The following is a 41930-nucleotide window of genomic DNA, read 5'->3' on the forward strand; positions in this document are numbered from 1 at the left end:
CCACCCCCCCCCCATCTCATCAAAAAAAACAAAAACACCTACACCCCCCCCCCCCCCCCCCCCCCCCCCCCCCCCCTCTATTTATCCGCGCAACGTGGCAGACTACACGTGTGTGTCAAGGTCTGGGGAATATGGGGAAACGTTACGTGGATATTGTGGATATCTGACTGGTGTCTTCTTGGTGTCACGGAAGCGGATTTGCGTGCATCGGACAGGAGAACAGCTATGAACCTAACTCAACTCACCAGAAACGCGATTTTCGGTCAGGAAACCAAGGCGCGTATGCTCAAAGCTGGCACGACGATGAAAGGCGACAAGCTTTGGACCGATGAAGGGGACGAAGTGCTACGCTCAAACTATCCAGACCATCGCAAAATGCGAGTTGCACTGCCTCATCGAACCAAGGTCTCCGTATATCGTCGTTGTGCGAAACTCGCTATGAAGCGAGAGCGCCACGAATGGAAGGCATCGGAATTGAGCAAGCTTCGGCGGCTCTACCACCATAAGGCCACGCGCGTGGAGATCATGGCGGAGTTTCCAGATTTAACGTGGGCCTCTATCTCAACACGTGCCAGATATCATCGAATAAGCGGGACATACCGGCACAAGTACCTCAAGACCGGAAAGCCGGTGATGGACGCGATCCTGGGAAGGATTGAAGAAATAGGTTGGACCCTTCGAGACCTTGACGAAGCAAGCAAGTCGGGAAGGTATTTTCGAAATCAATGCTGGCGCAGGTGGAAGCCAAATATCAAGTTTGTCCAACGAGCGGTTCAAGCGCTGGACGGTGAATTGAAGGCTTCGTGGAAAGAATACAAATGAAGACTTCGACCACGTCGCATGTTGTAGTGCATGTCGCGTGGAGTAGCCGAGAGCCAACGGAAATGCCCGGAAACCAAGGTGATTGGAGCGCAACACGAAGCGACATGGATTAAGGGAAAAAATCACCTAAGTGATTGAAAATACTGGTGCCCCCGACAAGGTTCGAACTCGTGACCCCCTGATTACAAATCAGGTGCTCTACCAACTGAGCTACAAGGGCAATCCAGTGCGGGTGGAATTATCAGATTCTCTGGTCGTGTAAAGTGGAAATTTCATTTGGGGGCCGAAAAAATGGTGCGTTTTTGCGGGTGAGGGTCGCTGTCATTCCGTGAGGTAGTAGAGCTTGTGGACGATGGTCCAGTTTTTGTCGCGTTCCAGAAGCGAGAGATATTCGGAAAAACCCATGCCGGAGAAGCGGGTGGTGAGTTTTACGGAGGCGGTGTCGCCGGTTTTGTCTATGCCGAGGATTTCGAATTCGGAGTGTTGTTCCTGCAGGCCCTGATCGGCGGAGCGGAGTTGGTGGATAAAATCTTCCAGCGACAGCCATTCGGTTGCGCCTTCGTAATTGCCGACGATGCTGGCGCGGGGATCGAAGACATCCCGCAGCAATCCGGCATCGGCATACGTCATTGCCTGCACGTAATCTGAAACCGTCTGGCTTATCGTTTCCGACATTGTTGTTACCCTCCCTCCAGAAGTTATTTCTAAAGTACACCGGTTTCGGGCAATGCGCCATAACCCCTTGAAAGCAGCGCATAACCCGGCCTCGGTAGATCTTCCGGGCGCGCTTTCCACATATTTGTCGGCGGCGTTTTCGCGCCCGCCATGCGGTGGACAAATTTGCGGGCAATGGCGTATCGCGGTTGGTGAAAGCGAAGGGGCGAATGTCGTTTTGCGTTCAAAACCACAACAGAGGGGTGCCTTGGGCCGGGAAAATTTCGTATGATCCCGCTTGAGCCATCTCTGTCCCTTGCGGGCAAAGGCTGTTTTCGAGAATGCGAGTGCAGGTGTTTCGGTGATCGATCCTTATGTTTTGCTGGGTGTTGAGCGCGATGCCGATGAGGCAACGATCAAGTCTGCCTATCGCAAGGTGGCCAAGAGCGCCCATCCGGACAGCGGCGGAGATGCGGACCAGTTCGCCAGGCTGCAACTGGCCTATGATCTGCTGAAAGACCCGGTACGCCGCAAGGTTTTCGACGATACGGGCTATGACCCGCAACTGGCTGATGCCAAAGACCTCAAAGGCTTGCTGATGCTGGAAACGCTGGTCAACGAATTCATTCTGGATGAGCGCGAGCCCGGCAGCTTCGATCCCGTGGCGGCCATGCGTCGCAAGCTGACGGATGATATTCTCAAAAGCCGCTTTCATATTCTCGAACTGGAGCGCCACCGCGCCCGAGTGCGCAAGCATATGGATCGTCTTGGTCGCAAGCCGGAGACGGATGTGTTGGGCTCCATGCTGCGTGCCCGCAGCCAGTCCATTGCCGATGCCATTCGCAATGCCGAGACACAAATCGAGGTTATCGAGCAGGCCTATACGATGCTGGAAGGTTATTCCTACGAGCTGGAGGTCGCGATATTGGCCGAACCGGTGCTGAAGGGTGAGGCGGCGGAGTAATCCGTGCGCGTTACGGCCCGTTGACCAAGGCCAGAATGAGCTGGTGCACGGCACCGCCATTCGAAAGCTCGTCTTTGTCGAAATCCCGCCCGCGCTGGCGCTGTTCGTTGGAAAGCTCGCCCAGCCGCTGTTGTAGAACGGCGCGTACCTTCTGGCACTTAGGATCATCCTCCGCGCGCAAGCCGACGCTATAGGCTTCGATCTTCTTGACCATGTCGAGAATATGCTCGCCATGTACGCGCTCGTGCTTTTCAACGCCGGAAATGAAGCGCTGCCAGCTTGCTGAAACATCCGGCGGAAGTTTTGCCGGTGCTTTTGGCCATGTGTAGATGATGGTCAGGTTCGGGCGTGCAGTTGCCAGCACGCAGGCGCCGTCCGGCTGCGGGCGATAGTCGCGCCGCCATGTGAGTTTGAATGTCGTGTGAGCAACCGCCTGTACACCCGCCTGCGGACCGCGCTCGCCGATGGAGCGGTAGAGATCGATGCCGGAATTGCCTGTGATGGCGTAGGTCTTGACCTGCTCTGCGGGCGTCCAGCTGGTTTGGGCATAGGTGGAGGTTGCGAGCAGTGTGAGCAGGGCGCCTGCGGTGAGGACGATCTTAAATCTTGAAGGCACGCGTTTTCCTGCTCGTCGTCATGTCGTGGGAGCCGTTGGCTCGTAAAGTTCCCAACCGCGTGGCGTCAGATGCTCCTGCGGATGGTAGCGGGTCTTGTAGCCCATTTTCTCGGAGCCATCGACCCAGTAGCCAAGGTACACATGTGGCAGGCCAAGCGTGCGGGTGCGGGCAATGTGATCGAGAATGAGGAATGTACCGAGAGAGCGCTTTTCGAACTCCGGGTTGAAGAAGGAATAGACCATTGAAAGCCCGTCGCTCATCGTATCGGTCAGCGCCACGGCCACGAGTTCACCGCGCTTGCTGTCATCGATACCAGCACCCGGCTCGCGCTTGCGGTACTCGATGATGCGGGTGTTGACATGGGTGTCTTCCACCATGACCGCGTAATCCAGTGCTGACATATCCGACATGCCGCCAGATTGGTGGCGGTGGTCAAGATAACGGCGGAAGAGGGAGAACTGTTCGGTGGATGGTTCAGCCTGATGAACACTCGCGACCAAATCGCTGTTGTAGCCCAGCACGCGGCGCATGGATTTGGTGGGGATGAAACGTTCCGCCAGAATGCGCACGGAAACACAGGCGCGGCAGTTTTCGCAGGCTGGGCGGTAGGCGATATTCTGAGAGCGGCGAAAGCCGCCCTGGGTCAGAAGATCGTTCATTTCGGCAGCGCGTGGCCCGACGAGATGCGTGAATACCTTCCGCTCCAGCTGGCCGGGCAGGTAAGGGCAGGTGGCCGGTGCTGTCAGATAAAATTGCGGAGAAGGCGTCGCCTGCGTGTTCATCGAACCCTGATCGCTCCCTTCGCCAGTAAGCCTCAGTCAAGCCTCTGTATCAGAATGACAAAAAGCCGCAAAACGTCAACTGGCAGATGTGTGGTGCACATCAAATTGAAGCCGCCGAAACGGCTTTTTTGATGTTCAGGTTGTCCGGATCATGACTGTTCCCAGAAGAAAGTCATGGATGAGGCGCGAACGCTCCGTAAACAGGCCTGCCAGCAGGATCAGCGGCGTCAGAATGGAGTTCATGATCCAGAACAGCGCGATGTGCACGGTGGACAGCAGGAAATCGATTCGTCTTCCATCCGTGCGCGCCATGGCAATGCCCATGGCCCGCATTCCGGGCGTTGCCTGTGCGGAACTGCCCAGCGTCATGCCGAAATAAAGCACGGCGACGACGAAGAAGAGGACCGGATAAAGAAAGAAGCCGAGGCCGAGCGTGATGACACCGAGAAAGAATACGATCACGGCGGCGGGAATGCACAGCAGCAGCACGATCATGTAATCGATGATGAACGCAAACACGCGACGGCTCAGCACGCCGCTATAGGCGCGCCAGTCTTCGGTGGGGACATACGTGGTATTCGGGTCGAGGCTCATCGACGGTTTCTCCTATTCGGGAAATAATATGGTATCGAAACCGTGCAATGCAATGATCGCCCTGTTCAACCCTTGGCGAGTTTTTTGGCGGCCTCGATCGCGAAGTAGGTCAAGATGCCATCGCAGCCTGCGCGTTTGAAGCACAGCAGCGTTTCCATCATCACCCGTTCGCCGTCTATCCAGCCATTCATGGCGGCGGCCTTGATCTGGGTGTATTCGCCGGACACCTGATAGGCGAAGGTCGGAAGGCCGAATGCTTCCTTCAGGCGCCAACAGATATCGAGATAGGGCAGGCCGGGCTTGACCATCAGCATGTCTGCGCCTTCTTCCACGTCAAGCGCTGCATCGCGCATTGCTTCCATGCCGTTGGCGGGGTTGATGTAATAGCTGTTCTTGTCACCCTTCAGCAGGCCGCTGGTACAGATCGCCTCGCGGTAGGGGCCGTAAAAGCCGGAGGAAAACTTGGTGGCATAAGCCATGATGCCGACATTCTGGTGCCCGGCAGCGTCGAGCCCGCGACGAATGGCGCCGATGCGGCCATCCATCATCTCTGATGGTGAAATGATATCGGCACCTGCATTTGCCTGCATGATCGCGGCCTTGACGACCTGATCCACGGTCTCGTCGTTGACGATATCGTCGCCACGCAAAATGCCGTCATGGCCGTGGCTGGTGAAGGGGTCCAGCGCCACATCGGTGATGACGCCAATGTTGCCGACAGACCTTTTTATGGCGGCGGTGGCCTGATTGATGAGGTTGTTGGCCTCCAGCGACTGCGATCCTGTCTCGTCGCGCAGGTCCATTTCGATATTGGGGAAGGTCGCGATGGCGGGAATACCGAGATCAGCAGCCTCTTTCGCCGCCTCCACCAGCCGGTCCACACTCATGTGGTTCACGCCCGGCATGGCCGGAATAGGCTCGATGATATTGGTGCCAGGCACGATGAACACGGGCCAGATGAGGTCATCCACCGTCAACTGGTTCTCGCGCACCAAACGTCGCGTCCAGTCTGCCTTGCGATTTCTGCGCATGCGGCGGTGGCCGGTAATGTGATCCACCAAATGTGTCTTGTCGTTCATTTACATTTGCCTTTCCAAATGCTGCGTCACTCATACCGACGGTATGGGACGCCGCTGTTTGGACGTGGCCACTTCGCTCACCCTCATTCCCGCGCAGCGCAGAAGCGCCACGACTGGCTTCCTGTGAGAAGCACAGGAATAAGGGGTGCGGATGTGACTGCGCCCAAAAGTCGTTCCATCAAGAGTGGCCCATAACACAATGTAAGGCACATGCGAATGCGGCAGATCGTTGCGGGGCTTTGACAGTTGCGGTGCCGCAGAGCAATATCTGCTGGTCGCATCCCCAACAGGTCAGTATCTTTGCGCCATGGAACCTGATTCTCTGCCTCATCCCAAAATGCCGTTTGCGGAAATCCTCTACCTCACCTTCCTGAGGCTGGTCGCCTTATCGTGTTTCTGGTTCGGGCTGCAATATTGGGCGATGCTGACCGGCTACTCGCTGAACGGGCAGGCGCGCTTCGATATGCTCAACATGCCTTGGCGCGTGGCTGGCACCAGCCTTGCCGTCATTTTCCCCGTGGCAGCGCTTGGGCTGTGGCTCGGCGCCTCCTGGGGTGCTGTCATGTGGGTCATCGGTGCCGGAACCCAGATCGCCATGTATAAGGTCTGGCCGAATATCTACGGACACAACACCATGGTACCGGTCATGCACGGCATCGTATCAACCGTTTATATACTATTCCAGGTCGCTTTTTGGCTGGATGCGCGCCAAAACGATGAGCGCTCAAGAATTGATTTACCATAAAATTAAAGCAATTCAGCCCGATTTTTCCCCGATTTTTCCCCGTAAGTCATTGAAAAATATGATCCGATTGTGGCGCGATTTGGATTTGGTACAAGCTTCATCAAAAGCGGAACATGCAAGTAACCATTCATTAATCGTGCATTTTAAGTAGAATTTTATGCGCATTGCTTAGATTTCCTCTCAAGGCGGGAAACAAATCAAACACCGCCAAACAAAACAGTGAGGCAGTCATGATCAATAGCAAAGCAAAGCCACAGGCCATCGTTTCCGACGCTCAGGACGAAACCATCCGCTCTCTCTACATGGAATCGCTCCACCTGGTCGAGCGCCTCCACCGCCGCCTTCTCGATGTCATCAAGGACGAGTTCGACCGTCAGGGTCGCGATGATGTCAACGCAGTTCAGGCGCTTCTGCTTTTCAACATCGGTACTTCAGAACTGACCGCTGGCGAACTCCGCTCGCGTGGCTACTACCTCGGCTCCAACGTGTCCTACAACGTCAAGAAGCTGGTAGACCTCGGCTTCATCAACCACCAGCGCTCCCGCATCGACCGCCGCTCGGTTCGCATCAGCCTGACCGAAAAGGGCCAGGACATCGCAGAAACCGTAGCAGGCCTCTATGAGCGCCACATCGGCTCCATCGAAAAGGTCGGCGGCATCGGTACTGGCGAATTCGCGGAAATGAACAAGATGCTCCAGCGTCTGGACCGTTTCTGGAACGACAGCATCGCTTACCGCCTGTAATTGCCCGATATAATCAGCCTTCAAGCAAAGCCGGATGCCGCAAGCATCCGGCTTGTTGCATTTTTGTGCGGTGCAGCCTGAAAATCACACGCCGACACAGCTTCGTGAGATGCCTTCAGGTGACACGAATTGGCCATATTGGTATGGGACCGCCACAAGCTAGGAGCCGGCGGTTTCTCCTGTGTTCGCGTCATGCGTCATCCATAGTTCGCATCGAGTAAGTCCTGCCGGCAGGCGCGTCTATACGTGTTTGTTAACGATGTTGTTTTAGGCATTGTTTAAGATGCCTGATAAAGTGGCTGGTAGGTAAAATGACAAAGAAAATCGTCCCAGAAGTGATTTCACGGCGCGCGATGTTGCGGTCTGCCGTTTCCCTTGGTGCCGTGGCTCTCGCCGCGCCCGCATTTGCGCAGGATGCGTTCAACGATCTGATTGGATCGTCGCGTCGCGGTAACTGGGACGATCAGTTCGATGCCAACTCGTCGCGCGCCGCTGTTGGTGTTGCGTCCAACACGCCGGTTCTCAGCCCGGAATCGCCAGCCTTCGTTCAGCAGGCGATGATGCAGTATCAGCAGATCGTTTCCAACGGTGGCTGGCCGGATGTTCCGCCAAGCCAGCAGCGCCTCCAGATCGGCGTCAGCGATCCATCCGTGCAGGCCCTGCGCCAGCGTCTGATGATTTCAGGCGACCTGCCGCGTGAAGCAGGCATTTCCAGCGCATTCGATTCCTACGTCGATGGTGCCCTGAAGCGCTTCCAGGCGCGTCACGGTCTTCCGGCAGACGGCGTTATCGGCGAATTTACGCTGAAGGCGCTGAACGTTCCGGCGCAGGTTCGCCTCGGACAGCTTCAGACCAACCTCGTTCGTATCAACACCATGTCGGGCGATCTCGGTCCGCGCCATGTGATGGTGAACATTCCGGCGGCGTCGATTGAGGCTGTCGAGAACAATCGCGTTGTGCTGCGCAATACAGCCGTTGTCGGTCGCGACAGCCGCCCGACGCACATCATCAACTCCAAGATTTACGAGATCATTCTCAACCCTTATTGGACGGCTCCACGCTCGATCATCGAAAAGGACATTGTTCCTTTGATGCAGAAGGACCCGACCTATCTGGAGCGCAATAATATTCGCCTTCTGGATGGTCGCGGGCAGGAAGTGTCTCCGACGACGATCGACTGGAACGCACCTAAGGCTCCGAACCTGATGTTCCGTCAGGACCCGGGCAAGAACAACGCCATGTCCTCGACCAAGATCAACTTCCACAACCCGAACAACGAGTACATGCACGACACGCCGCAGCAGGGCCTGTTCAACAAGCTGATGCGTTTCGAATCGTCCGGCTGTGTTCGTGTGCAGAACGTGCGCGACCTGACATCGTGGATGCTGCGTGACACGCCCGGCTGGTCGCGTCAGGAAATCGAACGCGTCATCGCCACCCGCGTCAACACGCCGATCAAGCTGGCGCAGGAAATTCCGGTGTACTTCGTCTACATCACCGCGTGGTCCACACGCGATGGCGTGGTGCAGTTCCGCGACGATATCTACAGCAAGGATGGCAATGCCGAACTGGCGCTGAACACCACAAATACGCAGGAGCAGCCTTCCGGCTCCATTGATGACGATCTGTTGCCGCGCAACTGATCTGTCCCATCAGACATTCCAAAAGCCGCGTTTTCCCAAGCGCGGCTTTTTTGTTTGTGGCCTGAAGCGAATATTTATGCGGAAGGTCGCAGTTTGACGGGCAAATCTCGCTGGCTGTCTTGCTCTTGAAAGGGCAGGGCGTTAAGACGCCATCGCATTACTGTTTCAGGAGCTTTCATCATGACGAATACAGATGCCTTCTTCTCCAGTCCGCTCGCCGACGTCGATCCAGATATCTTTGGCGCGATCGAGAAGGAGCTCGGTCGTCAGCGCCACGAGATCGAACTGATCGCCTCGGAAAACATCGTTTCCCGCGCCGTGCTCGAAGCGCAGGGTTCGATCATGACCAACAAATATGCCGAGGGTTATCCAGGCAAGCGCTATTACGGCGGATGTCAGTTCGTTGACATTGCCGAAGAACTGGCAATCGAACGCGCCAAGAAGCTGTTCGGTGTCAACTTCGCCAACGTTCAGCCGAACTCCGGTTCGCAGATGAACCAGGCCGTATTCCTCGCACTGCTTCAGCCGGGCGATACGTTTATGGGCCTCGACCTGAACTCTGGTGGTCACTTGACGCACGGTTCGCCGGTCAACATGTCCGGCAAATGGTTCAACGTCGTGTCCTACGGCGTCCGTGAAGGCGACAACCTGCTGGATATGGATGAAGTCGAGCGCAAGGCCAAGGAAACCAAGCCGAAGCTCATTCTGGCTGGCGGCACGGCTTACTCCCGCATTTGGGACTGGAAGCGTTTCCGCGAGATTGCCGATGAAGTCGGCGCTTACCTGATGGTCGACATGGCGCACATCGCCGGTCTGGTCGCCGGTGGTCAGCATCCATCGCCATTCCCGCATTGCCACGTTGCCACCACCACCACGCACAAGTCGCTTCGCGGCCCGCGCGGCGGCATGATCCTGACCAACGACGAAGATCTGGCCAAGAAGTTCAACTCGGCTGTGTTCCCCGGCTTGCAGGGCGGCCCGCTGATGCACGTCATCGCCGCCAAGGCAGTTGCCTTCGGTGAAGCGTTGAAGCCTGAGTTCAAGGACTACGCCGCACAGGTCGTCAAGAACGCCAAGGTTCTGGCCGAAACGCTGGTCGATGGCGGTCTCGATGTCGTCTCCGGCGGCACCGACAACCACCTGATGCTGGTCGATCTTCGCAAGAAGAACGCCACCGGCAAGCGGGCGGAAGCAGCACTCGGTCGCGCCTACATCACCTGCAACAAGAACGGCATTCCGTTCGACCCTGAAAAGCCGTTCGTGACTTCGGGCGTGCGCCTCGGCACACCGGCTGGCACGACACGCGGTTTCAAGGAAGCGGAATTCCGCGAAATCGGCAAGCTCATCGTTGAGACGCTTGACGGTCTCAAGGCTGCCAATTCGGATGAAGGCAATGCCAGCGTCGAAGCTGCGGTTCGTGAAAAGGTCGTCGCACTGACAGACCGTTTCCCGATGTACCCGTACCTCTAAGGAAGGATCGCAGATGCGCTGCCCTTTTTGCGGCTCGGAAGATACGCAGGTCAAGGACTCGCGTCCGGCGGAGGATAACACCTCCATCCGCCGGCGGCGCATTTGCCCGGATTGCGGCGGTCGCTTCACGACCTATGAGCGCGTGCAGTTGCGCGAGCTGATGGTCATCAAGAAGAGCGGCCGCAAGCTGCCTTTCGACCGCGAAAAGCTGGTGCGGTCTTTCGAGATCGCACTGCGCAAGCGCCCGGTGGATCGTGATCGCATAGAGCGTGCGGTCTCCGGCATTGCGCGTCGTCTGGAAAGCTCCGGCGAGACAGAAATTCCATCGGAAGAAATCGGCCTGCAGGTGCTGGAAGCGCTGAAAAGCCTCGATGACGTGGCCTTCGTGCGCTACGCCTCGGTCTATCGCGACTTCAGCCATGCTGAAGATTTCGAAAACGTCATCGCCGAGATCAACGCCAAGATTGCGCGTGACACGGACGCCGGGAAGTAGTTATGACGACCCGTGCCGATGATGAACGGTTCATGGCACGGGCAATCGAGATTTCCCGCAGCCATACAGGTCTCACCGATACCAACCCCTCCGTCGGCTGCGTTCTCGTCAAACATGGGGAGATCATCGCCGAAGCCGTAACCGCCATTGGCGGTCGCCCACATGCGGAGCGTCAGGCGCTGGAAATCGCAGGCGATGCGGCGAGGGGATCGACCGCCTATGTCACCCTCGAACCATGCTCCCACTTCGGCAAAACGCCACCCTGCGCCAATGCGCTGGTGGATTTCGGCGTGGCGCGCGTGGTCGTCGCCGTGGATGACCCGGATGAACGCGTTTCCGGGCGCGGTTACCAGATTTTGCGTGATGCGGGCATCGAAGTCGAGACTGGTTTGATGCGTGCTGAGGGCGAGCGTGTCCTGGCCGGGTATCTCACGCGAAAGGTGAAGAACCGCCCGCATGTGATTTTGAAACTTGCTGTTTCCGCCGATGGCATGATCGGTCGCGTTGGGGAAGGGCAGGTGGCGATCACCGGGCCGGATTCGCGTCAGGCAGTGCATGAATTGCGGGCGCGGTGTGATGCTATTCTGGTTGGGATTGGAACGGCGATTGCGGATGATCCGGAATTGACGGTGCGGATTGCCGGGCTGGAGCATCGTTCGCCGGTGCGGATTGTGCTGGATCGGCGGTTGGAGTTGCCGTTGGGGTCGAAGCTGGTGCGGACGGCTGGGGATGTGAAGACGGTGGTGGCTGTGGTTGGGGCTAAGACCCCCTCTGCCCTGCCGGGCATCTCCCCCACGAGGGGGGAGACAGACCAGCCGCAAGCGTTTCAGACTATCTCAGCCCTCGTATCCCAGCCTGCAACGACAAATACTGAGCAGGGCATCGCTCCGGGTTTCTCCCCCCTTGTGGGGGAGATGGCCGGCAGGCCAGAGGGGGTCTTTGCCCACAAACGCCAACAACTCGAATCCTCAGGCGTCGAAGTCCTCACCATCCCAACCCTCCAATCCCTCCTCACCATTCTCGCCAACCGCGGGATGTCGGAACTTCTCGTCGAAGGTGGCGCCCACATCGCAAAATCTTTCCTAGACGCTGGTCTCGTAGATCGTATCCTATTGTTTGAAAGCCCCATTATCATCGGCGCGGGCGGTCTTGAAACCCCGCTCAACCGCGCCGATATCCCACACGACTTTACTTTTGTCGGCGAGACCGCTTACGGGCCGGATCGCTGCTTTGAATTTGAAAGGCCGCTTTGATGTTTACCGGAATTGTTACCGATGTTGGAACCGTGTCTGAGCTGGAGACGCTGCCGGAAGGCGTGCGTTTGCGCGTTGCGACCAATTACGATCCCAAGACCATCGATATCGGCGCATCGATTTCCCATGGCGGCGTGTGCCTGACAGTGACGAAGCTGCCCGAGACGGGAAGCAACGAGCGCTGGTTCGAGGTCGAGGCATGGGAAGAGGCGCTTCGCCTGACCACGATTGCAAGCTGGACCAAGGACACCCGCGTCAATCTCGAACGCGCGCTGAAAATCGGTGACGAACTCGGCGGTCATATCGTCTCTGGTCATGTGGATGACAAGGCCGAGATATTGTCGATCGAACCGGAGGGGGAGGCGGTGCGCATTCGCCTGCGTGCGCCCGAGCATCTGGCGAAGTTCGTCGCGCCAAAGGGCTCCATCGCGCTTGATGGCACGTCGCTTACGGTCAACGCCGTTAACGGCACGGATTTCGACGTCCTTCTCATCCGTCACACGCTCTCCGTCACCACATGGGGTGACCGGCAGGCGGGCGATTTTGTGAATTTCGAAGTCGATACGATGGCGCGTTATGCCGCTAGACTTGCGGAGTTTCCGTCCGCGAAAGAATGACGATTTCGCCATTGTAGTTCGTGCGGGCGGTCTCGACAAAACCAAGCTTGCCGGCCAGCTTCAGTGAGGGGCCGTTTTCAGGGTGGATGATGGCAGTCATGGCCATCTCGGGAAACGTGTTCTCGGCCCATTCGACCAATGCGGTGAGCGCCTCAAAAGCATAACCCTTGCCGTGGCTGTCTGGAGACAGCAGCCAGCCGGTTTCCAGCGTACCTTCGATTGAGGGTGTGATGTTTCGGCGGACTTCGTGGAAGCCCGCTTCGCCGATCAGTTTGCCGCTTTCTTTCTCTTCAATGATGAGAAAGCCGAAGCCGAGGTGGTGCCAGTGACCCGCAGCGCGCAGGAGCCTCGCCCAGGTCTGCTCACGGGTGGACGGCGCGCTGCCGATGTAGCGCACCACGTCTGGATCAGCCCAGAGCGCGACATAGTCTGCGAAGTCATCCATGTGGTGCGGCCTCAAAAGAAGGCGCGATGTTTCGATTGTCGGGATGGTGACCAACCTGAACTCCTGGGGTTATTTCCCGAATCTAATCAGATTCTTGTTGCGATCAAACCATGGAATTTTACGGTGCTGTGCGGTTCCTCGAACCTGCCATGCGCGAAAAATGCTTGCTAAAGCACGCCAGCCATGGTTTGACCGCGCCAAAAGCCGGGATGATCCGGCGCAGCTTTTCAGGAAATCCCCATGTCCAAGCCTCACCTTCTCATCGTGGAAGCACGTTTTTATGACGATATGGCCGATGCTCTTCTCGATGGCGCGAAATTTGCGCTCGATGAAACGGGCGCCACCTATGACATCATCACCGTTCCGGGCGCGCTGGAAATTCCACCTGCCATCGCCATGGCGCTGGATGGTGCGGATAATGACGGCACGGAATATGATGGCTTTGTCGCACTCGGCATGGTCATCCGTGGCGAAACCTACCATTTCGATATCGTTTCCAACGAATCCTCGCGTGCGCTGATGGACCTCGCCGTCAGTGAATCGCTGGCCATCGGCAACGGCATCATGACTGTCGAAAACGAAGATCAGGCCTGGGCACGCGTTCGCCGCTCCGACAAGGACAAGGGCGGCTTTGCAGCCCGTGCAGCGCTGACCATGATCGAACTGAAGAAAAAACTGGGTGGCTAAGAGCATGACCAACACCGAAAATGGTTCCGAGCCTCGCCAGCCGTCCACGAAGCCTGTTAACCAGCGCGGCGCTGCGCGTCTTGCTGCCGTGCAGGCGCTGTACCAGATGGATGTTGGCGGCACCGGTGTGATGGAAGTCGTCGCCGAATATGAGGCACATCGGCTTGGTCAGGAAGTAGACGGCGAGACCTATCTGAAGGCTGATCCGTCGTGGTTCCGTTCCATCGTCGCTGGCGTCGTGCGCGACCAGACCAAGATCGACCCGCTGGTGCGCTCTGCCCTTCAGGAAGACTGGCCGCTGTCGCGTCTGGACACCACCGTTCGTGCAATCCTGCGCGCAGGAACCTTCGAAGTTCTGGAGCGCAAGGATGTTCCGGTGGCTGTGATCGTCACAGAATATGTTGAAATCGCCCGCGCGTTTTTCGAACATGACGAGCCGAAACTGGTCAATGCGGTGTTAGACCGCATTGCCAAGCAGGTGCGCGGCGAGGCAAAGCGCTAAGAAACATTCGAGGAAGACATGAGCGCTGTTTCTGTTCCAGGACTTGAACATCAACTGAACGAAGCCAAGCGCAATGTCTTCCTGCTCACCATGGCGCAGGCCATCATGGGCTCTGCCGCGCCGCTCAGCTTTTCCATCGGCGCGCTGGCGGGTTATCAGCTTCTCGGTGCGGACAAGTCTCTGGCCACAGCACCGCTCACCGGCTTCAATATCGGCGTCGCTCTCGGTGCCATCGCCGTTGCTCTCGCAGCCCGGTTTCTCGGGCGCAAGACCGGGTTCATTCTCGGCGCGCTGCTCTGCTCCACCGGTGGAGCGCTGGCGGCGGTCGCGCTTTTTCGCTCCGATTTCTGGCTTTTCGCCTTCGGCCTGCTGCTGATCGGCATTTCCGGCGGCTTCACGCAGAAAATCCGTTTTGCCGCAGCGGATGCTTCGCCATCCTTTTACAAGCCGAAAGCCATTTCCTGGATTCTGGCAGGCGGGGTGATCTCGGCCATCGTCGGGCCGCAACTGGCGATATTCGGCAAGGATTTGCTGGCGCCGGTGGTTTTCGCGGGCGCGTTCATAGCGCTCATTCCGCTTGGTATCGTCGCCGCAATCATCTTTTCGTTTTTGAAATTGCCTGAGCTGAAAAGCGCGTCATCGGCCTCGCAACCGGCACGACCGTTAAAAGAGATCGTCACCACGCATCGCTTCGTCACCGGCATGGTCTGCGGCATCGGCTCCTACGCGCTGATGACATTCATGATGACGGGTGCGCCGTTGGCCATGGTTATAGGCTGCGGCTTTCCGACGGAACTGGCCACGCTCGGCATTCAGTGGCATGTGCTGGCCATGTTCGGGCCAAGCTTCTTCACCGGCATGCTGATTTCCCGTTTCGGTGCGGAGAAGGTCGTTGCCGCCGGGTTGCTGGTTTTAATGGCCTGCGCCGTCGTCGCGCATATGGGCATCGAGCTGTGGAATTTCTGGGCGGCGCTCATTCTTCTGGGCATCGGCTGGAACTTCGGCTTCATCGGTGCAACGTCCATCGTTTCCTCCAGCTATCGCCCGCATGAGGCCGACAAGGTGCAGGGCTTTCACGATATAGTCCTGTTCGGCACCGTTGCGCTGTGGTCCTTCGCCTCGGGACAGGTGTTTACCGCCTGGGGCTGGTCGGTGATGAACCTCGTCATCTGGCCGGTTGCAGGCACCTGCCTTCTGCTTCTGATTTTCCTATTGCTGAAACAGAAGCCCGTTCAAAAACCGGTCTGAATCAGGGCGATAAGCCATTCGCCGTGAATCTTCGGACTTGACGTGGCGGGTTTCGCCAACGCAATCTCTGCTCGCAGGCCATTTTTCCTTGGGAGGGGAACAAATGGCTCACCTTGGCGTCAGGGATCTACACCCTGCGCCCCGCATGGTTTCGCCCGCCGGGGAGGGAGTGAGAACCCGGCACACAGGAGGTAAGTGCGAATGACCGTCATTGCATTGGTAATTTTATGCGGTGTCTTGTCCGTGGTTTACGCGGTCTGGGCAACGAAAAGCGTGCTGGATGCCGACCAAGGCAGCGAGCGCATGCAGGAAATCGCAGGCTATATCAGGGAGGGCGCGCAGGCCTATCTCGCCCGTCAATATCTTACCATCGCAATCGTCGGTATCGTCGTTGCCATCGCTGTCTGGTTCTTTCTCTCGACGGAAGCTGCTGTCGGCTTCGTCATCGGGGCGGTGCTTTCAGGCGCTGCCGGTTTCGTCGGCATGCATGTGTCGGTGCGCGCCAACCTTCGCACGGCCCAGGCCGCATCCCATAGCTTAGCGGCGGGTCTCGATATCGCCTTCAAGTCCGGTGCCATCACCGGTATGCTGGTGGCCGGTCTCGCGCTCTTGGGCGTCTCTATTTATTACCTCGTGCTGACGGCAGGCCTTGGCCATCCGGTCGGCTCTCGCGCCGTCATCGATGCGCTGGTCTCGCTCGGCTTCGGTGCCTCGCTGATCTCGATCTTCGCCCGTCTGGGTGGCGGTATCTTCACCAAGGGTGCGGATGTCGGTGGTGACCTTGTCGGCAAGGTGGAAGCGGGCATTCCCGAGGACGATCCGCGCAACCCCGCCACCATCGCGGACAACGTCGGCGACAATGTCGGTGACTGCGCGGGCATGGCTGCGGACTTGTTCGAAACCTATGCCGTCTCCGTCGTCGCAACCATGGTTCTGGCGGCCATCTTCTTTGCGGGTGCGCCGATCCTTGAAAGCGCCATGCTCTATCCGCTGGCAATTTGCGGCGTGTGCATTCTGACCTCGATTGCAGGCACTTTCTTCGTCAAGCTCGGCACCAACAACTCCATCATGGGTGCGCTCTATAAGGGCCTCATCGCCACCGGTATCTTTTCCGTTGCCGGTCTTGCGGTCGCAACCTCGCTTACCATCGGCTGGGGCTCCATCGGCACCGTTGCCGGAATGAATATTACCGGCACCAACCTGTTCTTCTGCGGCCTCGTCGGTCTGCTGGTGACGGCGCTGATCGTGGTGATTACGGAGTATTACACCGGCACAAACAAGCGCCCGGTCAACTCCATCGCGCAGGCCTCCGTTACGGGCCATGGCACCAACGTCATCCAGGGCCTTGCCGTGTCGCTGGAATCGACGGCACTTCCCGCCATCGTCATCGTCGGCGGCATTATTTCGACCTACCAACTCGCAGGCCTGTTTGGCACTGGCATCGCGGTCACTGCCATGCTTGGTCTTGCAGGCATGATCGTTGCGCTGGATGCCTTTGGGCCGGTAACGGATAATGCTGGCGGCATTGCCGAAATGGCCGGTCTCAACCCGGATGTCCGCAAGGCGACGGATGCGCTGGATGCCGTTGGCAACACCACCAAGGCGGTAACGAAGGGTTATGCCATCGGCTCGGCGGGCCTTGGTGCACTGGTGCTGTTTGCAGCCTATTCCAACGACCTGTCCTATTTCGCGGCCAATGGCGATACCTATCCCTACTTCAAGGATATAGGCGAGATCTCGTTCAGCCTGTCCAACCCATACGTGGTTGCCGGTTTGATCTTCGGTGGTCTCATTCCCTACCTCTTCGGCGGCATCGCCATGACGGCTGTCGGCAAGGCGGCAAGCTCCATTGTTGAAGAAGTCCGCCGCCAGTTCCGCGAAAAGCCTGGCATCATGCAGGGAACCGAAAAGCCGGATTACGGCAAGGCGGTGGACCTGCTGACGAAAGCAGCGATCAAGGAGATGATTATTCCCTCGCTGCTACCGGTTCTGGCACCGATCGTCGTCTATTTCGGCGTGTTGCTGATTTCCGGCTCCAAGGCCTCGGCCTTTGCCGCACTCGGCGCATCCTTGCTAGGCGTCATCATCAACGGCCTGTTCGTCGCCATCTCCATGACGTCGGGCGGCGGTGCCTGGGACAATGCCAAGAAAAGTTTCGAAGATGGCTTCATCGACAAGGATGGGGTGACGCATCTCAAGGGCTCGGAAGCGCATAAGGCGTCCGTGACGGGTGATACGGTTGGCGATCCCTACAAGGACACAGCCGGTCCTGCCGTCAACCCGGCCATCAAGATCACCAACATCGTGGCGCTGCTGCTGTTGGCGGTTCTGGCCCATTGAACAAGTGCGGGTTAGGGGAGCGAGATGGACTCGTCGCCTCCTCCTCTCCGTCACCCCGGACTTGATCCGGGGTCCCATGCGATCAAGTCCTCGATCGCAAGAGAGCCTTTCGCCACGCGGACGCGCGGCTACTGGATACCGGCTCAAGGCCGGTATGACGGAGAGAAAGAGCCTAGGCATAAAACAAAAAAGCCCGCGATCATCTCGCGGGCTTTTGCATTTCCGTTTGCTGGATCAGAAGCCGCTGCCGTTGTTGCCGCTCTGGCCCAGAATGCTCTTTGCGATACCAGCGCCTGCCGTGCCGCCAGACAGCAGCTGTTGCAGGAAGGTGAGGTCCTTGCCGCCTGTCGGCGTGGTGCGCGAAATCGTATCGAAGACCTTGCCGTCTTGCAGCGTGTAGTTCGCCTTTTGCGAAACGACGCCGTTCTTGTCGAAATAGATGGCCAGAATGTTCTGCTCGACCAGCTGCGGCTTCATGAAGGCGGCTTTGCGCACGCGCTTCTGGGAGATGTAGTAGAACACCTCGTTGCCGAAGGTCGCGGTGGTGGAGGGTGTGCCCATGGTCAGCAGAACCTGTTCACGGCTGGAGCCGACAGGAATAAGCTGCAGCGACTGTTCGTCAGCCACGTAACCATTGTGGAAAACATCGGTGGTGCTGGAGCAGGCCGTCAGCAGGCTGGATGCGATGACGATTGCCACGGCAGTCTTGCTGAAAAACGTGGTCTGCTTTCCGGATTTCTGCTTGCTCACCTGCGTTTCCCCGACTGCGATCATGAATGGCACCTTCCGGTATGCTTACGTGTGTACCGCTTCTGTACACACGATTATGTCAATCCGGGGACAGAAAATCCCCGCTTCACAACGGATTGCAATGGGTTTGCGAAAATAATGCCTCCTCCGGCGCTTCTCTTCGACTGTTGCAGCCCAACGATGAACGTGACCTCAACGGCATTGCAATTCTTGGATGCTTCGGTAAACCAGCTTTGGCAATCATGCAACAAGGGCAATGGGCGAGACGCGATTTCGTCGATCAATATTCGGAAATTTCGATGGTCTTCGGTCTTTTCAAAAAGAAAAACGGCAATCGCGCCATCGTTGACAGGCAATACGCTGCCCTGACGACGGCTGGGCGCCAGCCGGGTTTCTACCTGTATCTCAATGTACCGGATACGGTGATGGGCCGCTTCGAGCTTCTGTCCATCGTCATGATTCTTTATTTCCGGCGCACAAAGTCATCCTCCACCAGCGGGCAGGAGATTGCGCAGGAGATCGTCGATGCTTTTTTTCAGGATCTCGACCATTCCATGCGGGAACTGGGAATTGGCGACCAGGGCGTGCCCAAGCGCATGAAGAAATTCGCGGGCATGTTCTATGGACGGCTGGAGTCCTATGCCGCAGCACTTGATGGCGACGATGTCGAGGCTCTTGCGGCAGCCCTTGCACGCAATATATATCCCCAGTCAGAAGCAACCGCTGCGGATATGCGCGGCCTTGCCAACTGGATGGTGGCGGCCGCCGATGCATTGTCGGCGCAATCGGAAGAGTTGGTCGTGACGGGACACGTTACGATGCCGGCCCCGGATTTTAAGAGGTTTTAATGAACTCGCACAACGCGGCCAATGACGACGTACCTTTTTCCTACCCTGTGAAGGTAGGTCATATTTCTGCCAATCCGGTGAGGATTGGTCTTTCGGCAAACGCGGACGAGTTGAAGGCGTTGGCGAAACTGTGGGATGTATTGTCCGTGGAGTACCTGAAAAGCGAATTGCAGGTCACCCGCTGGAAGAAGGATGGATTGAAGATTACAGGTGATGTGCGTGCCGCTCTGACGCAGGCCTGCGTCGTGACGCTGGAACCGGTCCCAAGCGTGATCGATGAAAAGATCGAGCAGATTTTCGTGCCTGAAGGTTCAAAGCTGGCGCGTCTGATGCCCAATGAGCAGGGCGAGATTGTTCTTGATCCGGATGGCCCGGATATTCCCGATCAATTCAGCGGTGACACCATCGACGTCGGTGTCGTGGTGGCGGAATTCGCGGCACTAGCTATTGATCCCTATCCCCGCAAGGCGGACGTGGATTTTGCCGAATTTGGTAATGAAAAGGCGGATGCCGACAAAAAACCATCGCCTTTTGCGGTGTTAAAAGACTGGAAAAAAGACTGAATGCGGTGGGTCAAGCCCAACAATTCAGTTGTAAGCGAGCGTGGAAACGGTATTTTCGCGCAAAATTCCACCGCACGGCGGTAAGAAGGATCAGGGACGAGTGATCAGAATAGCAATTGACGTCATGGGCGGAGATTTTGGCCCTGATGTTGCCATACCCGGCGCTGCCAAGGCACTGGATCGGCATAACGATGTGACCTTTCTGCTGTATGGGCAGAAGAGCAGATGCGAACCTATTCTGGCGCAGTATCCCAAACTTCGCGACAATTCGCAGTTTTTCGATTGCGAAGTCTCCGTTGCCATGGACGAAAAGCCGAGCCAGGCGTTGCGCCGTGGCCGTTACGTCTCCAGCATGTGGCGCTCCATCGAAGCGGTAAAGCTTGGCGAGGCCGATGTTGCCGTCTCCGCTGGCAACACCGGTGCCTTGATGGCGATGGCGAAATTCTGCCTGCGCACCATGGCGCGGGTTGAACGCCCGGCGATTGCAGGCATATGGCCAACGCTGAGAGGCGAAAGCATCGTTCTCGACATCGGCGCCACCATCGGTGCCGACTCGCAGCAGTTGCTTGATTTTGCCATCATGGGCAGCGCCATGGCGCGCGCGCTGTTTGATATCGACCGTCCAACGGTTGGTCTCCTTAATGTCGGCGTTGAAGAAGTGAAGGGCCAGGAAGAGGTTCGCGAGGCAGGCCGCCTCATTCGCGAAGCCGATCTTGCCACCATCGATTATCGCGGCTTCGTGGAAGGCGACGATATCGGCAAGGGCACCGTAGATGTCGTGGTGACCGAAGGCTTCACCGGCAATATCGCGCTGAAGGCGGCAGAAGGCACGGCAAAGCAGATCACCACGCTGTTGCGCGAGGCGATTTCGCGCAGTTTCATCGCCAAGATCGGTTATCTCCTCGCCAAGAGCGCATTCGATGTGCTGCGCGAGAAGATGGACCCGCGCAAGGTCAATGGCGGCGTGTTTCTCGGTCTGAACGGCATTGTCATCAAAAGCCATGGCAGCACGGATGCGCTTGGTTTCGCGTCCGCCGTCGATGTGGGCTATGATATGGCCCATAACGGCCTGACAGCAAAAATAGAAAACGATTTGAAGGCCTACCACGCAAGACGGCTTCCGCCTCCGGAACCTGAAGCGCTTGTGGCTGATGAGGAATAAGAGATGATCCGCTCAATCATACGGGGTTTCGGTGCAGCGCTGCCAAAGCGCGTCATGACGAACCAGGACATTGAAGCGATCGTCGAGACCTCGGACGAGTGGATCGTTCAGCGCACCGGCATCAAGCAGCGTTACATCGCAGGCGAGGGGGAAACCACCTCATCGCTCGGCGAACTTGCTGCGCGTGCCGCGCTGGAAAATGCGGGCATCAAGCCTGAAGAGATCGACCTCATCATCGTGGCGACGTCTACACCCGACAACACCTTCCCGGCAACGGCGGTCAACATCCAGAACCGTCTTGGCATTACCGGCGGTTTTGCGTTTGACGTACAGGCAGTCTGCTCTGGTTTTGTCTACGCCATGGCAACGGCGGACCTTTACATTCGCGGCGGCATGGCCAAGCGCGTGCTGGTCATTGGCGCGGAAACATTCTCCCGCATTCTCGACTGGAACGACCGCACGACATGCGTTCTCTTTGGTGACGGCGCAGGTGCCGTGGTGCTGGAAGCCGGTGAAGGCGAAGGCAAAACCTCCGATCGCGGTATTCTGACCTCCAATCTTCGCTCCGACGGTTCGCACAAGGATAAGCTTTACGTCGATGGTGGCCCGTCCACGACAGGCACTGTCGGCCATCTGCGCATGGAAGGCCGTGAGGTTTTCAAGCACGCAGTCGGCATGATAACGGACGTGATCGAGGCTGCCTTTGAGGCAACCGGCACGACCGCGGACGATCTGGACTGGCTGGTGCCGCACCAGGCAAACCGCCGCATTATCGATGGTTCAGCCAAGAAACTCGGCATTCCAACCGAAAAAGTCGTCATCACGGTTGATCAGCACGGCAACACCTCTGCCGCCTCCATTCCGCTTGCGCTGGCTGCTGCTGCGTCTGACGGACGCATCAAAAAGGGCGATCTGGTGATGCTGGAAGCCATGGGTGGCGGTTTCACATGGGGTGCGGTTCTGCTGCGCTGGTAAAATTCGCTTTACGAAGCGGTGTAAGCCATTGCCACCATTGCTGGAAATCCCTAAACGATTCTAGAAACTTTGCTTGACCGGTCGCATCAAGGGCAATAATCTTGAGCGGCTTCAACGAGACAAAAGAGAGCGGTGCGGGGAAATATGGCCGGGAAAACAGTGACACGTGCGGATCTAGCCGAGTCTGTGTTTCGAAAAGTGGGGTTGTCCCGAACCGAATCTGCCGAACTGGTTGAAACCGTCATCGACGAGATTTGCAACGCGATCACTCGCGGAGAGGTGGTCAAGCTTTCTTCCTTTGCCACCTTCCAGATCCGTGAAAAGAACGAACGTATCGGTCGCAACCCGAAGACCGGTGAAGAAGTCCCGATTTCTCCCCGTCGCGTCATGACCTTCAAGGCCTCCAACGTTTTGAAGCAGCGCATTCTCAAGGCGCACTCGGCCCGCAAGGCAAAGCAGAAGAGCCAGAAGTCCGGCTCCTGATGCGTTTATTTTCGTGCGGTCACTTCGATTTCTGCACGCAGCGCTTCCTTATCTCTTGTGAACATAGTTGAATTTCAACTGACAAGCCGTTGAAATAAGGGCGATTCGCATCGTACCTTGTTTCGTGTTTTGGAATCCGGCCTCTGGTCTGGATGGGAGTTGAACGTGGATAAAAGCCCCGACGCCTTTCGAACGATCAGTGAAGTGGCCGATGATCTGGACCTGCCCCAGCACGTTCTTCGTTTCTGGGAAACGCGCTTTCCGCAGATAAAACCGATGAAGCGAGGTGGGGGGCGCCGCTATTATCGCCCTGACGACGTTGATCTCTTGAAGGGCATTCGCCACCTTCTCTATGACCACGGCTATACGATCAAGGGTGTTCAAAAGCTCCTCAAGACCAATGGCAACCGCTTCGTTTCAGCGATAGCCTCGGGCGACATGGCGACGATGGAAGCCATCATGGCTGCCAGCGGCGAAACCGTCGAGCCACGCGTTGCCAATGCGGAAGAAGACGAAGTCGTCGGCCGCCCCAAAGCCAAGCCCAGTGGCCGTTTCTTCGGCTTCGGCGGTGCTCAGGATGACACGCCCGAGATTTCCATCGGTAAATCCAGCATCAGCAAGGACGACCGCGCCCTGCTGCAAGAGGCGCTGTTCGACCTTCTGGAATGCAAACGCCTGCTGGATCAGGTGCGCTAATCATTCTTCCTTAGTCCTGCGCCCATCGCGGGCAGCTTGAGGCTTTGGGCTGCATAGAGTTTTTCCGCCGCAACCGACCTCCGGCTTTTATGTCGGTTTATTCGTTTGTGGATAAACCCACTTTTTGAGCGGCATTTATCTCAAATGCCAACCTTTCGGAAACTCCTTGGACCGATAATGTGCGCGGACAAGGAGTTTCATCGTGAGCAAGAGAAAACCGACAAGCCGCCGCCGTTCTTCCGCAAAGTCTGGTGGCTCGGGTCTGTGGTCCTGGCTGTTGCTGTTCGGCGTCGCCGTCGGCGGCATTCAGGTCTATGAGCATCGCGACAGCCTGTTGCCGCAGTTGAAAGGCACTGTCGCCTCCGTTTCCAAAACCGTCGCGCCACAGTCCAAGTCAGCCACGCGCGATGTTGCGTCGGAAAAGGCAAGGCCAACTGGCACGCAAACGGTAGCGCTTCCCGCCAGCGGTGCGCCGGTACCGCCACGTGCCATCGCCATGCCTTCCGGTGCCGCATCGACACAGATGACCGCTGCCACGCTGCCTTCGCCACGTCCGCAGGTCCAGAATGTCTCCCTCAACGAAAAGCCCGGCACCTTTGCCTTTTGTGGCCGCTCCGGCCTCAATAATTGCGTGGCTGACGGCAACACCTTCTGGCTCAAGGGCGTGAAGATGAAACTGGCTGGCATCGACGTGCCACAGACCGACCAGGCCCGCTGCCTTGAGGAACGCCAGAGAGGCTTCACCGCTAAGGTCCGCCTTCGCGATATGCTGAACTCCGGCGGCTTTCAGGTTGCTTCTGCCGGTGGCGCATCCACCCTATCGAGGTCCGGCGTCTCCTTTGCAGACCAACTGGTGCGCGAAGGACTGGCCCGGCCGGCTGGTGCGCGAAATCAATCCTGGTGTGGTTAAATCACCTCCACACCCTCACGCCCCGTTGACCATTGCCGCCTGCGCTGTGTAGATAAAAACCGCAAGCGGACGTGGCGGAATCGGTATACGCAGCAGACTTAAAATCTGCCGGCCCCTGGTCTTGCGGGTTCAAGTCCCGCCGTCCGCACCAGAAACTCACCCCTTCCAAAACAGAGGCATCAACAACACCAGCACCGTCAATATCTCCAGACGGCCCAGCAGCATCATCAGCGATAGCAAATAGAGTGCCGGGTCGCTGATGGTGGAGAAGTTGCCGGCGGGGCCGATGATGGGGCCTATGCCGGGGCCGACATTGGCGAGCGAGGTGGCAACGGCTGAGGTTGCGGTGAGGAAGTCGTAGCCCATGGCGCTCATGGCGAGGCTGCCGCCGATCCAGAGGGCGAGGAAGCAGCTCAAAAACAGGAAGACGTTGCGGATGGTTTCGACATCCACGACTTGGGTGCCGTAACGCACGGTATAGACGGCATCGGGATAGAGCAGCTTCTTCAGCCCGGTTTTCACGACATTATAGACGATGACGAAGCGGTAGGCCTTGATGCCGCCCGCAGTGGAGCCGGAACAGCCGCCCATGAAGGTGGCGAAGAAGGCGACGACCACGACGAATGGTCCCCAGAGCGTATAGTCATCGCTGGCGAAGCCGCCCGTCGATAGAATCGACGTCATATTGAAGAAGGAATGGCTGAGCGCGATGTCGAGCGGCACGCCATTCGTAATGTGGTGATAGATGCCGACGGCAAGTGAAATCGCGCAGAGATAGCCGATGAAGACCCGGATTTGCGGATCGTAGAGAATATCCATGCGCCCGCGCACGGCGAGCAGGATCATCACCGAAAAGGGCAGGCTTCCGAGGATGAGGAAGAAGGTGGCGATCCATAGCAGTGCGACATTATCCCCGAAGAAGGCAAAGGATGCGTCATGGGTGGAGAAGCCGCCGGTGGCGACGGCGGACATGGCGTGGTTCAGCGCATCGAAATGCGTCATGCCTGCAAAATCGAAGGCGATGGTACAGGCCAGCGTCATGACCACATAGATGCCGATGAAGGCCTTGGTGAAACTGGCCAGCCGCGCAAAGGGGCGGTCATTGGCGGTATCTGAGGATTCCATGCGGAAGAAGGTCATGCCGCCGACGCGCAGTAGCGGCAGGATGAAGAGGCCGAGCGCCACGATACCGATACCACCCAGCCAGCACAGCAGCGAGCGCCAGATGAGAATGCCCTGCGGTGCCTTGTCCAGTCCCGATATGGCGGTGGAGCCTGTCGTGGTGATGGCGGAAACGGATTCGAACATGGCCTGTCCGAAACTCAGATTGAGTTCTGAGAGATAGAGCGGCACCGCGCCGATCAGCGAAAACACCAGCCAGAGAACGTTGACCAGCAGAAAGCCGAAGCGTTTGTTGAAGGTTGGCATCGGCGCGCGGGTGGCGAAGGCACAGGCCAATGACAGCCCGCCGCACATGAAGCCGGATATCGCAAACACCGCCCAGTCATTATTGCCGTAATAAAGATCGGCCATGGCGGGAATGAACATCGCCGTGGCCATATAGAGCCCGAATATCGACGCGATATAGAGCACTGCGCGCAGAAGGTTGCTGTTCAATAAATGGAACCTTGATTGGTTAGAGTCTTTCCAGGCTGGATAGAAGCAGTCCGCGCGGGCAGATTAGTCTTATCCAACCTGGAAAGACTCCAGGGCGTACCGAAGTTGCGCAAAGAGTCTTTGTGTCAGGCCTTTTCCTATGGCATAGCGGGTGCCATCGTGAAATTCAATGGATTGAAAATCGTGGATAAATTGCTTGTAGAAGCCGCACGGCGGGAAGTTCGGGAACTGTTTCCCGAAACGCCGTTGCAGTTGAATGAACATCTTAGCCGTCGCTATGGAGCCGAGATTTGGCTGAAGCGTGAAGACCTCACGCCTGTTCGTTCCTACAAGATTAGAGGCGCGTTTAATTTTCTGCGCAAGGCCGTGGCCCAATCGGGCAAGGGTAAGGTTTTCGTGTGCGCATCTGCGGGTAATCACGCGCAGGGCTTTGCCTTCGCATGCCGCCATTTTGGCGTTCATGGCGTGGTGTTCATGCCGGTGACGACGCCACAGCAGAAGATCGACAAGACGCGCATTTTTGGTGGCGAGTTCATCAAGATCAGGCTGGTGGGCGATATCTTCGACCAATGCTATGCGGCCGCCCGCAAGCATGTGGAAGAGACTGACGGCTATATGGTCTCGCCATTCGACCACAAGGACATTATCGAAGGGCAGGCGACTGTCGCAGCTGAAATCGTCGATCAATTGCCCGACCACAATGCGCCCGATCTGGTCATCATGCCGGTTGGCGGTGGCGGGCTTTCTGCTGGCCTGACAGGGTTTCTTGCCGGAAAAGTTGCCAACGAGAGTTTCATTTTCTGTGAGCCTGTCGGTGCACCAAGCCTCAAGAAAAGCCTTGAGGCAGGCAAGCCGGTCACGCTGACCAATGTCGATAATTTTGTAGATGGTGCCGCCGTCGCGCGCATTGGCGATCTGAATTTTGAAGCGTTGCAGCATTTCCCGCCAGAACAGGTCGAGCTGATTGCAGAAAACGCCATCTGCGTGACGATCATCGAAATGCTCAACCTTGAAGGCGTTGTGCTGGAACCTGCGGGTGCGCTTTCGATTGCCGCACTGGAAAAGCTTGGCCGTGAGAAGCTGGAAGGCAAGCGTGTCATCTGCGTCGTCTCTGGCGGCAATTTTGATTTCGAGCGTCTGCCTGATGTCAAGGAACGCGCCATGCGCTACACGGGAGTGAAGAAATACTTCATTCTGCGCCTGCCGCAGCGCCCGGGTGCCTTGCGTGATTTCCTTGATCTGCTGGGACCCGATGACGACGTAGCGCGTTTTGAATATCTGAAGAAATCCGCTCGCAATTTCGGTTCGATCCTGATTGGCATCGAAACCAATGATCGGGAGAATTTCACGGGTTTGTTCCAGCGTATCGAGGCGGCGGGTCTTGGTTATGAGGATATCACCGAAAATGAAATCCTCGCAAACCTGATCATCTGACTTGCACGATTACCGGGCAGGGCGGCGTTTGCATCGCCCTGCGAAAAGACAAATGGAAGGGTAACACCATGGCTTCGTTCTTCTCGAAACTCTTTTCCGCCTTCGGTTCAGGCCAGTCGGATGCTGCGCCGACAAAGACGGAAAGCGCGGAGGCGCATCCTTACAAGGATTGCCTGATCTACGCGACACCGTTGAAGGAAGGTGGGCAGTATCGTCTTGCGGGCCGGATTGAAAAGAAGGTGGGAGAAGAAACGCTGGCACATGAATTCGTGCGCGCCGATGTCTTCACCAGTCTTGACGATGCCGTGGAATGCACCGTGCGCAAGGCGCAGCTGATTATCGACCAGAATGGTCCGTCGCTCTTCGCCGACAAAAAATAACGGCCGCGAGAGGCTCGCAGCCGTTACAAAAAGGATTGAAAGCGGCGTCGCAAAACGCCGCTTTTTTATTAGGCAGCCTTGGCCAGTTCTTCAACCTTGGCGGTTGCAGAAGCGATTGCCTTTTCGGCAGCTTCTGGACCGAATGCCAGGCCTTCGATGCGGATGACTTCAATATCTGTCAGGCCAAGGAAGCCGAGAACGGTCTTGAGGTAAGGAATGGCGTGGTCCATGGCCGCTGCCGGACCTTCGGAGTAAACGCCAGCCGAAGACAGAACGATGTAAACCTTCTTGCCGGTTGCAAGGCCGATTGGGCCGGACTCGGTGTACTTGAAGGTCAGGCCAGCGCGGGCAACGTTATCGATCCAGGACTTCAGGCCGGAATAGATAGCGAAGTTGATGAGGCCGGTGCCGATGATGATCGTGTCGGCTTCCAGCAGTTCTGCAACGCGCTTGTCGGAATATTCTGCAGCAGCGGCTTCCTGCGCATCACGCTGGTCGGCGGACTTGCGGATGGCGGATGTCGTGACTTGGTCCAGATGCGGGATTGGGTTCTGGCCGAGGTCGAGATGGGTGATGGAGCCGTTTGTCTGTGCCTGAAGCTTCGCTGCGAGGTCTCCTGCGAACTTGTTGGACAGCGATTCTTCAGCGCGTGGGCTGGATGTAAGGAGGAGAATCTTCGACATTTGAAATATCCTTGTTTCAATTTGAAGGTCGGACAGGGCAGGGAGAACCCAATCGTTGTACCCTATATCGGTGAATGTTCTCATCGAGAAAACTGTGATAATATGGAAGTAACCTATCGATGAATTGGATGGACCATGGAAGCGAACCCCACACTGGACCAGTTACAGGTGTTTTTGGCCGTTGCCGAAACCGGTAGCTTTTCCGCCGCCTCACGCGCGCTGAACCGGGCGCAATCGGTGGTCAGCTATACCATCGCCAATCTGGAATCGCAGCTGGAAGTGACGTTGTTCGAAAGAAACGGCGTGCGACAGCCGAAACTGACCGAAGAGGGCGCTGCCATGCTGGAGCATGCGCGCCGTATCGTGGCCGGTCTGCAGGAATTGCGCGCCCGCGCCAAGGGTTTGAAGCAGGGGCTGGAGGCGGAGGTTTCGCTTGCCATCAGCACCATGGTGCCTGCGGAAGCCATGGTCGAGGTTCTACGGGATTTTCGCGTGCAGTTTCCAACCGTCACGCTCAACCTCAATGTCGGCGAACTAGGCATGGTCATGGAAATGGTACAGAGCCGCAAGGCTGGAATCGGCATTGGTGGCGCCATGTTCCATCAGGATGACGGGCTGGTTATCGACAAGGTTGGACATTCCTTCATGGTGCCGGTTGCGGCGTCCGATCACCCGCTGGTGCGGCTCAACCGACCGTTGACGCTGGCCGATGTGCGCGAAGAGGTGCAACTGGTCGTGACAGATGCATCGGGCCTGACCAAAGGCAAGGATTTCAACGTCCTGTCCTATAAGAAATGGCGCGTTAGCGACATTGCCACCAAGTATCAGCTCATCAAGGGCGGGCTTGGCTGGGGCGGGCTTCCGGCATCCGTGGTGCGCAATGATATCATCAATGGCGTGCTGAAAGCGCTGGATCTGGACGCTTACGAAGGCGGCGAATATCCGCTCTATGCGTTGCGCAAGGCCGACACGCCTTGCGGCCCGGCCGCGAAATGGCTGGTGGACGAATTTCAGCAGCGACTGTCTCAATGTCCAAACCACAAGAATTTCCTCTCGGATTTTGGACCTGACCATAACGACACCATGCGGGATGCCGCAGAGTAAACCGTCACGTCCAAGGCGGAGTGATGCGTACCGTACCGAACCGTACTGTTTCGCCGCAAGGTGACAGTGACAGGCACTCGGCTTTGGAGTAGAACCCTTGCAAAAGCGAAGGGCAGGGCAGATGGCTTTGCGGGAGAAAGCCTTCGCGGCAGACAAATCGAGGAATAAGCACATGCCAGTTTATCGCTCCAGAACGACAACCCATGGCCGCAACATGGCCGGTGCCCGTGGCCTTTGGCGCGCGACCGGCATGAAGGACGGCGATTTCGGCAAGCCTATCATTGCTGTCGTCAACTCGTTCACGCAGTTCGTGCCGGGCCACGTGCACCTGAAAGACCTTGGCCAGCTTGTAGCGCGCGAAATCGAAGCGGCAGGCGGTGTTGCCAAGGAATTCAACACCATTGCCGTGGATGACGGCATCGCCATGGGGCATGATGGCATGCTTTATTCGCTGCCATCGCGCGAAATCATCGCTGACTCGGTAGAGTATATGGTCAACGCGCATTGCGCCGATGCGATGGTCTGCATTTCCAACTGCGACAAGATCACGCCCGGCATGTTGAACGCGGCCATGCGCCTGAACATTCCCGTCGTCTTCGTGTCCGGTGGACCGATGGAAGCGGGCAAGGCCGTGTTGCATGGCAAGACCGTAGCCCTCGATCTCGTCGATGCCATGGTTGCTGCTGCCGACGACAAGATGACCGATGAGGAAGTCGATACCATCGAGCGTGCGGCATGTCCGACATGCGGCTCATGCTCTGGCATGTTTACCGCCAACTCGATGAACTGTCTGACGGAAGCGCTGGGCCTTGCTTTGCCCGGTAACGGCTCGACACTCGCCACCCACTCGGATCGCAAGCGTCTGTTCGTTGAGGCCGGTCATCTGATCGTTGATCTGGCCCGCCGCCATTACGAGCAGGATGATTACACCGTTCTGCCGCGCTCGATTGCAACAAAGGCTGCCTTCGAAAACGCGATTGCGCTGGATATCGCCATGGGCGGCTCCACCAACACCGTGCTGCATATTCTGGCCGCGGCCCATGAAGGCGGCGTCGATTTCACCATGGAAGACATCGACCGCATGTCTCGCCGCGTGCCGTGCCTGTCCAAGGTCGCGCCCGCCAAGCAGGACGTGCATATGGAAGACGTTCACCGCGCAGGCGGTATCATGCGTATTCTGGGCGAGCTGGAACGCGGCGGTCTGCTCAACACGGATTGCTACACCGTTCACGAAGCGACGCTGGGCGATGCCATCAACCGTTGGGATATCACCCGCACCAACAGCGAAAACGTGCGCCAGTTCTTCAAGGCAGCACCTGGCGGCGTGCCGACACAGGTTGCCTTTAGCCAGTCCTCGCGCTGGGATGAGCTGGACACCGACAGCGAAAACGGCGTTATCCGCTCGGTCGAAAAGCCCTTCTCGAAGGATGGCGGCTTGGCCGTGCTTTACGGCAACATCGCGCTGGACGGCTGCATCGTGAAGACAGCAGGCGTGGATGAATCCATCCTGAAATTTAACGGCACGGCTGTGGTGTATGAAAGCCAGGACGCTGCCGTGAAGGGCATTCTGTCCAACGAAGTGAAGGAAGGCGACGTCGTCGTTATCAGATACGAAGGCCCCAAGGGCGGTCCGGGCATGCAGGAAATGCTTTACCCAACCAGCTACCTGAAGTCCAAGGGTCTCGGCAAAGCCTGTGCGCTCATCACCGATGGTCGCTTCTCCGGCGGCACATCAGGCCTCTCCATCGGCCACGCTTCCCCGGAAGCAGCTCAGGGTGGTGCTATCGGTCTTGTACGCCAGGGCGATGCCATCGAAATCGATATCCCCAACCGCACGATCAACCTCAAGGTTTCGGATGCGGAACTCGCGGTGCGCCGCGCCGAGCAGGATCAGCTTGGCTGGAAGCCAGCCGAACACCGCAAGCGCAATGTGACGACGGCGTTGAAGGCCTATGCGGCGTTTGCGTCTAGTGCAGATAAGGGCGCTGTTCGTATTTTGCCGGAGTAAACCTCAACGCTCTCCGTCATCCTCGGGCTTGTCCCGAGGATCTGACCACGTTCGATGTAGGGGCTCGTTAGATCCTCGGGTCAAGCCCGAGGACGACGGTGGTGGACGGGTTTTCACTCTTCAACCGAATGATTTTTAACTCGTACCGCCTCAGCGAAACGATCTTCTTCCGCTGCATGCAGTACGATTGAGCCCTTCCCACATTCTTGAAGCTCAGCTTTTCCATCAGATGGCAGGATGCCTTATTATCGCTGATGGGATTGGCGTGAAGCGTCGTCATTCTCATCTGTTTAAAGGCGTGGTCGATGACCAACCGCGCGGCTTCTTCGCCGTATCCTTTTCCCCACGCGGTGCGACCAAGCCAAAGACCGAATTCGCCGGCAAGGCCGATGAGGCCGATCAGTTGGCCGTTATCGATGGCCCACACCTGTAGATTGTTTTTCCGAATGCGCAGTACTCTTTTGCGGGCATCGCCCAAAGTAAAAGGATATGACGTTCGCAGTAGATTGCGCAGGACCAGTGGATCGTTTGTGATGCGGGCCAGCGCCGGTGCGTCCATTATGTTGAATGGCCGCAGCGTGAGGCGGGGCGACATTAATCTGGGCACTGGTCTGTCTGCTGATCTCATGGATCGTAGAATGTTCTATGGGGCGATTTCTGATAATTGCGAATTTTTGTACCGGAACTGGTTTTCATCAGGCACGTTGGCTGAAGGGTGCAAAATGAGGATCGGAAATTCATGAAACGCGCAATTGTCACCGGTGGGGCTGGTTTGATCGGTACGGGCATTATCGAGACTCTTCTCGAAGATGGCTGGACTGTTGCATCCTTCGATATCAAGGAAAGCAAGACGAAGGCGCAGAACATTCATTGCGATGTCGGTGATGAGGCGTCGGTTGCGGAGGCGTTCAAACAGCTTGGCTGGACCGGGCTGGAGCTTCTCGTCAACAATGCAGGTATTGCCGGGCCGAACAATGGGCCTATCCATGAATTATCGCTGGCTGATTGGCGTAAGGTGACGGATAGCCATCTGACCGGGGCGTTTTTGATGACGCGCTCTGCGGTGCCGTTGATGGGTGAGGGTGCCAGTATCGTCAACATGGCGTCCACTCGTGCTTTCATGTCGGAGCCGGAAACGGAAGCCTATGCGGCTTCCAAAGGCGGGCTGGTTGCGCTTACGCATGCGCTGGCCGTCAGTCTCGGGCCGAAAATCCGCGTCAATGCGATCGCGCCGGGTTGGATAACTGATGATACCGACCTGCGGGAAAAAGATCAGAAGCAGCATCCCGTTGGTCGCGTTGGTCGCCCTAAAGACATTGCGGATGCAGTGGTCTATCTCGCCAGTGCAGGCTTCATGACCGGGCAGGTGCTTGTGCTGGATGGGGGCATGACGAAGAAGATGATTTACGAGGAGTGAGCACCTCACAAAATGATTCAACGCGTTGCCAAACTGATTCAGCAGATTGGTGGAAGTCCTTGTTTGAGTGCGCCTTGTCACCAATGGGTGAAGTCACAAAGCGGTGAGGGGTCTACTGCCTTACGCGAAAGGCACTACGTAGTCATCATGAAACGCCGCACCGCACTTGCCCTCATCGCCACGCTTCCCTTTGCCTCCAGCCTTCGCGCGCAAACGCGGGACGGAGTGCAGAAACTCCTCGAAAATGCTGATGCTCTGGATAGCTTGAAGACGGTTATCGTGAGCGTCGATGGCAAGGAAGTGGCCAGCCGCGCCTATCACGGCGCGTCTTTGAATGGCTCGACCAACATCAAGTCGGCCTCCAAATCCATCGTCTCGGCGCTTGTTGGCATTGCGATTGACCGCAAGATATTGGAGGGCGTTGATCAGCCTATATCCTCCGTGCTGCGACCCGATTTTCCCGCCAAAGCCGATCCGCGGCTAGAGCGGGTGACCATCGGTAATCTTCTGTCCATGCAGTCCGGGCTGGAGCGTATGTCGGGGCCGAATTACGGTCGCTGGGTTTCCAGTCGCAATTGGGTGCGCATGGCGCTGGGGTCTGGTTTTGCCGGAGAGCCGGGTGGCGTGATGCTGTATTCAACCGGGTCCACGCATCTCCTGTCTGCCATTGTCACCAAGGCGTCCGGCAAATCGACGCTGGCCTTGGCGCGTGACTGGTTCTCGCCGCTGGATGGTTTTTCCATTGGTTCTTGGGAGCGTGATCCGCAGGGCATCTATCTCGGTGGAAACCAGATGGCGATGACGGCGCGGTCGTTGCTGGCTTTCGGTGAACTGTACCGGCGTGGTGGCGTGACAGTTGATGGAAAGCGGCTGGTCTCACAGGAGTGGATCGACCAGTCCTGGGTGCAACGCACCAACTCCGTTTTCAATGGTGATGGGTACGGTTATTGCTGGTTCATCAAGGAAATGGCGGGTGAGATGGTCTATTATGCGTGGGGCTACGGCGGACAGATGCTCTATATCGTGCCTTCGAAAAAGCTCTCGGTCGTGATGACATCGCGTGAAGACGCACCATCTGCCCGGACCGGTTATCGTGACCAGTTGCATGGGCTGATGGCAGACCTCATCATGGCAGTTTAAAGTGGGCGGTTGATGTTGAGGAAGGCTTCGCTGAGCTTCTTCATACGCTCGTCATAGGATTTCGTCAGGCATTCTGTGTCGGCTGCACAGGCCTCGCGAGTCTTTAGCCATTCGCTCTGTTCCGTTCGCAGCGTGTCGCGCGCGCCCATAGCCATCAGCTGCGTGAGAATGTCGAAGGTCGTTGCCATACGCACGTCCTGATCGTTCAGCGCGCGGTTTTCGCAGATGGTTTTTTCGTCTGCTTTCAAATCCGTCTTGGTGCAATCGAAGCTGGCGGCACCGACAGGCGAGCCATGAGAGTATGATGCGATAACAATCAAAGCAGCGAGGATATGTTTCTTCAAATGCATTTGGATCTCTTTTCCAGAACCGGACCTTATATGCCGTCTAAAGTCTTGATGACCACAATTTGTTCCATTGCTGTGTTTGATGCACAGTCTGTCATTATCTTGCCGCCCTTTGATTTATAGGCTGAGGCGTTATAACTCCATCATATTGATGAGGATGAGGAATCACATGCCAAGCATGTTGAAGTATCTGACCACCGGCCTTCTGGCGACGATGCTGGTCATGCCTGTACCCGTGCGGGCGCAGGACAATAAAACCGTACCCGCTAGCACGGCGGAAATGCAGCTTTCTTTTGCGCCGCTGGTCAAGCGCACGGCTGGTGCGGTCGTGAATGTCTATGCAGAGCGCATGGTGCAAAAGCGTGGCTCGCCCTTTGCCGGTGACCCGTTCTTCGAACAGTTCTTCGGGCAGCAATTGCCCAATCGCACGGAAAAGCAGTCCTCGCTCGGTTCCGGCGTCATCGTTACAGGCAGCGGTCTCGTGGTGACGAACAATCACGTCATCGATGGTGCCGACGATATCAAGGTGGCACTGGCGGATGGTCGCGAGTTTTCATCCAAGGTTCTGCTGAAGGATGACCGCATCGATCTCGCCGTGTTGCAAATCGATGCCAAGGAAGAATTCCCCGTTCTGTCACTTGGCGATTCGGATAAGACAGAGGTCGGCGATCTTGTGTTGGCCATAGGCAATCCCTTCGGTGTGGGGCAGACGGTGACGAGCGGTATCGTCTCGGCGCTGGCGCGTAACCAGGTCACGCAGGGCGATTTCGGCTTCTTCATCCAGACGGATGCCTCCATCAACCCCGGCAACTCCGGCGGTGCGTTGATGAACATGGCGGGTGAACTGATCGGCATCAATACGGCCATATTCTCGCGCGGCGGTGGCTCAAACGGCATCGGCTTTGCCATTCCGGCCAATCTGGTGCGCGTGTTCCTCGCTGCTGCCGAAAAGGGCGATACCAGCTTCCAGCGGCCTTACGTCGGTGCAACCTTCGATCCTGTGACGTCTGAAGTGGCCGAGGCGCTTGGCCTCAAGCGTGCCCGTGGTGCGTTGGTCGTCAGCGTCGTGAAGGATGGACCGGCTGAAAAGGCCGGCATCGAGCCGGGGCAGGTGGTGACGGCGGTCAATGGCATCGAAGTCGAGCACCCCGACGCCCTGGGCTATCGCCTAACGACAGCAGGCATCGGCAAATCGGCCAAGATCACTCTGATCGACAAGGGCAAGGAAAAGACCGTCACAATCGCGCTCGATACCGCGCCGGAAACGGCACCGCGTGACGAACGCTTGCTGGAGGGTCGCAATCCTTTCGCTGGAGCCACGATCGCCAATCTCTCGCCCAAGCTTGCGGATGAGCTGCGCATGCCGACCAGCACGACAGGTGTGGTCATCATGGATGTGAAGCGCAATTCGCCAGCCGCCCGCGTCGGCTTCCAGCCTAAGGACATCATCGTGTCGCTGAACGGCGCGGACATGACGTCCACGGCTAGTGTCGAGAAGGCACTGGAGGACAATCCCGGCTTTTGGCGTCTGGAAATCATTCGTGACGGTCAGCGCATCCGGCAATTCCTGCGATGAGCGGCGATCTCTTCGCCCCACAGATACCAACGGAGGTCGCCAACCGGCGGCCTTTGGCAGACCGGCTGCGCCCGACCACGCTTGCCGAGGTTACCGGCCAGTCGCATCTGACGGGCGAAGAGGGCGTTTTACGCCGCATGATCGAAAGCGGCTCCTTGGGCTCGATGATTTTCTGGGGCCCGCCCGGCACCGGCAAGACCACGGTTGCCCGGCTGCTGTCGGGCGAGGCCGGGCTGGCCTTCGAGCAGATCTCGGCCATCTTCTCCGGCGTCGCCGATCTTAAGAAGGTTTTCGAGGGTGCGCGCACTCGCCGCATGAACGGACGGCAGACCTTGCTGTTCGTAGACGAAATACACCGCTTCAACCGCGCCCAGCAGGACAGTTTCCTACCAGTCATGGAAGACGGCACCATCATCCTCGTTGGTGCGACGACGGAAAATCCGTCCTTCGAACTCAACGCCGCTCTTTTGTCGCGAGCACGGGTGCTGACGTTCAAGTCCCATGACGAAGACAGCCTTGCCGAGCTTCTGAAACGCGCCGAAAGCGTCGAGGAAAAGCCGCTGCCGCTGACCGATGACGCACGCGCCTCGCTGATCCGCATGGCGGATGGTGATGGACGTGCGGTACTGACTCTGGCGGAAGAGGTCTGGCGCGCTGTTCGCAAGGATGAGATTTTCGATACGGAAGGCCTGACGCATATCGTCCAGCGTCGCGCCCCTGTTTATGACAAGGCGCAGGACGGGCACTACAATCTCATCTCCGCGCTGCATAAATCCGTGCGAGGCTCCGACCCTGACGCAGCGCTCTATTATCTGGCGCGCATGATGGATGCGGGGGAAGACCCACTCTATCTCGGGCGGCGTCTGGTGCGCATGGCGGTGGAAGATATCGGTCTTGCGGACCCGCAGGCGCTGGTCATCTGCAATGCGGCCAAGGATGCTTACGATTATCTCGGCTCGCCGGAGGGTGAACTGGCACTGGCGCAGGCCTGCGTCTATCTGGCGACGGCACCCAAATCCAATGCTGTCTATACCGCTTTCAAAGCGGCGATGCGGGCGGCCAAGGAAAACGGTTCTCTGCTGCCGCCCAAACATATTCTCAACGCTCCGACCAAGCTGATGAAGAGCGAAGCCTATGGCGATGGCTATCGTTACGACCACGATGAGCCGGACGCCTTTTCAGGGCAGGATTATTTCCCGGAGAAGATGGGTCGCACGACCTTTTACGATCCGCCGGATCGTGGCTTCGAGCGGGATATTCGTAAACGGCTGGATTGGTGGGCGAAGCTTCGGCGCGAACGAAACGCGAAATAGCCTGTGAGCCTGCTCAGGATGCCTTGCGGGCAAGCATGGCGGTATGAGGCGGCAGCATTTTTACGGATGATTCTGCTAGCGCCGCATGCCCTTCGCAATCTACCACCAGATGCCAGTGCGATGTCTCGGGGATCGTCACGCGAATAGGGGATTTCTTGGCGACACCACCCAGATATTTGAAATCCAGCATTTCGGTAAAGCGCTGGTAATTGCCCGAATTCATCAGCCGCACATTGTTGATGGCATTCAACGATACCTCGATGATCGCGCCAGCGCGCAATTCTTTCAGATCATAATGGGTAAAGTGGAAGCTCGGCTTGGCCATGGGTCGCCCCTTCATTCGTAGCTCTGTCCCATAACGTTACGGCCCTATGATTAACGCTTCCTTTCGCGGCCTTCGAAGCCAGGTGGCATTCTCATGTTTTGCGCGAGTATTCTGTGAGCGACCGCGCAATGGCGGCAGTGTCTGGCTGAATTTCATCTCATGGCTTTAATTTCGCCCTATTTTCACTCGCATTAGTTTTGTCTTTCTTTGTTTGATTGCGTTTCTGAATGAGGAGACAGGGAATGGCATCACCGCTATCGGAACTGACCGGTTCCAAAGCCATGGCTCAAGACGACCAGTTCAAACTGTTTCCGCTGAAGAGCGGCCCGCATTTTTCCGGTGCCGGCAAGTCCAGCGGTGCGAGCGGCATTATCTTTACCGGTTACACAGGGGAGGCCAGCTTCGACGCCGATCCCTATTCCTGCTGCGGCAGCTATACGCTTCGCAACTCGGTGCATGCGGCAATCGCGGGTATGACGTCGGATGGCTGCACGGTCTTTGCCCTGAAAAGTGTCATCGACCAGCGTCCCTGCCTGGCTGTCGGCGGCTTTGATCGCAGCGGCAAGCCATTCGAACTCAGCAATGCGCAGTTTGATCGCGTCACCGCGCCGCTGTTCAATTTTGCCAGCAATGTCTCCCCGATTTTGGGAACGGAGCCTGCCCTTGGCGTGCAGATGCGCAACGGCAATTCGACCTACGGCTTCCAGTACAATGCCCGCAGCGAGCGCTATATCTTTAACTACAACAACCGCATTGCGAATGGATATCATTCCAGCGGTGATCCAGATTTTGAAATGAAGAACAATGTTTCCGTCGAGCATGATGGAAGCCGGTTTACCCGGTTCAGCGCTGGGTCAACCGTGCGGGATCTGGACAGATCGCTTTCAGCGAGCGTCTTTCAGGAGCAGACGCAACGCGGTTTCGATGCGACCGTTCGCAATGGCGATCTCTACGGTTCGATTGGCAAGACCTACATGGAGAACGCGCAGACCCGCAGGCTCGGGCTGGGTTACGGTCCAACCTCTTTCCATCGCGAAGATACGACTGGAGGCAAGATCACCGAAAGGCTGGAACATAAAATGGAAGAGGTGACACTCGAAGTGTCCCGCACGCGGGACCGTGGCCGCCCCACGGAATACGTCATCACCTTCAAATTCCAGCTGTGATGTAGCGACCCATTCTTCAGGCGCTTATAAGCCGGACAACGCCGATGTTGTCTGGCTTTTGCGCACCCAAGCCTTTGCCACTGACTTTCTCGGCTGAGGCGCAAAGACTTCGTTTACCAAATTTGTTTAGAATTTCCTTCAATTGCCGCGCGTTGCGGCCGCTGAAGGTACAGGTTCTGGTATGGCGTATGTTTCCCTTCCGCGTCGTTTTGTGACGTTGTTGATGATGTCCACGGTGATCGTGTCGTGTTCTGCGGAGAGCCTTGTTCCTCCCGCTGACGTCGATGGCGCGACACGCGTAAGCTCCATCCGCTCCTCTCAGCAGCAGAATTACAGCGTTCCTCCGGGGGCAGGCGTTCAGAGCCAGCCCACCAGCGATTACGCGCCACTTGCCCAGCCCATGCCGCAGCATACGCCGTCTCGCGATCCGTTGTTGCAGGCGGCTCCGGGCCAGCAATATTCCACGCTGGATGCGCAGCAGGCGCGTTTGGGTGGCGCAACTCCGCAGATGTCCAGCGAAATGGCCGAAGGCGAGGGCGGCGTCAATATGGATGACGGGCTGGGCGTTTCCGGCCCCGTGCGTGGCCTTGCGGAAGAGCAGGACATGGATATCTCTAGCCCATCCAGCCAGCCGATGGGCAGCAGGATGCAGGCGGCACCCGCACAGCGTCAGCAGCCTGTCGGTCAATCCCGCCTTGTCCCGCCACCCGGTGAAGGCCAGCGCCAGCGTCAGCCGGTCCAGGAAGTGGCGATGCTGATGCCTGACAACCCGATGCAGGAAAACCGCATGTCTTCCCCGCCGGGCATGATGCCGCAATCGGAAATTTCCTGCCGCTCCGAGCTGCGCAGGCTCGGCGTTTCGTTTCGTGATGTCGCGCGCATAGCCGATGGTCCCACCTGCGGCATCGACTATCCTCTCGAACTCTCAGGCCTTGCCAGCGGTGTTGCCATCCGGCCTGCCGTCAAACTCAACTGCCAGGTCACGCTTGCCTTTGCCAAATGGGTGAAGTTCGAACTCGTGCCATCCTCGCGCTTCCGCTATCTCTCCGGCGTTGAGCGGATCACGCCGATGGGCGGTTATTCCTGCCGCAAGATGAATTCGCGTTCCAGCAATCCATGGTCAGAACATGCGCGCGGCAACGCCATCGATATCGGCACGATCACGCTGAAGAACGGCAAGGAAATCGACGTGCGCAAGAAGAGCTTCTTCGCCTTCCGCGAAAAGGGTCTTTTGAAAGCCGTGCGCAGCGACAGCTGCAAATATTTCTCGACTGTTCTCGGACCGGGAAGCGATCCAAACCACTGGAACCACTTCCATTTCGATCTGCGCACCCGCAAATCCGGCTATCGCCATTGTAGCTGAGATTGGTCTACTCAAAACCATCCCGCATATGGAATGATCTTCTTACGGGGATGGCTTTTAAGCAATCTTGAACCTATATCCTTCTCAGCAGGATTGTGTTGAAAGATTTCTTATGAACTCCCCCATAACTCCAATCGTCTCCATCCAGAACCTGACCAAGTCCTACGCGAACGGCTTTCAGGCTCTCAAGGGTATTACACTCGACATTTATCAAGGCGAAATCCTCGCGCTTCTCGGGCCCAACGGCGCGGGCAAGACGACGCTGATTTCCATCATCTGTGGACTGGTCAATCCCGGCGAGGGCAGGGTGCTGGTCGGCGGGCATGATGTGGTCAGCGAATTTCGCAAGACCCGCGAGTTGATCGGCCTTGTGCCGCAGGAACTGACGACCGACCAGTTCGAAACCGTCTGGAACACGGTGTCCTTCTCCCGCGGGCTGCATGGCCAGAAGAAGAACCCGGAGCTTGTCGAGCGGATTTTGAAATCGCTGTCGCTCTTCAGCAAGAAGGACAACATGCTGCGTGAGCTCTCGGGCGGCATGAAGCGGCGTGTGCTGATTGCCAAGGCACTGGCGCACGAGCCGAAAATCCTGTTTCTGGATGAGCCGACGGCGGGCGTCGATGTCGCCCTGCGTCGCGATATGTGGCAGGTTGTGGAAGAGCTTCGCGCCACCGGCGTTACCATCATTCTCACCACCCACTATATCGAAGAAGCCGAAGAGATTGCCGACCGCGTTGGCGTCATCAATGGCGGCGAGCTTCTATTGGTGGAAGACAAGACGGCCCTGATGCAGAAGCTCGGTCGCAAGCAGCTTTCGCTTGAGTTGACCGAGCCGGTGAAGGCTTTGCCGGACAGTCTCTCACAGTTCCAGCTGTCACTTTCCGAAGACGGCAGCTGCCTGACTTACGAATATGAAGGCAATGGCGAGCAGAGCCGGATCGCCGATGTGCTGGCAGCGCTGTCCGCTGCAGGCATTCACTTCAAGGATATTTCAACGCGGCAAAGTTCTCTCGAAGACATTTTCGTGGCGCTGGTGGGAGGTCAAAAATGAACTTCGAGGCTATCAAATCCATCTACCTGTTCGAAATGGCCCGCACGCGCCGCACACTTCTGCAAAGCGTCGTGTCACCGGTCATCTCGACGTCGCTTTACTTCATCGTCTTCGGCACGGCCATCGGTTCGCGCATTCAGCAGGTGGAGGGCGTATCTTATGGCGCCTTCATCACACCCGGCCTCATCATGCTGACGTTGCTGACGCAATGCATCAGCAACGGCTCATTTGGAATTTATTTCCCGAAATTCACCGGCACGATCTACGAAATTCTATCGGCCCCCGTGGCGATGAGCGAGATCGTCATCGGCTATGTCGGGGCGGCGGCGACGAAGGGGTTGATGATCGGCACGATCATTCTCATCACGGCCTCCTTCTTCGTCGATATATCGATTGCTCATCCCTTCATGATGGTCCTGTTCTTCGTGCTGACGGCGATCAGCTTCAGCCTCTTCGGCTTCATTATCGGCATATGGGCTTCGAATTTTGAACAGCTCAACCTCATCCCGATGCTGGTCGTTCCACCGCTGACCTTCCTCGGCGGCAGCTTCTATTCCATCAACATGCTGCCGCCCTTCTGGCAGACGGTCAGCCACTTCAATCCGGTGCTGTATCTCATCAGCGGCTTCCGCTGGAGCTTCTACGAAATCTCAGACGTGAACCCGATCCTCAGCCTTGCGATGATCACGCTGTTTCTGGCCGTGTGCCTTGGCGTGGTAGGCTGGATGTTCAAGACCGGCTATAAGTTGAGGAACTGACCGAGAGCGGTTTTATACGCATTCAACGTCATCCTCGGGCTTGTCCCGAGGATCTGATCACGTTTGATCTTGGGGTTCGTTAGATGCTCGGGACAAGCCCACTGCTGTCCGGTTTAATCTCACACCCATTGCATTACCATCTGGTCTTTGTGTCGGTTGGTGC

The 41930-nt window shown here is 57.3% G+C and carries 44 protein-coding genes and 2 tRNA genes; 33 read left to right on the forward strand and 13 right to left on the reverse strand.

All coding sequences use genetic code 11. The annotated features are described in order from the left end of the window. The first annotated feature begins 225 nt into the window (after positions 1-225). A complete protein-coding gene (locus tag ABUK73_RS22610; RefSeq protein ID WP_353579226.1) occupies positions 226-822 on the forward strand; it encodes a hypothetical protein in 597 nt (198 codons plus the stop codon). Between the two features lie 144 nt (positions 823-966). On the opposite strand, the gene ABUK73_RS22615 is transcribed toward ABUK73_RS22610, so the two are convergent. Together ABUK73_RS22615 and ABUK73_RS22620 are read right to left on the reverse strand one after the other, a co-directional pair. Continuing rightward, positions 967-1042, reverse strand: a tRNA-Thr gene (locus tag ABUK73_RS22615). A gap of 101 nt (positions 1043-1143) precedes the next feature. Further along, positions 1144-1497, reverse strand: coding sequence for a nuclear transport factor 2 family protein (locus ABUK73_RS22620; protein ID WP_113087822.1), 354 nt, complete (start codon positions 1495-1497; stop codon positions 1144-1146). 340 nt (positions 1498-1837) lie between these two features. Here ABUK73_RS22620 and ABUK73_RS22625 point away from each other — a divergent pair, with 340 nt between their 5' ends. After that, positions 1838-2440, forward strand: coding sequence for a J domain-containing protein (locus ABUK73_RS22625; protein WP_353579254.1), 603 nt, complete (start codon positions 1838-1840; stop codon positions 2438-2440). Between the two features lie 10 nt (positions 2441-2450). Here the strand turns inward: ABUK73_RS22625 and ABUK73_RS22630 are convergent, their stop codons facing one another. From ABUK73_RS22630 to hemB, 4 genes are all read right to left on the reverse strand, one after another. Then, a complete protein-coding gene (locus tag ABUK73_RS22630; RefSeq protein WP_353579255.1) occupies positions 2451-3017 on the reverse strand; it encodes a DUF922 domain-containing Zn-dependent protease in 567 nt (188 codons plus the stop codon). 57 nt (positions 3018-3074) lie between these two features. After that, positions 3075-3839 (reverse strand): arginyltransferase, encoded by a 765-nt coding sequence (locus ABUK73_RS22635; protein ID WP_353579227.1) that lies wholly within the window; start codon positions 3837-3839, stop codon positions 3075-3077. Positions 3840-3974: 135 nt separating this feature from the next. Beyond that, positions 3975-4433 (reverse strand): RDD family protein, encoded by a 459-nt coding sequence (locus ABUK73_RS22640; RefSeq protein ID WP_113087819.1) that lies wholly within the window; start codon positions 4431-4433, stop codon positions 3975-3977. A gap of 65 nt (positions 4434-4498) precedes the next feature. Further along, a complete protein-coding gene (gene hemB, locus ABUK73_RS22645) occupies positions 4499-5512 on the reverse strand; it encodes a porphobilinogen synthase (RefSeq protein WP_353579228.1) in 1014 nt (337 codons plus the stop codon). Between the two features lie 307 nt (positions 5513-5819). On the opposite strand from hemB, the gene ABUK73_RS22650 reads away from it, so the two are divergent. The 7 genes from ABUK73_RS22650 (at position 5820) to ABUK73_RS22680 (ending at position 12476) form a co-directional block, all read left to right on the forward strand. Continuing rightward, positions 5820-6257 (forward strand): DUF6163 family protein, encoded by a 438-nt coding sequence (locus ABUK73_RS22650; RefSeq protein WP_162727769.1) that lies wholly within the window; start codon positions 5820-5822, stop codon positions 6255-6257. A 233-nt stretch (positions 6258-6490) separates the two neighbouring features. Next, positions 6491-7000: a transcriptional regulator LdtR gene (gene ldtR, locus ABUK73_RS22655; RefSeq protein ID WP_173645921.1), complete on the forward strand. Its 510-nt coding sequence runs from the start codon at positions 6491-6493 to the stop codon at positions 6998-7000. A gap of 311 nt (positions 7001-7311) precedes the next feature. Beyond that, on the forward strand, positions 7312-8643 hold the full coding sequence (locus ABUK73_RS22660) for a L,D-transpeptidase family protein (RefSeq protein WP_113087816.1): 1332 nt from the start codon (positions 7312-7314) through the stop codon (positions 8641-8643). Between the two features lie 180 nt (positions 8644-8823). After that, positions 8824-10113: a serine hydroxymethyltransferase gene (gene glyA / locus ABUK73_RS22665; protein ID WP_353579229.1), complete on the forward strand. Its 1290-nt coding sequence runs from the start codon at positions 8824-8826 to the stop codon at positions 10111-10113. Between the two features lie 13 nt (positions 10114-10126). Further along, the gene (nrdR, locus tag ABUK73_RS22670; protein WP_077107058.1) at positions 10127-10606 is read left to right on the forward strand and encodes a transcriptional regulator NrdR; all 480 of its coding nucleotides are present in this window, start codon (positions 10127-10129) and stop codon (positions 10604-10606) included. Positions 10607-10608: 2 nt separating this feature from the next. Next, the gene (gene ribD / locus ABUK73_RS22675; protein ID WP_353579230.1) at positions 10609-11859 is read left to right on the forward strand and encodes a bifunctional diaminohydroxyphosphoribosylaminopyrimidine deaminase/5-amino-6-(5-phosphoribosylamino)uracil reductase RibD; all 1251 of its coding nucleotides are present in this window, start codon (positions 10609-10611) and stop codon (positions 11857-11859) included. Next, entirely contained in the window at positions 11859-12476 is a 618-nt protein-coding gene (locus ABUK73_RS22680) for a riboflavin synthase (protein WP_353579231.1), read from the forward strand. Before ribD ends, ABUK73_RS22680 begins: the two co-directional genes overlap by 1 nt. On the opposite strand, the gene ABUK73_RS22685 is transcribed toward ABUK73_RS22680, so the two are convergent. Further along, a complete protein-coding gene (locus tag ABUK73_RS22685; protein ID WP_353579232.1) occupies positions 12442-12975 on the reverse strand; it encodes a GNAT family N-acetyltransferase in 534 nt (177 codons plus the stop codon). The two genes, ABUK73_RS22680 and ABUK73_RS22685, sit on opposite strands and share 35 nt — an antisense overlap. 186 nt (positions 12976-13161) lie before the next feature. Here ABUK73_RS22685 and ribH point away from each other — a divergent pair, with 186 nt between their 5' ends. The 4 genes from ribH (at position 13162) to ABUK73_RS22705 (ending at position 17698) form a co-directional block, all read left to right on the forward strand. Next, positions 13162-13608: a 6,7-dimethyl-8-ribityllumazine synthase gene (ribH, locus tag ABUK73_RS22690; RefSeq protein WP_353579233.1), complete on the forward strand. Its 447-nt coding sequence runs from the start codon at positions 13162-13164 to the stop codon at positions 13606-13608. 4 nt (positions 13609-13612) lie between these two features. After that, entirely contained in the window at positions 13613-14110 is a 498-nt protein-coding gene (nusB, locus tag ABUK73_RS22695) for a transcription antitermination factor NusB (RefSeq protein WP_113087812.1), read from the forward strand. Positions 14111-14128: 18 nt separating this feature from the next. Beyond that, positions 14129-15358 (forward strand): MFS transporter, encoded by a 1230-nt coding sequence (locus tag ABUK73_RS22700; RefSeq protein WP_353579234.1) that lies wholly within the window; start codon positions 14129-14131, stop codon positions 15356-15358. 201 nt (positions 15359-15559) lie between these two features. Next, positions 15560-17698 carry a sodium-translocating pyrophosphatase gene (locus ABUK73_RS22705; RefSeq protein WP_353579235.1) on the forward strand — a complete coding sequence of 713 codons (2139 nt, stop codon included), beginning with the start codon at positions 15560-15562 and terminating at the stop codon, positions 17696-17698. Positions 17699-17932: 234 nt separating this feature from the next. Here ABUK73_RS22705 and ABUK73_RS22710 read toward each other — a convergent pair whose 3' ends face one another. Next, complete coding sequence (locus ABUK73_RS22710; RefSeq protein WP_113087809.1) at positions 17933-18472, reverse strand: outer membrane protein assembly factor BamE; 540 nt, start codon at positions 18470-18472, stop codon at positions 17933-17935. A 218-nt stretch (positions 18473-18690) separates the two neighbouring features. Between ABUK73_RS22710 and ABUK73_RS22715 the strand changes: the two genes are divergently transcribed. The 8 genes from ABUK73_RS22715 (at position 18691) to ABUK73_RS22750 (ending at position 24236) form a co-directional block, all read left to right on the forward strand. Continuing rightward, on the forward strand, positions 18691-19296 hold the full coding sequence (locus ABUK73_RS22715; protein WP_353579256.1) for a ubiquinol-cytochrome C chaperone family protein: 606 nt from the start codon (positions 18691-18693) through the stop codon (positions 19294-19296). Then, positions 19296-19859, forward strand: a complete 564-nt coding sequence (locus tag ABUK73_RS22720) for a YceD family protein (RefSeq protein ID WP_353579236.1) — start codon at positions 19296-19298, stop codon at positions 19857-19859. Before ABUK73_RS22715 ends, ABUK73_RS22720 begins: the two co-directional genes overlap by 1 nt. Before the next feature lie 100 nt (positions 19860-19959). After that, the gene (plsX, locus tag ABUK73_RS22725; protein WP_113087959.1) at positions 19960-21021 is read left to right on the forward strand and encodes a phosphate acyltransferase PlsX; all 1062 of its coding nucleotides are present in this window, start codon (positions 19960-19962) and stop codon (positions 21019-21021) included. Positions 21022-21024: 3 nt separating this feature from the next. Next, entirely contained in the window at positions 21025-21996 is a 972-nt protein-coding gene (locus tag ABUK73_RS22730) for a beta-ketoacyl-ACP synthase III (RefSeq protein WP_113087807.1), read from the forward strand. 144 nt (positions 21997-22140) lie between these two features. Then, the gene (locus ABUK73_RS22735; RefSeq protein ID WP_062587057.1) at positions 22141-22479 is read left to right on the forward strand and encodes an integration host factor subunit alpha; all 339 of its coding nucleotides are present in this window, start codon (positions 22141-22143) and stop codon (positions 22477-22479) included. Positions 22480-22644: 165 nt separating this feature from the next. Then, positions 22645-23175, forward strand: a complete 531-nt coding sequence (locus tag ABUK73_RS22740; RefSeq protein ID WP_353579237.1) for a MerR family transcriptional regulator — start codon at positions 22645-22647, stop codon at positions 23173-23175. Between the two features lie 202 nt (positions 23176-23377). Continuing rightward, the gene (locus tag ABUK73_RS22745) at positions 23378-24085 is read left to right on the forward strand and encodes a nuclease (RefSeq protein ID WP_353579238.1); all 708 of its coding nucleotides are present in this window, start codon (positions 23378-23380) and stop codon (positions 24083-24085) included. A 65-nt stretch (positions 24086-24150) separates the two neighbouring features. Further along, positions 24151-24236: transfer RNA gene (locus tag ABUK73_RS22750), tRNA-Leu, on the forward strand. Positions 24237-24241: 5 nt separating this feature from the next. Here ABUK73_RS22750 and ABUK73_RS22755 read toward each other — a convergent pair. Continuing rightward, on the reverse strand, positions 24242-25702 hold the full coding sequence (locus ABUK73_RS22755) for a TrkH family potassium uptake protein (RefSeq protein ID WP_353579239.1): 1461 nt from the start codon (positions 25700-25702) through the stop codon (positions 24242-24244). 183 nt (positions 25703-25885) lie between these two features. Here ABUK73_RS22755 and ilvA point away from each other — a divergent pair, with 183 nt between their 5' ends. Both ilvA and ABUK73_RS22765 read left to right on the forward strand, forming a co-directional pair. Next, positions 25886-27136 (forward strand): threonine ammonia-lyase, encoded by a 1251-nt coding sequence (gene ilvA, locus ABUK73_RS22760; RefSeq protein ID WP_353579240.1) that lies wholly within the window; start codon positions 25886-25888, stop codon positions 27134-27136. Positions 27137-27204: 68 nt separating this feature from the next. Then, positions 27205-27516: an HlyU family transcriptional regulator gene (locus ABUK73_RS22765; RefSeq protein ID WP_353579241.1), complete on the forward strand. Its 312-nt coding sequence runs from the start codon at positions 27205-27207 to the stop codon at positions 27514-27516. Positions 27517-27584: 68 nt separating this feature from the next. On the opposite strand, the gene ABUK73_RS22770 is transcribed toward ABUK73_RS22765, so the two are convergent. Continuing rightward, positions 27585-28199, reverse strand: a complete 615-nt coding sequence (locus tag ABUK73_RS22770; protein WP_353579242.1) for an FMN-dependent NADH-azoreductase — start codon at positions 28197-28199, stop codon at positions 27585-27587. 135 nt (positions 28200-28334) lie between these two features. Here ABUK73_RS22770 and ABUK73_RS22775 point away from each other — a divergent pair, with 135 nt between their 5' ends. Both ABUK73_RS22775 and ilvD read left to right on the forward strand, forming a co-directional pair. Next, positions 28335-29303 (forward strand): LysR family transcriptional regulator, encoded by a 969-nt coding sequence (locus tag ABUK73_RS22775; RefSeq protein ID WP_353579243.1) that lies wholly within the window; start codon positions 28335-28337, stop codon positions 29301-29303. Positions 29304-29475: 172 nt separating this feature from the next. Continuing rightward, positions 29476-31311 (forward strand): dihydroxy-acid dehydratase, encoded by a 1836-nt coding sequence (ilvD, locus tag ABUK73_RS22780; protein WP_353579244.1) that lies wholly within the window; start codon positions 29476-29478, stop codon positions 31309-31311. A gap of 67 nt (positions 31312-31378) precedes the next feature. On the opposite strand, the gene ABUK73_RS22785 is transcribed toward ilvD, so the two are convergent. Next, positions 31379-31939 carry a GNAT family N-acetyltransferase gene (locus tag ABUK73_RS22785; protein WP_353579245.1) on the reverse strand — a complete coding sequence of 187 codons (561 nt, stop codon included), beginning with the start codon at positions 31937-31939 and terminating at the stop codon, positions 31379-31381. 111 nt (positions 31940-32050) lie between these two features. Between ABUK73_RS22785 and ABUK73_RS22790 the strand changes: the two genes are divergently transcribed. Together ABUK73_RS22790 and ABUK73_RS22795 are read left to right on the forward strand one after the other, a co-directional pair. Beyond that, complete coding sequence (locus tag ABUK73_RS22790) at positions 32051-32728, forward strand: SDR family oxidoreductase (RefSeq protein ID WP_353579246.1); 678 nt, start codon at positions 32051-32053, stop codon at positions 32726-32728. Between the two features lie 147 nt (positions 32729-32875). After that, positions 32876-33868 carry a serine hydrolase domain-containing protein gene (locus tag ABUK73_RS22795; RefSeq protein ID WP_353579247.1) on the forward strand — a complete coding sequence of 331 codons (993 nt, stop codon included), beginning with the start codon at positions 32876-32878 and terminating at the stop codon, positions 33866-33868. Here ABUK73_RS22795 and ABUK73_RS22800 read toward each other — a convergent pair. Further along, positions 33865-34218, reverse strand: coding sequence for a lysozyme inhibitor LprI family protein (locus tag ABUK73_RS22800; RefSeq protein WP_353579248.1), 354 nt, complete (start codon positions 34216-34218; stop codon positions 33865-33867). The genes ABUK73_RS22795 and ABUK73_RS22800 overlap by 4 nt on opposite strands. 166 nt (positions 34219-34384) lie before the next feature. On the opposite strand from ABUK73_RS22800, the gene ABUK73_RS22805 reads away from it, so the two are divergent. Together ABUK73_RS22805 and ABUK73_RS22810 are read left to right on the forward strand one after the other, a co-directional pair. Continuing rightward, positions 34385-35791 (forward strand): DegQ family serine endoprotease, encoded by a 1407-nt coding sequence (locus ABUK73_RS22805; RefSeq protein WP_353579249.1) that lies wholly within the window; start codon positions 34385-34387, stop codon positions 35789-35791. Then, the gene (locus ABUK73_RS22810) at positions 35788-37104 is read left to right on the forward strand and encodes a replication-associated recombination protein A (protein WP_353579250.1); all 1317 of its coding nucleotides are present in this window, start codon (positions 35788-35790) and stop codon (positions 37102-37104) included. The genes ABUK73_RS22805 and ABUK73_RS22810 overlap by 4 nt, the downstream gene beginning before the upstream one ends. 13 nt (positions 37105-37117) lie before the next feature. On the opposite strand, the gene ABUK73_RS22815 is transcribed toward ABUK73_RS22810, so the two are convergent. Next, on the reverse strand, positions 37118-37429 hold the full coding sequence (locus ABUK73_RS22815; protein ID WP_113087755.1) for a DUF1883 domain-containing protein: 312 nt from the start codon (positions 37427-37429) through the stop codon (positions 37118-37120). Positions 37430-37671: 242 nt separating this feature from the next. On the opposite strand from ABUK73_RS22815, the gene ABUK73_RS22820 reads away from it, so the two are divergent. From ABUK73_RS22820 to ABUK73_RS22835, 4 genes are all read left to right on the forward strand, one after another. Next, positions 37672-38595, forward strand: a complete 924-nt coding sequence (locus tag ABUK73_RS22820; protein WP_353579251.1) for a hypothetical protein — start codon at positions 37672-37674, stop codon at positions 38593-38595. Between the two features lie 181 nt (positions 38596-38776). Continuing rightward, positions 38777-39958, forward strand: coding sequence for an extensin-like domain-containing protein (locus tag ABUK73_RS22825; protein WP_353579252.1), 1182 nt, complete (start codon positions 38777-38779; stop codon positions 39956-39958). A 124-nt stretch (positions 39959-40082) separates the two neighbouring features. After that, positions 40083-41009, forward strand: a complete 927-nt coding sequence (locus ABUK73_RS22830; RefSeq protein ID WP_113087950.1) for an ABC transporter ATP-binding protein — start codon at positions 40083-40085, stop codon at positions 41007-41009. Beyond that, positions 41006-41767, forward strand: coding sequence for an ABC transporter permease (locus tag ABUK73_RS22835; RefSeq protein ID WP_353579253.1), 762 nt, complete (start codon positions 41006-41008; stop codon positions 41765-41767). The genes ABUK73_RS22830 and ABUK73_RS22835 overlap by 4 nt, the downstream gene beginning before the upstream one ends. Positions 41768-41930: the final 163 nt, after the last annotated feature.

Origin of the sequence: Agrobacterium vacciniicorymbosi (assembly GCF_040427045.1) — a bacterium.
Taxonomy (GTDB): Bacteria; Pseudomonadota; Alphaproteobacteria; order Rhizobiales; family Rhizobiaceae; genus Agrobacterium.

Excerpts from the sequence above, each read along its gene's own strand:
- ABUK73_RS22610 (WP_353579226.1), top strand. The coding sequence starts at position 226 with ATGAACCTAACTCAACTCACCAGAAACGCGATTTTCGGTCAGGAAACC.
- ABUK73_RS22620 (WP_113087822.1), bottom strand. The coding sequence starts at position 1,497 with ATGTCGGAAACGATAAGCCAGACGGTTTCAGATTACGTGCAGGCAATG.
- ABUK73_RS22635 (WP_353579227.1), bottom strand. The coding sequence starts at position 3,839 with ATGAACACGCAGGCGACGCCTTCTCCGCAATTTTATCTGACAGCACCG.
- ABUK73_RS22640 (WP_113087819.1), bottom strand. The coding sequence starts at position 4,433 with ATGAGCCTCGACCCGAATACCACGTATGTCCCCACCGAAGACTGGCGC.
- hemB (WP_353579228.1), bottom strand. The coding sequence starts at position 5,512 with ATGAACGACAAGACACATTTGGTGGATCACATTACCGGCCACCGCCGC.
- ABUK73_RS22650 (WP_162727769.1), top strand. The coding sequence starts at position 5,820 with ATGGAACCTGATTCTCTGCCTCATCCCAAAATGCCGTTTGCGGAAATC.
- ABUK73_RS22660 (WP_113087816.1), top strand. The coding sequence starts at position 7,312 with ATGACAAAGAAAATCGTCCCAGAAGTGATTTCACGGCGCGCGATGTTG.
- glyA (WP_353579229.1), top strand. The coding sequence starts at position 8,824 with ATGACGAATACAGATGCCTTCTTCTCCAGTCCGCTCGCCGACGTCGAT.
- nrdR (WP_077107058.1), top strand. The coding sequence starts at position 10,127 with ATGCGCTGCCCTTTTTGCGGCTCGGAAGATACGCAGGTCAAGGACTCG.
- ribD (WP_353579230.1), top strand. The coding sequence starts at position 10,609 with ATGACGACCCGTGCCGATGATGAACGGTTCATGGCACGGGCAATCGAG.
- ABUK73_RS22680 (WP_353579231.1), top strand. The coding sequence starts at position 11,859 with ATGTTTACCGGAATTGTTACCGATGTTGGAACCGTGTCTGAGCTGGAG.
- ribH (WP_353579233.1), top strand. The coding sequence starts at position 13,162 with ATGTCCAAGCCTCACCTTCTCATCGTGGAAGCACGTTTTTATGACGAT.
- nusB (WP_113087812.1), top strand. The coding sequence starts at position 13,613 with ATGACCAACACCGAAAATGGTTCCGAGCCTCGCCAGCCGTCCACGAAG.
- ABUK73_RS22700 (WP_353579234.1), top strand. The coding sequence starts at position 14,129 with ATGAGCGCTGTTTCTGTTCCAGGACTTGAACATCAACTGAACGAAGCC.
- ABUK73_RS22705 (WP_353579235.1), top strand. The coding sequence starts at position 15,560 with ATGACCGTCATTGCATTGGTAATTTTATGCGGTGTCTTGTCCGTGGTT.
- ABUK73_RS22710 (WP_113087809.1), bottom strand. The coding sequence starts at position 18,472 with ATGATCGCAGTCGGGGAAACGCAGGTGAGCAAGCAGAAATCCGGAAAG.
- ABUK73_RS22715 (WP_353579256.1), top strand. The coding sequence starts at position 18,691 with ATGCAACAAGGGCAATGGGCGAGACGCGATTTCGTCGATCAATATTCG.
- ABUK73_RS22720 (WP_353579236.1), top strand. The coding sequence starts at position 19,296 with ATGAACTCGCACAACGCGGCCAATGACGACGTACCTTTTTCCTACCCT.
- ABUK73_RS22730 (WP_113087807.1), top strand. The coding sequence starts at position 21,025 with ATGATCCGCTCAATCATACGGGGTTTCGGTGCAGCGCTGCCAAAGCGC.
- ABUK73_RS22735 (WP_062587057.1), top strand. The coding sequence starts at position 22,141 with ATGGCCGGGAAAACAGTGACACGTGCGGATCTAGCCGAGTCTGTGTTT.
- ABUK73_RS22765 (WP_353579241.1), top strand. The coding sequence starts at position 27,205 with ATGGCTTCGTTCTTCTCGAAACTCTTTTCCGCCTTCGGTTCAGGCCAG.
- ABUK73_RS22770 (WP_353579242.1), bottom strand. The coding sequence starts at position 28,199 with ATGTCGAAGATTCTCCTCCTTACATCCAGCCCACGCGCTGAAGAATCG.
- ABUK73_RS22775 (WP_353579243.1), top strand. The coding sequence starts at position 28,335 with ATGGAAGCGAACCCCACACTGGACCAGTTACAGGTGTTTTTGGCCGTT.
- ilvD (WP_353579244.1), top strand. The coding sequence starts at position 29,476 with ATGCCAGTTTATCGCTCCAGAACGACAACCCATGGCCGCAACATGGCC.
- ABUK73_RS22785 (WP_353579245.1), bottom strand. The coding sequence starts at position 31,939 with ATGAGATCAGCAGACAGACCAGTGCCCAGATTAATGTCGCCCCGCCTC.
- ABUK73_RS22790 (WP_353579246.1), top strand. The coding sequence starts at position 32,051 with ATGAAACGCGCAATTGTCACCGGTGGGGCTGGTTTGATCGGTACGGGC.
- ABUK73_RS22795 (WP_353579247.1), top strand. The coding sequence starts at position 32,876 with ATGAAACGCCGCACCGCACTTGCCCTCATCGCCACGCTTCCCTTTGCC.
- ABUK73_RS22800 (WP_353579248.1), bottom strand. The coding sequence starts at position 34,218 with ATGCATTTGAAGAAACATATCCTCGCTGCTTTGATTGTTATCGCATCA.
- ABUK73_RS22805 (WP_353579249.1), top strand. The coding sequence starts at position 34,385 with ATGCCAAGCATGTTGAAGTATCTGACCACCGGCCTTCTGGCGACGATG.
- ABUK73_RS22810 (WP_353579250.1), top strand. The coding sequence starts at position 35,788 with ATGAGCGGCGATCTCTTCGCCCCACAGATACCAACGGAGGTCGCCAAC.
- ABUK73_RS22815 (WP_113087755.1), bottom strand. The coding sequence starts at position 37,429 with ATGGCCAAGCCGAGCTTCCACTTTACCCATTATGATCTGAAAGAATTG.
- ABUK73_RS22820 (WP_353579251.1), top strand. The coding sequence starts at position 37,672 with ATGGCATCACCGCTATCGGAACTGACCGGTTCCAAAGCCATGGCTCAA.
- ABUK73_RS22825 (WP_353579252.1), top strand. The coding sequence starts at position 38,777 with ATGGCGTATGTTTCCCTTCCGCGTCGTTTTGTGACGTTGTTGATGATG.
- ABUK73_RS22835 (WP_353579253.1), top strand. The coding sequence starts at position 41,006 with ATGAACTTCGAGGCTATCAAATCCATCTACCTGTTCGAAATGGCCCGC.